The organism is Tabrizicola sp. (assembly GCF_034366665.1).
In the GTDB taxonomy this organism is placed as follows: Bacteria; Pseudomonadota; Alphaproteobacteria; order Rhodobacterales; family Rhodobacteraceae; genus Tabrizicola.
Genome location: NZ_JAXMMF010000140.1, coordinates 1 through 43,413 on the forward strand (window position 1 = coordinate 1; position 43,413 = coordinate 43,413).

29 protein-coding genes and 1 tRNA gene are annotated in these 43,413 nt (G+C 66.3%); 13 read left to right on the forward strand and 17 right to left on the reverse strand.

The window, feature by feature from the left end:
• Nucleotides 1-160 precede the first annotated feature (160 nt).
• The 5 genes from murC to U1E69_RS20005 form a co-directional block, all read right to left on the reverse strand.
• Complete coding sequence (gene murC, locus U1E69_RS19985; RefSeq protein ID WP_322246172.1) at nucleotides 161-1,570, reverse strand: UDP-N-acetylmuramate--L-alanine ligase; 1,410 nt, start codon at nucleotides 1,568-1,570, stop codon at nucleotides 161-163.
• Nucleotides 1,567-2,661 (reverse strand): UDP-N-acetylglucosamine--N-acetylmuramyl-(pentapeptide) pyrophosphoryl-undecaprenol N-acetylglucosamine transferase, encoded by a 1,095-nt coding sequence (locus U1E69_RS19990; RefSeq protein WP_322246173.1) that lies wholly within the window; start codon nucleotides 2,659-2,661, stop codon nucleotides 1,567-1,569. Before U1E69_RS19990 ends, murC begins: the two co-directional genes overlap by 4 nt.
• An 85-nt stretch (nucleotides 2,662-2,746) precedes the next feature.
• On the reverse strand, nucleotides 2,747-3,910 hold the full coding sequence (gene ftsW / locus U1E69_RS19995; RefSeq protein WP_322246174.1) for a putative lipid II flippase FtsW: 1,164 nt from the start codon (nucleotides 3,908-3,910) through the stop codon (nucleotides 2,747-2,749).
• Nucleotides 3,911-4,054: 144 nt separating this feature from the next.
• Nucleotides 4,055-4,693, reverse strand: coding sequence for a nucleoside/nucleotide kinase family protein (locus U1E69_RS20000; protein WP_322246175.1), 639 nt, complete (start codon nucleotides 4,691-4,693; stop codon nucleotides 4,055-4,057).
• 57 nt (nucleotides 4,694-4,750) lie between these two features.
• Nucleotides 4,751-7,120 (reverse strand): ATP-dependent helicase, encoded by a 2,370-nt coding sequence (locus tag U1E69_RS20005; RefSeq protein ID WP_322246176.1) that lies wholly within the window; start codon nucleotides 7,118-7,120, stop codon nucleotides 4,751-4,753.
• A 202-nt stretch (nucleotides 7,121-7,322) separates the two neighbouring features.
• On the opposite strand from U1E69_RS20005, the gene U1E69_RS20010 reads away from it, so the two are divergent.
• A complete protein-coding gene (locus U1E69_RS20010; RefSeq protein WP_322246177.1) occupies nucleotides 7,323-10,763 on the forward strand; it encodes a pyruvate carboxylase in 3,441 nt (1,146 codons plus the stop codon).
• 41 nt (nucleotides 10,764-10,804) lie between these two features.
• On the opposite strand, the gene U1E69_RS20015 is transcribed toward U1E69_RS20010, so the two are convergent.
• Both U1E69_RS20015 and U1E69_RS20020 read right to left on the reverse strand, forming a co-directional pair.
• Nucleotides 10,805-11,002, reverse strand: coding sequence for a CsbD family protein (locus U1E69_RS20015; protein ID WP_322246178.1), 198 nt, complete (start codon nucleotides 11,000-11,002; stop codon nucleotides 10,805-10,807).
• A gap of 174 nt (nucleotides 11,003-11,176) precedes the next feature.
• Nucleotides 11,177-11,458: an EF-hand domain-containing protein gene (locus U1E69_RS20020; protein WP_322246179.1), complete on the reverse strand. Its 282-nt coding sequence runs from the start codon at nucleotides 11,456-11,458 to the stop codon at nucleotides 11,177-11,179.
• Nucleotides 11,459-11,768: 310 nt separating this feature from the next.
• Between U1E69_RS20020 and U1E69_RS20025 the strand changes: the two genes are divergently transcribed.
• Nucleotides 11,769-11,843 (forward strand) — tRNA-Gly (locus U1E69_RS20025).
• Nucleotides 11,844-11,901: 58 nt separating this feature from the next.
• Here U1E69_RS20025 and U1E69_RS20030 read toward each other — a convergent pair.
• Genes U1E69_RS20030 through U1E69_RS20045 form a run of 4 tightly spaced genes read right to left on the reverse strand, consistent with a single transcriptional unit; the run spans nucleotide 11,902 to nucleotide 15,315 of the window.
• Entirely contained in the window at nucleotides 11,902-12,708 is an 807-nt protein-coding gene (locus tag U1E69_RS20030) for a CpsD/CapB family tyrosine-protein kinase (protein ID WP_322246180.1), read from the reverse strand.
• Nucleotides 12,709-12,714: 6 nt separating this feature from the next.
• Nucleotides 12,715-14,256 carry a lipopolysaccharide biosynthesis protein gene (locus tag U1E69_RS20035; RefSeq protein ID WP_322246181.1) on the reverse strand — a complete coding sequence of 514 codons (1,542 nt, stop codon included), beginning with the start codon at nucleotides 14,254-14,256 and terminating at the stop codon, nucleotides 12,715-12,717.
• On the reverse strand, nucleotides 14,257-14,664 hold the full coding sequence (locus U1E69_RS20040) for a hypothetical protein (protein WP_322246182.1): 408 nt from the start codon (nucleotides 14,662-14,664) through the stop codon (nucleotides 14,257-14,259).
• Nucleotides 14,665-14,673: 9 nt separating this feature from the next.
• On the reverse strand, nucleotides 14,674-15,315 hold the full coding sequence (locus U1E69_RS20045) for an ExeA family protein (RefSeq protein ID WP_322246183.1): 642 nt from the start codon (nucleotides 15,313-15,315) through the stop codon (nucleotides 14,674-14,676).
• Between the two features lie 405 nt (nucleotides 15,316-15,720).
• Between U1E69_RS20045 and U1E69_RS20050 the strand changes: the two genes are divergently transcribed.
• The 6 genes from U1E69_RS20050 (at nucleotide 15,721) to U1E69_RS20075 (ending at nucleotide 30,340) form a co-directional block, all read left to right on the forward strand.
• Complete coding sequence (locus U1E69_RS20050; RefSeq protein WP_322246184.1) at nucleotides 15,721-22,047, forward strand: type I polyketide synthase; 6,327 nt, start codon at nucleotides 15,721-15,723, stop codon at nucleotides 22,045-22,047.
• 13 nt (nucleotides 22,048-22,060) lie between these two features.
• Nucleotides 22,061-26,632: a MupA/Atu3671 family FMN-dependent luciferase-like monooxygenase gene (locus tag U1E69_RS20055; protein ID WP_322246185.1), complete on the forward strand. Its 4,572-nt coding sequence runs from the start codon at nucleotides 22,061-22,063 to the stop codon at nucleotides 26,630-26,632.
• A complete protein-coding gene (locus tag U1E69_RS20060; protein WP_322246186.1) occupies nucleotides 26,629-27,273 on the forward strand; it encodes a 4'-phosphopantetheinyl transferase family protein in 645 nt (214 codons plus the stop codon). Before U1E69_RS20055 ends, U1E69_RS20060 begins: the two co-directional genes overlap by 4 nt.
• A 14-nt stretch (nucleotides 27,274-27,287) precedes the next feature.
• Nucleotides 27,288-28,226 carry a hypothetical protein gene (locus U1E69_RS20065; RefSeq protein ID WP_322246187.1) on the forward strand — a complete coding sequence of 313 codons (939 nt, stop codon included), beginning with the start codon at nucleotides 27,288-27,290 and terminating at the stop codon, nucleotides 28,224-28,226.
• A 161-nt stretch (nucleotides 28,227-28,387) separates the two neighbouring features.
• On the forward strand, nucleotides 28,388-28,996 hold the full coding sequence (locus U1E69_RS20070) for a polysaccharide biosynthesis/export family protein (RefSeq protein ID WP_322246188.1): 609 nt from the start codon (nucleotides 28,388-28,390) through the stop codon (nucleotides 28,994-28,996).
• Nucleotides 28,997-29,002: 6 nt separating this feature from the next.
• Nucleotides 29,003-30,340: a hypothetical protein gene (locus U1E69_RS20075; protein WP_322246189.1), complete on the forward strand. Its 1,338-nt coding sequence runs from the start codon at nucleotides 29,003-29,005 to the stop codon at nucleotides 30,338-30,340.
• Between the two features lie 3 nt (nucleotides 30,341-30,343).
• Here U1E69_RS20075 and U1E69_RS20080 read toward each other — a convergent pair whose 3' ends face one another.
• Together U1E69_RS20080 and U1E69_RS20085 are read right to left on the reverse strand one after the other, a co-directional pair.
• Entirely contained in the window at nucleotides 30,344-31,303 is a 960-nt protein-coding gene (locus U1E69_RS20080; protein ID WP_322246190.1) for a glycosyltransferase family 2 protein, read from the reverse strand.
• An 11-nt stretch (nucleotides 31,304-31,314) separates the two neighbouring features.
• A complete protein-coding gene (locus U1E69_RS20085; protein ID WP_322246191.1) occupies nucleotides 31,315-32,094 on the reverse strand; it encodes a WecB/TagA/CpsF family glycosyltransferase in 780 nt (259 codons plus the stop codon).
• Nucleotides 32,095-32,327: 233 nt separating this feature from the next.
• On the opposite strand from U1E69_RS20085, the gene U1E69_RS20090 reads away from it, so the two are divergent.
• Complete coding sequence (locus U1E69_RS20090) at nucleotides 32,328-33,164, forward strand: glycosyltransferase family 2 protein (protein WP_322246192.1); 837 nt, start codon at nucleotides 32,328-32,330, stop codon at nucleotides 33,162-33,164.
• A gap of 11 nt (nucleotides 33,165-33,175) precedes the next feature.
• The gene (locus U1E69_RS20095) at nucleotides 33,176-34,411 is read left to right on the forward strand and encodes a glycosyltransferase (RefSeq protein WP_322246193.1); all 1,236 of its coding nucleotides are present in this window, start codon (nucleotides 33,176-33,178) and stop codon (nucleotides 34,409-34,411) included.
• A 72-nt stretch (nucleotides 34,412-34,483) separates the two neighbouring features.
• Here U1E69_RS20095 and U1E69_RS20100 read toward each other — a convergent pair whose 3' ends face one another.
• Nucleotides 34,484-35,464, reverse strand: coding sequence for a glycosyltransferase (locus U1E69_RS20100; RefSeq protein WP_322246194.1), 981 nt, complete (start codon nucleotides 35,462-35,464; stop codon nucleotides 34,484-34,486).
• Between the two features lie 168 nt (nucleotides 35,465-35,632).
• Here U1E69_RS20100 and U1E69_RS20105 point away from each other — a divergent pair, with 168 nt between their 5' ends.
• Entirely contained in the window at nucleotides 35,633-37,108 is a 1,476-nt protein-coding gene (locus tag U1E69_RS20105) for a hypothetical protein (RefSeq protein WP_322246195.1), read from the forward strand.
• The gene (locus U1E69_RS20110; RefSeq protein ID WP_322246196.1) at nucleotides 37,105-38,313 is read left to right on the forward strand and encodes a glycosyltransferase family 4 protein; all 1,209 of its coding nucleotides are present in this window, start codon (nucleotides 37,105-37,107) and stop codon (nucleotides 38,311-38,313) included. Before U1E69_RS20105 ends, U1E69_RS20110 begins: the two co-directional genes overlap by 4 nt.
• Nucleotides 38,314-38,316: 3 nt before the next feature.
• Here U1E69_RS20110 and U1E69_RS20115 read toward each other — a convergent pair whose 3' ends face one another.
• Both U1E69_RS20115 and U1E69_RS20120 read right to left on the reverse strand, forming a co-directional pair.
• Nucleotides 38,317-39,156 (reverse strand): 2OG-Fe(II) oxygenase, encoded by an 840-nt coding sequence (locus U1E69_RS20115; RefSeq protein WP_322246197.1) that lies wholly within the window; start codon nucleotides 39,154-39,156, stop codon nucleotides 38,317-38,319.
• Nucleotides 39,157-39,223: 67 nt separating this feature from the next.
• Nucleotides 39,224-41,044: an ABC transporter ATP-binding protein gene (locus U1E69_RS20120; protein WP_322246198.1), complete on the reverse strand. Its 1,821-nt coding sequence runs from the start codon at nucleotides 41,042-41,044 to the stop codon at nucleotides 39,224-39,226.
• A gap of 386 nt (nucleotides 41,045-41,430) precedes the next feature.
• On the opposite strand from U1E69_RS20120, the gene U1E69_RS20125 reads away from it, so the two are divergent.
• Nucleotides 41,431-41,685, forward strand: coding sequence for a hypothetical protein (locus U1E69_RS20125; protein ID WP_322246199.1), 255 nt, complete (start codon nucleotides 41,431-41,433; stop codon nucleotides 41,683-41,685).
• Between the two features lie 412 nt (nucleotides 41,686-42,097).
• On the opposite strand, the gene U1E69_RS20130 is transcribed toward U1E69_RS20125, so the two are convergent.
• Complete coding sequence (locus tag U1E69_RS20130; RefSeq protein WP_322246200.1) at nucleotides 42,098-42,790, reverse strand: sugar transferase; 693 nt, start codon at nucleotides 42,788-42,790, stop codon at nucleotides 42,098-42,100.
• Nucleotides 42,791-43,413 lie beyond the last annotated feature (623 nt).

The window sequence follows — 43,413 nt, forward strand, 5'->3', positions numbered from 1 at the left end:
CAGAAAGGGCGCGATGATCAGCAGGATCAGCCCCGGCACCATCTGCCGCTTCATCGGAAGCATCGCCACAACGGCGGCCAGCACGATCCAGAGGCAACCGAAGAACAGGGGTGTGACGACACCCCAGATCATACCGTGAAACCCTGACCTGCGCGCCGGGTCATGCTGCCTTGCCCATCAGCTTTGCGGGCAGCGCATTGGCCCAGGCGCTGATCGTGCCCGCGCCCAGACAGACCACCATGTCGCCGGGCCGCGCCTGTTCCTTCACCAGCCGGGCAAGCTCGCCCTCGTCCTGCAAGGCGCGGGCGTGGCGGTGACCGTGGGCAATGAGGCCCGCGACCAGATCGTCGCGGCTGACGCCCGGGATCGGGTCCTCGCCAGCGGAATAGACGTCAGCGATAGCGACCACGTCGGCCTCGTTGAAGCAGGTGCAGAACTCCTCGAACAGGCTGGACAGGCGCGTATAGCGGTGCGGCTGGTGGACAGCGATGATCCGGCCTTTCGTCGCCTGCCGCGCCGCCTTCAGAACCGCCGCGATTTCGACCGGGTGGTGGCCGTAATCGTCGATGATCGTGACGCCGTTCACCTCGGCCACCTTTGTGAAGCGGCGGTTGACCCCGGCAAACCCCGCCAGAGCTTCGCGGATCTCGTCGCGCTTCATCCCCAGATGTCGCGCCACCGCGACCGCCGACAAGGCGTTCGACACGTTGTGGTCCCCCGGCATCGGCAAGGTGCAGCCCTCGATCACCTGGCCCTCGGACTGCAAGGCGATGTCAAAATGCGCGACGCCATTTTCGTAGGTCAGGTTCTGCGCGCGCACGTCGGCCTGGGCGTTGAAGCCGAAGGTGATGACACGCCGATCCGTCACCCGGCCGACCAGCGCCTGCACCTCGGGATGATCGGTGCAGCAGACTGCCAGCCCATAGAACGGGATGTTCGACACGAAATCCAGGAACCCCTTCCGCAGCGCGTCGAAGGTGTGCCAATGCTCCATATGTTCGGGGTCGATGTTGGTCACGATGGCGATGGTCGCCGGCAGGCGGTTGAAGGACCCGTCGCTTTCGTCCGCCTCCACGACCATCCACTCCCCCGCCCCGGCCCGCGCGTTCGAGCCGTAGGCGTGGATCACGCCCCCGTTGATGACCGTGGGATCGAACCCGCCCTTGTCCAGCAGCGTCGCCACCATCGTCGTCGTCGTCGTCTTCCCGTGCGTTCCGGCGATGGCGATGTTCGACTTCAGCCGCATCAGTTCCGCCAGCATCTCGGCCCGGCGCACCACCGGCAGCTTGCGCCGCCGCGCCTCTTCCAGCTCCGGGTTGCCCTTCTTGATCGCGCTGGAGATCACGACGACCGACACTCCATCGCCGATGTTCTCGGCCCGCTGCCCCTCGAAGAACCGCGCACCCAGGGTGACCAGCCGGTCGGTGATTTTCGAAGCCTTCGCGTCCGACCCCTGAACCGCATAGCCCAGCGTCATCAGGACCTCGGCGATGCCTGACATCCCGATCCCGCCGATGCCGATGAAATGGATCGGCCCCAGTTCCAGCGGAAGCTTCGTTGCTGCGTTCATTGCGTCTCTCCGCCCAAGTCTTCGACCAACGCCACCAGGCGCGCCGTCGCATCCGGCTTGCCTTCGCCCAGCGCCGCGCGCGCCATGCCTTCGGCCTTGTGGGGGTCTTCCAGGATCGCGGCGATGTGGCCCGCAAGCGCGCTCGCGTCAAGCGCCTTCTCCTGGATCACCACGGCGGCCCCCGCGTCACGCAGCCCCTTGGCGTTTGCGGTCTGATGGTCGCCCGTCGCTGCCGCAAAGGGGATCAGGATCGCCGGTCGCCCGATCACGCTGATATCCGCCACGGACGAGGCCCCCGACCGGCTGATCACCAGCTGAGCCTCCGAGAGCCTGCGCGGAATGTCCGCGAAGAACGGAGCGATTTCCGCTCTCACGCCCGCCGCCTCATAGGCCGCCGCAGCGCGCGCGCCGTCTTCGTCCCGCGCCTGATGCGCGACGCGCAGGTTGGCCCGCAGGGCTTCGGAAAGCAGCGCAGTCGCCGCCGGGACAACGTCGGACAGGATGCGCGCGCCCTGAGAGCCGCCAATCACCACCACACTCATCGGATAATCGCCGGGCGCGATATAGGGCGAAGAGGCCCGATCCAGAACCGCAGCCCGCACCGGGTTGCCCGTGGCCTCGCCCGTCACGCCCGCAGGCAGGGCCGTGGGCCAGGTCCCGCAGGCCACCTTGTCGACCCGGCGCGCAAAGACCTGGTTGACCCGGCCCAGCACCCCGTTCTGCTCATGGATCATGCGCGGCCGCCGGAGCACCCAGGCGGACGTCAGCGCGGGTATCGACGGATAGCCGCCAAACCCCACCACGACCGCAGGCTTGTCGCGCATCTGCGACACCAGCGCGCCCACGACACCCCCCAGGATACGGAACGGCACCATCAGCTTCGCCGCCACCCCGCCCCGCGCAAAGGTCGCCGACGCCACCTTCTCGACCGTCACCTCTGCCGGAAACCCGCCCGCATAGCGCGCGCCGCGGTCGTCGGTGGACAGCTTCACCCGCCAGCCCCGCGCCAGCATCGCCTCGGCCAGCGCCTGGGCCGGGAACATGTGCCCGCCCGTGCCGCCAGCCGCGATCAATAGCAGCTTTCCGCTCATCGTCCGGAACCTCCGGCACCGACAAGCGCCCCCCTCTCCCCCCGGGGGAGAGGGTTGGGGTGAGGGGGAAGCAGGCCAGGACCCATCACCGCCCCCGCCGGAAGACGTCGCTCATCTGCCCGCGTGGCCGCTCTCGCGTCAGCGCCAGAAGCATCCCGAGGGTAATCCCGGCCGCAATGACCGACGATCCGCCATAGCTCACGAAGGGCAACGTCATCCCCTTGGCGGGCAGCAAGCGCACAGCGACCCCCATGTTGATCATCGCCTGCACCCCGAAGATGCAGGCCAGACCCGCGCCTGCGAGCCGCGCAAAGGGGTCACGCTCTGGCAGCAGCCGCCACAGGGACCGGACCACGATCAGCCCGTAGACCGCCAGGATCAACAGAACCAGCAGCAGCCCGTATTCCTCGGCCGCCACAGCGATGATGAAGTCGGTATGCGCGTCGGGCAGCGACCATTTCACCTGACCCTCGCCCACGCCCACGCCGAAAAACCCGCCCTCCTGGATCGCGTTCGCCGCATATCCAAGCTGGGTCCGAGGGTCGACGTCCGGCGACAGGAACCCGTCGATCCGGCGCGCGAAGTGTTCGGAGACCTCATAGAACACCAGCCCCCCCGCCGCGACCAGCCCGCCCACGACCCCGATCAGCAGCATCGGAGCGCCGCCGACAAAATAGACCACACCCCAGGCAAAAAGGATCAGCGCCGACTGCCCGAAGTCCGGCTGCATCGCCAGGAAGGCGACCACCACCAGCGTCAGCGCAAAGGAAATCGACTTGCCCGGCGGCCCGTTCAGATCCTGACTGGCGGCGATCAGCCAGGCCACGACAATCACGAAGCCGGGCTTCAGGAACTCGGACGGCTGCACGCTCGCGAACCCGAACGAGAACCAGCGCACCGCGCCCTTGCCGAAGTCGGTCCCGAAGATCGGCAGCAGCATCAGCGCCAGCATCGACACCGCAAAGCCCAGCACCCCAAGCCTGCGCACCATGTCCGGCGGCATCATGGAAATCCCGATCATCACGACCAGCGCGATGCCGCCAAAGAAGGCCTGCCGTTGCACATAATAGAACGGCTCCAGCCCGTTGCGCGAGGCAAGCGGCACCGAGGCGGCCAGGCCCAGCAAAAGCCCGATCCCGAACAGGACGAAGACGCAGGTCAGCGTCCACTTGTCGATCGTGCGCCACCACCGTGGGATGACCGGCTCCGACACCCGAACGGGATTGGAGCCATAGACCATTTCAGTCATGGAAAACCGCCTGTCACGCCTGCTCTGCCTTTGGAAGCCCGGGTGTATCCCCCAGGTCTTCAAGCGGCAGAGTAGCGCCAAACGAATCGCAAGGCCAGCGCGAATAGGGTTCGGAGAATCGGAAATTGCGGCCTGGCCCGGCACTCAGCCGTTGCGGATCACATGGTCCGCCGCAACCGACCCATCCCGCACCCAGCGCCCATTCGGCAGGTCGTTTTCCTCAAGCTTCTCAATGATTTCCGCTTCGGACAGCCCCAGCCGCTCCCACCGCCCGCGCAACCGGGCGCGCAAGACATGTTCGGGAACCTCGACCATCACCGTCACATCGAACATCGGGCGCAGCCGGTCCCAAGGCGCCTGGTTCAGCAGCAGCCAGTTCCCTTCGACCACGATCACCGGCACATCCCTGGGGATCAGCCGCGCCCCTGCCCGCGCGATCTCGATCTTGCGGTCAAAGACCGGCACCGCGACCTCGGCCTCGTCCCGCGCCCGCAGCCGCTTCAGGGTATGGTGAAGCCCGCCCACATCGAAGGTCATCGGCGCGCCCTTCCTTGGCCGCAGCCCGGCAGGCACCAGATACAAGTCGTCGAAATGATACCCGTCCATCGGCAACACCGCCGCCGTCCCCGGCCGCCGCCCGTTCAGCTTGCCCACCAGCTTTTCCGCCAGCGTCGACTTTCCCGACCCCGGAGCCCCCGCAATCGCCGCAATGACCCGCCCGCCGGATGCGCGAGCCTCCAGAAGGTCGGCCAGATGCGCAAGCTCGATGGTATCTCCCGGCATCTCGCCCTCCCCAGCCTTTCCTGCATCGAAAATCGCGGCATGCGTGGACACCCTGCCTCAGAACGGCACGTCGTCCACCTGGTCCGCCGGGATCACCCAGCGTGCGACGACCTTTTTCGACCCGGCCTGGTCGAACTCGATGTCCAGTTTGTCGCCCTCGATCCCCATGATTTCGCCGTAGCCGAACTTCTGGTGGAAGACCCGGTCGCCGATCACGTAGGGGGACACTGCCTCCATGTCGATCACCACATGCCGCGCCTCTTGTGGTTGGCGCATGGGGCGGACGTTCGAGTGTTCCTGCATCCGCCGCCAGCCGGGGGAATTGTAGACGTCGGCCTTGGAGACCCGTTCCTCCAGCGCCGAGCCGAACCCCACCTGCGCCGCGGCCCCGAAGCCGCCGCCATAAAGACCGGGGGCGGTCAGCACCTCGACATGCTCGACCGGCAGCTCGTCGATGAAGCGGCTGGGCAGCTGCGACTGCCACTGCCCATAGACCCGCCGATTGCTGGCAAAGCTGATCGTGCAGACCTCCTCGGCCCGGGTGATCCCGACATAGGCCAGCCGCCGCTCCTCCTCCAGCCCCTTCAGCCCAGACTCGTCCATGCTACGCTGGCTGGGGAAGAGGCCGTCCTCCCACCCCGGCAGGAAGACCACCGGGAACTCCAGCCCCTTGGCGGCGTGAAGGGTCATGATCGTGACCTTCTCCTCCGCCCCCTCGGTCTCGTTGTCCATGATGAGGGAGACGTGTTCCAGGAACCCCTGCAGGTTGTCGAACTGCTCCAGCGCCTTGATCAGTTCCTTCAGGTTGTCCAAGCGCCCCGGAGCCTCCGGCGTCTTGTCGTTCTGCCACATCTCGGTGTAGCCCGACTCGTCCAGGATCGTCTCGGCCAAGCGGATATGGTCGTATTCCGGGTGCAGGGTCCCCAGGTGCCAGCGGTCCACCCCCTCAACGAAGGCCCGCAACTGCGCGGCCCCCTTCCCCGGGATCACCCCCTTCGCCAAAGCCTCCCGCGCGCCGTCAAGGAGGGACACCCCCGCCCCCCGGGCCAGCACGTTGATCTTCGACTGCGCCGTGTCGCCAAGGCCGCGCTTGGGCAGGTTCACCACCCGTTCAAACGCGAGGTCGTCGTCCGGGGACACCGCCAGCCGGAAATAGGCCATCGCATCGCGGATTTCCTGGCGTTCGTAGAAGCGGGGGCCGCCGATCACCCGGTAAGGCAGGCCGATGGTCAGGAACCGGTCCTCGAACGCCCGCATCTGGTGGGACGCCCGCACAAGGATCGCCTGGTGGTTCAGGTCCACCGGGTCCATGCCCCGCGTCCCGCGCTGGATCGCCTCGATCTCTTCGCCGATCCAGCGCGCCTCTTCCTCGCCGTCCCAGTGGCCGATGAGGCGGACCTTTTCGCCCGCCTCGCCAGCCGTCCAAAGCGTCTTGCCCAGACGCCCGGCGTTCTTGGCGATGACCCCGGAAGCGGCGGCAAGAATATGAGCGGTCGAGCGGTAGTTCTGCTCCAGCCGGATCACCTGCGCGCCCGGAAAATCCTTTTCGAAGCGCAGGATGTTGCCGACCTCGGCCCCGCGCCAGCCGTAGATCGACTGGTCGTCGTCGCCCACGCAGCAGATGTTCTTGTGGGCCTGCGCCAGAAGCCGCAGCCAGAGATACTGGCAGACGTTGGTATCCTGATATTCGTCCACCAGGATATACCGGAACCAGCGCTGGTACTGCTGCAACACGTCCGGGTGGGTCTGGAAGATCGTCACGCAATGCAGAAGCAGGTCGCCGAAATCGGTGGCGTTCAGGGTCTTCAGGCGGTCCTGATAGGCCGCGTAAAGCTCGGTTCCCCGGTTGTTGTAGGCCCCGGCTTCCGAGGATGGCACCTTCTCGGGCGTCCAGGCGCGGTTCTTCCAGCCGTCGATCAGGCTGGCCAACAGCCGCGCAGGCCAGCGTTTTTCGTCGATGTTGGCGGCTAGGATCAGTTGCTTCAGAAGGCGAATCTGGTCGTCTGTGTCCAGGATCGTGAAGTTCGGCTTCAGCCCCACCAGTTCGGCATGCCGCCGCAGGATCTTCACCGACAGAGCGTGGAAAGTGCCCATCCACCGGACTGGCGGAATGTTGAACGGTGTCCGTTCGAGCCTATGCTTCATCTCCCGAGCGGCCTTGTTGGTGAAGGTCACTGCAAGAATCTCGTCGGGCCGGGCCTTGCCTTGGGTGACTAGGTGAGCCACTCGCGCCATCAGTGCCTTGGTCTTTCCGGTCCCCGCCCCCGCCAGCATCAGGACCGGCCCGTCAAGTGCCAGGACGGCAGCGCGTTGCGCCGGATTCAGGTCGTCAAGATAGGGCGTGCCGCGCGCCGCCATCGCGCGCTGCGACAGCGGAACGGGCGCGGCTGCGGCCTCGAAGGCCTGATCTTCGTCCCAGGAGTTCATCGCCGCAGTATATCCTGTTCCGCGCGGGGGGAAAGTCCCGCGTTCTAGGAATGTTCAGGGTCCGCCGCAGCGATATGTTTGCGCTAACGGGCCAATGCGGCACCCTGTCGCATTTCTGTTGGAAAACGACGTCAAAGTCTCTTGCGCTGCAGTGCAGCGCCCCTAATGTGCACGGGTCTAGCCGCCTGGGGGAGTGCCGCCGATGCCCGAGTTCAAGAAGATCCTTGTCGCCAACCGGGGCGAGATCGCGATCCGCGTCATGCGGGCGGCCAACGAGATGGGCAAGAAGACCGTCGCGGTCTATGCCGAGGAGGACAAGCTGAGCCTCCACCGCTTCAAGGCGGACGAGGCATACCGGATCGGTGAGGGGATGACGCCTGTGGGCGCGTACCTGTCGATCCCCGAGATCATCCGGGTCGCCCGCATGGCGGGGGCGGATGCGATCCATCCGGGATATGGCCTTCTGTCAGAGAACCCCGATTTCGTCGATGCCTGCGATCAGGCCGGGATCACTTTCATCGGCCCGCGCGCCGAAACCATGCGCGCCTTGGGCGACAAGGCCTCGGCCCGCCGCGTGGCGATGGAGGCCGGTGTCCCGGTCATCCCCGCGACCGAGGTCCTGGGCGAGGATATGGCCCTCATCAAGAAGCAGGCCGCCGAAGTGGGCTATCCCCTGATGCTGAAAGCTTCGTGGGGTGGTGGCGGTCGCGGGATGCGGCCGATCCTGAACGAGGAGGAGCTGGAGGGCAAAGTCCGCGAGGGCCGGCGCGAGGCGGAATCCGCCTTCGGCAACGGCGAGGGCTATCTGGAAAAGATGATCCTCCGCGCCCGCCACGTCGAGGTGCAGATCCTGGGCGACAAGCAGGGCAACTGCTGGCACCTGTGGGAGCGCGACTGCACCGTCCAGCGCCGGAACCAGAAGGTCGTCGAACGCGCGCCCGCGCCGTATCTGACGCAAGCGCAGCGCGAAGACGTGTGCGAGATGGCCAAGCGCATCTGCGCCTTCGTCAACTACGAATGCGCGGGAACGGTCGAGTTCCTGATGGATATGGACACCGAGAAGTTCTACTTCATCGAGGTCAATCCCCGCGTCCAGGTCGAGCATACCGTCACCGAAGAGGTCACTGGGATCGACATCGTCCAGGCCCAGATCCTCATCGAGGAAGGCAAATCGCTGGCCGAGGCGACAGGGGTCGCGTCGCAGGCCGAGGTCAAGCTGAACGGCCACGCGCTGCAATGCCGGGTGACGACGGAAGACCCGCTGAACAACTTCATCCCGGACTATGGCCGCCTGACCGCCTATCGGTCCGCCACCGGCAACGGCATCCGCCTCGACGGTGGCACGGCCTATGCGGGGTCGGTGATCACGCGCTACTACGACTCGCTTCTGGTGAAGGTCACGGCCCACGCCCAGACGCCGGAAAAGGCCATCGCCCGCATGGACCGGGCGCTCCGCGAATTCCGCATCCGGGGGGTCGCCACGAACATCGAGTTCGTCATCAACCTTCTGAAGCACAAGACCTTCCTGAACGACACATACACGACGAAATTCATCGACACGACGCCCGAGCTGTTCGCCTTCAAGAAACGCCGCGACCGGGCGACGAAGATCCTGCTCTACATCGCCGACATCACCGTGAACGGCCACCCCGAGACGGCGGGCCGCCCGAAGCCCCCGGCCGAGGCGAAGGCGCCGAAGCCGCCCGCGCCGAAGGGTCAGCCCTCGATGGGCACGCGCAATCTTCTGGAACAGAAGGGCCCGCAGGCGGTCGCCGACTGGATGAAGGAACAGAAGAAGGTCCTGCTGACCGACACGACGATGCGCGACGGGCACCAGTCCTTGCTGGCCACCCGGATGCGGTCGATCGACATGATCAAGGTCGCCCCGGCCTATGCCGCGAACCTGCCGCAGCTTTTCAGCGTCGAATGCTGGGGGGGCGCGACCTTCGACGTCGCCTACCGTTTCCTGCAGGAATGTCCCTGGCAGCGCCTGCGCGACCTGCGCGCCCGGATGCCGAACCTGATGACGCAGATGCTGCTGCGCGCCTCGAACGGCGTGGGCTACACGAACTATCCCGACAACGTGGTGCAGTCCTTCGTCAAGCAGGCCGCCAAGACCGGCGTCGACGTCTTCCGCGTGTTCGACAGCCTCAACTGGGTCGAGAACATGCGCGTCGCGATGGACGCGGTGATCGAGGCGAACAAGGTCTGCGAAGGCACGATCTGCTATACCGGCGACTTACTGGACCCGGCCCGGTCGAAGTACGACCTGAAGTATTACCTCGACCGCGCCAAGGAGTTGAAATCGGCCGGGGCGCATGTGCTGGGGCTGAAGGACATGGCGGGTCTGTTGAAACCCGCTTCGGCCAAGATCCTGATCAAGACGCTGAAGCAGGAAATCGGGCTGCCGATCCATTTCCACACCCATGATACCTCGGGGGCGGCGGCGGCGACGGTGCTGGCGGCCTGCGATGCGGGCGTTGATGCGGTGGACGCGGCGATGGATGCGTTCAGCGGCGGGACCTCGCAGCCCTGCCTGGGGTCGATCGTGGAGGCCCTGCGCAACACCGACCGCGACACCGGCCTCGACATTGCGGCGGTCCGGCAGATTTCCGACTACTGGGAAGGGGTCCGCAAGCAGTACGCGGCGTTCGAATCCGGCATCCCGGCCCCCGCCTCGGAGGTCTACCTGCACGAAATGCCTGGGGGTCAGTTCACCAACCTCAAGGCCCAGGCGCGGTCCCTGGGGCTGGAAGAACGCTGGCACGAGGTCGCGCAGGCCTATGCCGATGCCAACCAGATGTTCGGCGACATCGTGAAGGTCACGCCGTCCTCCAAGGTCGTGGGCGACATGGCGCTGATGATGGTGGCACAGGGCCTGACCCGCGCGCAGGTCGAGGACCCGGACATCGACGTGGCCTTCCCCGACAGCGTGGCGGACATGCTGAAGGGCAACCTCGGGCAACCGCATGGCGGCTGGCCGCAGGGTATCCTGAAGAAGGTCCTGAAGGGCGAAGCGCCGCTGACCGACCGTCCCGGCAAGACGCTGCCGCCCGTGGACCTGGAGGCGGTCCGCAAGAAGGTCTCCGAGGAGATGAACGGGATCACCGTCGATGACGAGGATCTGAACGGCTACCTCATGTATCCCAAGGTCTTCCTCGACTACATGGGTCGCCACAAGACCTATGGCCCGGTCCGTACCCTGCCGACGCCGGTGTTCTTCTACGGCATGCAGCCGGGGGACGAAGTGTCACTTGAGATCGACCCCGGCAAGACGCTTGAAATCCGGCTGCAGGCGGTGGGCGAAACGACCGAGGATGGAGAGGTCAAGGTCTTCTTCGAACTGAACGGCCAACCTCGGGTCATCCGGGTGCCGAACCGGGCGATCAAGGCGAAGACCGCCGCGCGGCCCAAGGCGCAGGACGGAAATCCAGCCCATGTCGGAGCACCGATGCCGGGGGCCGTGGCCTCCATCGCGGTGACGCTGGGGCAAAAGGTGCGCGCGGGCGACCTTCTGCTGAACATCGAGGCGATGAAGATGGAGACGGGCCTGCACTGCGACCGCGAGGCCACGGTGAAGGCGATCCATGTGCATCCGGGCAGCCAGATCGAGGCCAAGGACCTGCTGATCGAGCTGGAGTGAAAGCGTAGCGTGGGCGATATCGCCCACCCTACCCCTGCGCATCAGAAGCGGTCGAAGAAGCCGTTGACTTCTTTTTCGGCCTCTTCCTTGGTGCGGCCGTAGCGCTCCTGGATCATCCCGGCGAGTTTGTCCTTGTGGCCCTCGGCCTGGTCAAGCTCGTCGTCGGTAAGCTTGCCCCACATGATCTTTGCTTCGCCCTTCATCTGCTTCCACTTGCCGGCGATCTGGTCGTTGTTCATCACGGGTCTCCTATAACCGGGCGGCGCGGCGGCGCGGCCTTCATGGTGAGATGACGCCGTAGCCCCCAATCCGGTTCCACGCTGCGGTTCCAGGGTCCGGGGCCCATTGGCGGGATGCCGCCAAAGCAAAGGGCCGCCCCGAAGGACGGCCCGATATCGCCAAGGCGATGTCGATCAGGCAGCGACGAAGGTGCCCGCGTCGACGGCAGCTTGCAGCTCTTCCGCCGACAGTTCGCCCGAGGCGTCGGTGTCGGCGGCCTTGAAGGTCTCTTCGGTGACGGCGGTGTAGACGGCCTGCACTTCGACCAGCGAGAAGGTGCCGTTCGCATCGGTGTCGGTCACGACCGGAGCCGCAGCCTCGGTGGCAGCAGCGTCAGCAGCCGGGGCTTCGCCTTCGGCGAAAGCGGCGGTGGCGGACAGGGCCGAAGCGGCCAGGACGAATGCGATCTTGTTCATGGTAACTCTCCAGTTTGCGGCAGCGCAGAAAGCGCCGCCGCGCAAGAAGGCGACTGTGCCTTCGTGGCGCAAGTTATTCATTTGACTTGGGAATCCAAGCCGATTCCCGGCGTGGTTGCGCAAACTTCACACCGATTTTACTGCGGTGCAACATGGGTTGACGCTGCACTTGCATTGCGGCTTTCTGCGCTGTTTTCATGCCAGCGGGTCAGAGGTGCCGCACGGAATTTGCAGAAATTTTCGCGCGCCCGTCACTTTCCCTCTTGCGGCTTTCGGCGGGTCTTTATACATCCCCGCTTGTCCAGACGGCGCGGGCGTAGCTCAGGGGTAGAGCATAACCTTGCCAAGGTTAGGGTCGTGAGTTCGAATCTCATCGCCCGCTCCATCCGGACCAGACGAGGGGCCCCTTGCGGGCCCCTTTGTCGTTTTCGGGCGTGCGCTGCCTATTCGGGATAGGTCAGCGACTCTTCCTGCTCCATGTAGCGGCACTTGTTCAGAACCACGCCAAGGACCTGGGTCCGCTTGGCCAGGTCCTTGCCGCACTTGTCGATCTCGGACACCGTGCTTTCGTCCGCGCCTGCAACCATCAGCGCGCAGTCCACCTGGTCCAGGAACGAGATCGCATCGTCGCTGACAAGGACCGGAGAGAGGTCGAAGAGCACCACATCAGGGCGCAGCTGCGCTTCAATCTCGTCGATCATGTCGGCGGTGCGGGCGGCAGACAGCAGTTCCGCCGGGTTCTCTTTGGGCAAGGCGCTGAGCGCGAAGGCAAGGTTCGGACCAGAGCGGCGAATCTGGCTGTAGTCGATCTTCCCTTCGGCCAGCATCCCGGCAAAGTTCTGCTCGGACCCCCCACCCAGCATCCGGATCAGCGATGGATGGCGCAGGTCCAGTTCGACCACCAGCACCCGCGTATCGGCAAGCCGCGACAGGCTGAAGGCAAGGTTCGCGGTCACCGTGGACTTGCCGCAACCCGGCGTGGGCGAGGTGATCGCCACGCGGGTCCAGCCGTTCGTGCGCAAGGTCCGCAAGAGGTTGGTCCGCATCACGTCGAAGCTTGAGGCATTCGGCCCGGGGTGCATCGCGACGATCCGGTTGCGCTCCAGATGGCCGGGGTTGAGCTTCAGCTCGGCCAGACCGGGCCAGGGACCGGTCTCGGTCGACTTCTTCCCGGTCCCCGGGTTCGTGCCCTGCAGCTTGCGGTCGCGCGCGGAACGCGCCTTGGCGAGGGCGGATTGTATCCGTTCCATGTCAGCTTACTCGGTAAGAGAGGCAGGAGCCTCGGCGGCAGCGTCGGGCGCAAAGCCCAGGAGGGTTCCAAGCGGAGCAACATAAAGGTGCACCGCCAGAAGTATCATCGGGATGTTGATCAAGAGCGCCAAGAGGACGGCCACGCGGTTCAGCGTCATGCCCGTCCGCTCGGGCGGGCCGGGAAGGTAGCCGACCGTGCCGAAGGGCGCGACGCCCAGCGCCTTGATCACTTCGGTCGGGCGCCGGACGGTCTGGTTCAGGATCTCCAGCAGCACCAGAAGCGCGGCCGACAGGATCACCCCGGCCCCAAGCGCCGCAATGGTGATGCGCTGGCGGTTCGGCTCGGCCCGGAACGGCGGCGGCACGGCCTTTTCGATCACGCTGATCCGCTGGCCGCGGTCGGTGACCTCGATCCGGTCGCCCATCCGCGCTTCGGACAGGCTGGTGACCGCCTCTTCATACTGGACCCGCAGGGTTTCGTAGTTGTTCTGCAGTTCGGCAAGCCGGATCGAGTTTCCAGGCGTCGCCTCGATTGAGGCTTCAAGCTTGACCAGGTCCTCTTCCAGCAGCTTCTTCTGTTCGGCCAGGAAGGTGATCTGGCCGTCGATGTCCAGCATCTGCACTTCGAACGCCGACAGCTGGCCCCCGCCGGATGCCCCAAGCTGCGCCTTCACCCGTTCCTCCAGCGCCGCGACTTCCGTCTGCAAGGCCCTGAGGCGCGGGTTGGACGGCGCAAGAACCACCAGCGCCGAGGCAAGCTCCTGACGGGCCTGCTCCAGCCGCTCCTGCTCGGGCGAACGGTCGGTTTCCGAGGTCACAAGTCGGCCGGTGCGGTCGTAAAGCTCGGTCAGACGGTCGCGGCGGTCGCGCAAGGAGGCAAGCTCGCGGTTGACCTGCAAGAGCCGCTCTTGCTGGCTGGCCTGCCGGGTGCGTCGGTATTCCAGGCTTTCGGGCAACGCGTCGCGATTGGCCTGCTCGAACTCCAGGATTTTGGCGTTCTGCTGGGACAATTCGTCGGTCAGGCGGCGCACTTCCTGGTCGAAGAAGTCCAGCGTGCTGCCCGAGGCACGGGTCCGCAGCTCGGTGTTCCACTGCAGGATCTGTTCGGCGATGTCATTGGTGACAACGGCCGAAAGTTCCGGGTCGCCCGCCGCGAACGAGACATGGACGACGCCAGTGTTGCCCTGCGTCGTCGGCATGTACATCGAGATGCGACTGCCGATCTGGTCCAGCTTCACGTTCTGGGCCATCTCCGGCGCATTGGCAAAAAGGCTGTGGCGGTCGGCCAGAGTCAGAAGGTTCTCGCGCGTCAGGATGCGCTGCTGGATCGACAGCAGGATCTCGTCCGCCGTCGAGCGCACGGTCGAGGCCGCAAGTTCATCGGGGATTTGCGCATTCTCGATCAGAAGGCGCGATTCGGCACGGAAAACCGGCGGCAACGAGATGGCGTAAAGGACACCCGCCATCGTCGCCGTGATCGTGATGGCAAGGATGATCGGCAGCCGCCGCAGCATCAGGGACAGGTAGAAGCGCAGGTCAAGCGTCATTCAGGTCTCACTCGTATATCTTGCGGCGTTCGCGGAAAAGAAGACGCCGTCGTCCAGAACCTGCTGGACAGTTGTCGGAGTTACCGTGCGCTTGCCCCGGGTGAAGGCATAGACCAGCGCAAGGTCGCACAACTGGTTCACCAGGCGCGGCACGCCCCGGGTGACCTGGTGGATAAGGTCGATCGCGGGGCCGGTGAAGATTCGCTTCTGCGCCCCGGCAACCTGAAGCCGGTGCGGGATGTAGCCGCGAACCGTCTTCAGGTCCATCGCGGTCAGATGATAGCTTGCCGCAACACGCTGCGCGAACTGCCGCATGTTGGGCTGCGAGACCAGGTCGCGCAGTTCGGGCTGGCCGATCAGCACCAGTTGCAGCACCTCGTCCTTGCCCGAGTTGATGTTGATGAACATCCGCAACTCTTACAAAGCCTCGGCCGTCAGGTTCTGCGCCTCGTCGAAGATCAGCACGACCGAGCGACCGGCGGCATATTCCGACAAAAGGAAGTTCTGAAACCGCGAGAAGAGGTCGACATAGCTTTCGTTCAGGTCGGCCGGCTGCTCCAGCGCATGCAGGACCCAGCGCAGCAGTTCCGCGCGCGAGCCGTGCGGGTTCGAGATCAGGCCGACGCGGATTTCGGAACCCAGCGACCGGATCAGATGCAGCAGAAGCGTGGTCTTGCCCGCTCCGACCTCGCCCGTGATCAGCGTGATCGGCGAGTTGGCGCGGATGCCATATTCCAGCATCGTGTATGCCCGCTGGTGCGATTGCGGCCAGTACAGGAAATCCGGGTCGGGCGTCAGCGCGAAGGGCCGCGCGTTCAGACCGAAATGCTCGGTATAGATCTCGCCCTGCGGCGCGGGTTGCGGCTCAAGCGACAGGATGCGCGACCGGACCCGGCGCGGAACCGGAACCGGAGGCCGGACTTCGGGCTCAGGGGTAGGCGGTGGCTCGGGCACAGGGTCCGTCACGGGTGCGGGCACCGCCGCAACGGGATCGTTGCCGGCGTCCTGATCGAACCACAGGATACGGGAAAACAACTTGCGGGATCTTTGACGCGTCATCTACTCACCCTTAAGCAAATCCCCGGACTGACAGAGAGTTGCCCCCCTCTCATAAGCAATGTTGAGCGGCAAGGCGACGGCTTCGACTATACTGATGCCAGTCTGGCAACAAAGTAGGGAAATCAGCAGCCTAGAACAGTTTTTGCCGCAGGAATGGCGTTTTTTTGGACCAATGTCCGTGCGTATCCGGACAAGGTGCTGTAGGAAAGGTCAAGAAAATTTTTACGGCGCGCGAATCGTTGATGACCCTGAGGAGTTGCCAGATTTCGGGCATGTGCATGGTAGGCGTGTTTATGCCAAGGCGTCCAGAGACCCCGCCCGCGTTGGGGCATGACGTCGGGTTCACGCGGTTCGGGACATGCGACCAAAGGGTCGCCGCCAAAGACCAGTCGAGAGGGTAGTCGCATGAAGGACGGACTGCAGGACCTTCCCGCAGAAACCGATATTGCCATCGTTGGCATGGCCGCGCATCTGCCGGGTTCGGCGGATATTCAGGCCTATTGGGACAACCTGCGCGCGGGCCGGTCCGCCGTGCGTCGCCTGACCGAGGAAGAGATCCTCGCCTCGGGCGAGAACCCCGCGCTGCTGCGCAATCCGAACTATGTTCCTGCGGCGGCCCTGCTGGAAAAGTTCGACCATTTCGACGCTGAATTCTTCGGGTTTTCCCCCAAGGAAGCCGCGATCCTTGACCCGCAGCACCGCCAGTTCCTTGAGGTGGCTTGGGAAGCGCTGGAGAACGCCGGTCACACGCCCGAAGGGTTCAAGGGCCGCATCGGCGTCTTCGCCGGCTGCGGGATGGGCAGCTACTTCTATTTCAACCTCTGTTCGAACCCGGCGCTGGTCGACAGCACGGGCATGTTCCTGTTGCGCCATACTGGCAACGACAAGGACTTCCTGTCGACCCGCGTAAGCCATGTCTTCGACCTGAAGGGGCCAAGCCTCGGCCTGCAGACCGCCTGCTCCACGTCGCTGGTGGCAACCCACTACGCGATCCAGGCGCTGCTGAACGGCGAATGCGACATGGCGCTGGCTGGGGGGGTCACCATCGACCTGCCCCAGGGCCGCGGCTACATCTACAAGGAAGGTGAGGTCCTGTCGCCCGACGGCGTCTGCCACGCTTTCGACCACCGCGCGCAGGGCACGGTCTTCGGGTCCGGCGCGGGGACCGTGCTCCTGCGCCGCCTTGAGGACGCACTGGCCGATGGCGACCATATCTGGGGCGTCATCAAAGGCTCGGCTGTCAACAACGACGGCGCGGCCAAGGCAGGGTATCTGGCGCCTTCCGTCGAAGGCCAGGCCGACTGCATCGCGACGGCGTTGGCCGTCGCAGGGACGCCTGCGGAAACCGTCGACTATATCGAATGCCACGGCACCGGCACCTATCTGGGCGACCCGATCGAGATCGCCGCCCTGACCGAAGCGTTCCGCCGCACCACGGACGCCAAGGGCTTTGCCCGGATCGGCAGCGTCAAGACCAACATCGGCCACCTCGACACCGCCGCCGGGGTTGCCAGCCTGATCAAGACCACCCTCGCGCTGCACCACAAGCAGATGCCGCCCAGCCTGAACTTCGAAGCCCCGAACCCCGCCATCGACTTTGACGGCAGCCCCTTCCGCGTCAACGACCGCCTGACCGACTGGCCCCGCCGCAACGGCCCGCGCCGCGCCGGGGTGAACTCGCTCGGCGTCGGCGGGACCAACGCCCATGTCGTCGTGCAAGAGGCCCCCACCCTTGCCGACTCCGAACCCTCGGATTGGCCCTTCCAACTCATCACCCTCTCCGCCCGCAGCCAGTCGGCCCTGGGTGAGGCATCTTCCCGCCTTGCCGCCCACCTGCGCGCGCACCCCGACCAGAACCTCGCCGACATCGCCTGGACCCTGAAACACGGCCGCCGCGCCTTCGAACATCGTCGGGTGCTGGTCGCCGAGACCCACGAAGAAGCCGCGAAGATGCTGGAGGCGGGCGACCCCCGCCGTGTCTTCACCCAGCGCCGCTTGGGCGATGCGCCCGACGTCGTCTTCATGTTCCCCGGCGGCGGCGCGCAATACCCCAACATGGCGCGCGACCTTTATGAGACCGAACCCGTCTTCGCCGAATGGATGGACCGGGGCCTTGCCGCCCTGGGCGACGCCGAAGCCGAAACCCGCGCCCTCTGGCTGCCCGCCCCAGGCCAGGAAGCCGCCGCCGCCGAAGCGCTGCGCCAGCCGTCCAAGCAACTGCCGCTGATCCTGATCGTCGAGGTGGCTCTCGCAAAGCTGTGGGAAAGCTGGGGCGTCAAGCCCGCCGTCCTGATCGGCCATTCGATGGGCGAAAACGCCGCCGCCTGCGTTGCCGGGGTGATGACGCTGGAAGCCGCCGTCGGCCTCGTCCGCCTGCGCGGGCAGCTCTTCGACACCGTCCCGGCGGGCGGGATGCTGTCGGTGCCCCTGTCCGAGGCCGCGCTGAAGCCCTACCTCGGCGACCTCGACATCGCCTCGATCAACGCGCCGGAACTGACCGTCGTCTCCGGCTCTGACGCCGGCCTCAAGGACCTAGCGGCGCGGCTCAAGGCCGACGACATCGACACCACCCGCATCGCCATCGACATCGCGGCACATTCGAAGATGCTGGAAGGCATCCTTGCGGCCTTCCGCGCCCACTTGGCCGGGATGCAACTCTCCTCGCCGCAGATCCCGATCATCTCCAACCGCTCCGGCCAGATCCTGACCGATGCGGAAGCCACCAGCCCCGACTACTGGGTCGCCCATCTGAGGAACACCGTCCGCTTCGCCGACGGCATGGCCACGCTCCGCCAGAAAGCCGACCGCGTGTATCTTGAGGTCGGCCCCGGCCGCGCGATGGCCTCGCTGGCCCAAGCCAACGGCGCAATGGGCGGCCAGCCGGTCCCGGCCAGCCTGCGCCACCCCGACGACACCGTCAGCGACGACCGCCACTTCATCGCCACCCTCGGCCGCCTCTGGGCCTGCGGGGCCGAGCCCGACCTCTCCCAGCTGTGGGGCGAGGCGAAACGCCGCCGCGTCCCCCTGCCGACCTACCCCTTCCAGCGCAGCCGCTATTTCGTCGAACGCGGGGCACCCGCCGTGGTGACCGAGGCTGACCTGACCCCCACCCGCCACGACCAAGTCACCGACTTCGGCTACAAGATCGGCTGGCGCGTCATGCCCGCCGACTGCCCGGTCGACGTGGAAACCGAACTCGGCGCGCCCCTCACCTGGCTCGTCTTCGCCGATGAGGCCGGCCTCGCCCGCGCCGCCGTCCAGCGCCTGCGCGCCGCGAACCACCGCGTCATCACCGTCCACGCCGGCGACGCCTTCGCCCGCACCTCGGACGACACCTACCCCCTTGCCCCCGAACACGGGCGCGAAGGTTACGACGCGCTTCTCGCCGACCTCGCCCAGCGCGACCTGTCGCCTGCCCGGATCGCCCACTTCTGGCTGGTGACGGAAAAAGAGGCCTTCCGCCCCGGCTCCTCCTTCTTCCAGCGGAACCTGGAACAAGGCTTCTGGAGCCTGTTCTTCCTCGGCCAGGCAATGGGCGAGATCGGCCTGAAACCCGCGCCGCACCTGACCGTCGTCACCTCCGGCGCGGCCCAGGTCCGCACCGAAGCCCTCCCCTACCCCGAGAAAGCCACCGTCGCAGGCCCCGTCCGCGTGATGCCACGCGAACTGCCGGGTCTGACTGCCAGCCTTCTGGACGTGACCCTCGACCGGAAAACGATCCCTGCGGAGACCGTCTCCGCCGTCCTCGAAGAAATGCTCGCCACCCCGGGCAACACCGTCGCCGCGATCCGTGGCAGCCGGAGGCTGGAATCCCGCCTCGTCCCCGCGAAACTGCCCGAACAGGCCGAAGTCCCCGAAGGCTCCGTCTGGGTCATCACCGGCGGCTTTGGCGGGATCGGCGTGACCGTGGCCGAGCGCCTGATGCGCGACCGCCATGCCAAGATCGCCCTGATCGGCCGCCATGTCCCCGAAGCCGGAAGCGTCCGCGCCGGGGTCCTCTCCCGCCTTGAACGGCTTGGCCGCGTGATGGCCGTCGCCGCCGACGTCTGTAACCCCGAAGACATGCGCGCCGCCTTCGCCCGCGTCAAAACCGAGTTCGGCCCGATCTACGGCGTCGTCCACGCCGCAGGCACCGTCGACGACGCCCCCCTCCTCGGCAGGGACCCCGGCAGCGCCGATGCGGTCCTGTCGCCCAAGGTCCACGGCACCAAACTCCTCGACACGCTCCTTCCCGACGGGTCAGTCGACCGGATCGTCCTTTTCTCCTCGACCTCAACCGTCCTGACCCCCGCAGGCCAGGCCGACTATGTCGCCGCGAACGAATACCTCAACGCCTTCGCCCGCAGCCGCGCGGGCGGCCTGACCAAAGTCACCTCGGTCAACTGGGGCATCTGGTCCGGTATCGGCATGGCCGCCGACGCCGACGCCCGCCGTCAGGGCAAGGACGCGGGCGCGCCGCTGCCAGGGCAACTGGTGCTGGAGCGGATGCAGAAGGGCGAGGATGAAACCCGTTTTCACGCCACCCTGACCAAGGACCAGTGGGTGTTGGACGACCACCGCCTGCTCGACGGCACGGCGGTCCTGCCAGGCTCGGCCTGGCCCGAGATCGCGCACGAGGCGCTGATGGCGACCGGCGCGAAGCAGGGGCTGCACCTCACCGACCTCACCGTCTTCCGCCCCCTGCGGCTGGAAGCGGACCTCCCCCGCGACCTGCGCGTCAGCCTCACCCGTGCCCGTGACGGCAGCCAACGCCTGCAGGCCCGCGCGCTGGAGCCGCAAGGCTGGGCGATGACCGCCGAGATGGGCGTCGCCCCCCTGACGACGCAGGCGGAAACCCTTGATCTGGCAGCAATCGCCGCCCGCTGCCCCGACAAGGCCACGGCGGCAGGCGGGGAAAACCTGCCCTCGGCGCAAGAGGACCGCATCGCTTTCGGCCCGCGCTGGCAGGTCCTGAAAGCCACCGCGCTTGGCCAGCGTGAGGGTCTCGCAACCCTCGCCCTGCCGACCCAGGCCGTGCAGGACACCGCGACCTGCACGATCCACCCCGCGCTTTACGACATCGGCACCGGCTGGGGCATCGCACTCCTTCCGAAAGTGCAGGAAGGCTTCGTCTGGGCCCCCGTGATGACCACCGCGATCCGGGTCCACGGCCCCCTGCCCGCGGAAATCCGCAGCTGGGTCCGCCTGTCGGGCACCCCGGCCGAGGACACCGCCAGTTTCGACGTCACCCTGACCGACCCCGCCGGAAAGGTCCTGGTGGAAGTCGAAGGCATCACCTTCCGCAAGGTCGCCTTCGAGGAGGCGCTCGCAAAGCCCCAACCGCCAAACCCGCGTGAGGTGATCCGCGACGACGACCAGCGCGGCCAGTCGCCCGCCGAACAGCGCCTCGCCCAGGCCTTGGCCGGAGGCATCCGCCCCGCAGAAGGCGCCGAGGCCTTCCTTCGCGCCATCGCGGCGGACGGCGCGCAGGTCCTCGTCTCCTCGCTCGACCTCGAAGCGCTGGTGAAACAGGCCAACGCCCCCGTGGCAGCGGAAACCGAAGGTCCCGGCTTTGCCCGGCCCGACCTTGAAACCGACTACGTCGCGCCAAGGAACAGCGTCGAACGCACCCTCGCAGGCTTCTGGGCCGAACTTCTGGGCGTGTCGGAAGTGGGGGTCGAGGATGACTTCTTCACCCTTGGCGGCCACTCCCTGATCGCCGTGCGCCTGTTTGCCATGATCCGGCGGCAGTGGAAGGTAGACTTCCCGATCTCGGTCCTCTTCGAGGCCCCGACCATCGCCCGCTGCGCCGCCCTTGTCATAGACCGTATCGGCCCGCAGGACGACAACGCGCCCGCGCCGACCCAGCTGGCCGACCCGGCAGGGCCGAAGTTCACCCACCTCGTCGCCATGCACCGCGGAGACGGCGGGCCGAAGACCCCGTTCTTCCTGGTTGCGGGCATGTTCGGCAACGTGCTGAACCTGCGGCACCTCGCCAGCCTTCTGGGCACCGACCGGCCGTTCTATGGGCTGCAGGCCAAGGGGCTTTTCGGCGACGACCAGCCGCACATGACCATCGAAGAGGCCGCCGCCTCGTGCCTGGCCGAAATCCGGCAGGTCCAGCCCAAGGGCCCCTACCTTCTGGGCGGCTTCTCGGGCGGTGGCCTGACGGCGTGGGAGATCGGCCAGATGCTGCGGGCGGAAGGCGAAGAGGTGGCCCTGATGGTCCTCCTCGACACGCCGCTGCCGGTCCGCCCCTTCCTGTCAAAGCCGGACAAGGCCCTGATCAAGCTTGCAGAAATCCGCGCGGGCGGCCCGCAATTCCTGGCCGAGTGGGCCAAGCGCCGCTGGGAATGGGAACGCTCGCGCCGGGCCAAGGCCGCGAACGAACCTGATCCGACCGTGCCGTCCTACAACAACGCCGCAATCGAGACCGCCTTCCGCCACGCCATCGGCGTCTATGACCTCAAGGTCTGGGAGGACGGCAAGGTCGTTCTTTACCGCCCGCCCTTGGACCGGCACTGGAAAGTGACGGGGGGCAACTGGGTGTCCTCGCAGCGCGAATATGTCTTCCACGACAACCTCTGGACCCCCTTCGCGCCCCGTCTGGATGTGGTGGAGGTTCCTGGCGACCATGACTCGATGGTGCTGGAACCGAACGTCCGGGTGCTTGCCGCCCGGATGAAGGCCGCGATACAGGCGGCTGAAGCGGGCGAATTCCGCCAACCTGATCAACGCCTTGCCGCTGAGTGACCGGAGAAGACAAATGACCCTGACCGCCCTTCTGATCGGCAACGAAAGCCTGACGGTCGAATGCGGCAAGCGCTGGCTGGAGCGGGGCCATAGCCTTGCCGCCGTCATCACGCGTGAGACGCGGGTCGCTGCCTGGGCCTCGGGCGCAGGGCTGCGGGTGATCGCTCCGGGGGCGGGGCTGGTCGAACGGACGGCGGGACTGGCCGTCGACTGGGTGCTGTCGGTCGCCAACCTGTCGCTGGTGCCCGAGCCCGTGATGCAGCTGGCCCGGCAAGGTGGCGTCAATTTCCACGACGGTCCCCTGCCCGGCTATGCAGGCCTGAACGCCCCGGTCTGGGCGCTTTTGAACGGAGAGGCCACGCACGCGATCACTTGGCATCTGATGACCGCCGGGATCGACGAGGGCGAGGTTCTGGCCACCCGCAGTTTTGCCATCGACGCCGATGACACGGCCTTTACCCTGAACGCGCGCTGCTTTGCGGCGGCGGTGGACAGCTTTGCCGAGGTGATCAGCGCGATGGAGGCCGGCGGTCAGCCGCGCCAGCCGCAAGCGCCGGGTGCCCGCCATGTCTGGCGCCGCGCCGATCGGCCTCGGGCCAACGGTCGACTGGACTTCACCCAGACGGCCGAGGCCGTGGCCCGCACTGTCCGCGCGCTGGACCATGGCGGCTACCGCAACCCGCTTGCGGTTGCGAAGGTTGCAGTCCCCGGCCAGGTCTGGGCCGTCGCCCATGCCGACACCGTCGCGGGAGCCGGGACCCCCGGCACAATCCTTGCCCGCGACGACAGCAGCCTGACCGTGGCCTGCGCAACGGGTGCGGTAAAGCTGTCCGGCCTGAGCTGCCTCAAGGGCCTGCCAATCGACACCGCCCGCGCCGGGGCCGCACTTGCCTCCCCGACCAATGCCGAAGCGGCTGCCCTGGACGCAGCCCTGGCCCCGGCCGCCGAGGCGGAAGCGCGCTTGCGTGGCCTGCTTCTGAAACCCGACCCGGTGCTCGACGGCGCTGCGTCCGGCACCCCCGATTGGCGCGAGGTCCCGCTGCCCGCCGCGGGTCCGACCTGGCTTGCGCTTGCCGCACTTCGCGCGCTTGGGCGGTCCGGCGGGGACATCGCCTTTGCCACCGGCCATGATCCCGCGCCGGGTTATGTTCTGCCCTGGGTCCCGGTCCGTCTTGAAGCGTCGGGGCCAGTGACCGCCGCCGAAACCCGCGCCGCCAAAGCCCTCTCTGCCGCCCGCACTGCGGCGGGCCTCGCCGCCGACCTCGCCTTGCGCGAGCCCGGCCTGACCGCCCTTGCGCCCGCGGGCCTTGCCGTCACCGCAGGTGCCGCGCCCCTTGCCGGGTCGACTGTGACGCTGACCGGCACGTCCCTCTGGCACGACGCGTCGCGCATGACCGGGGATCAGGCCGCCCGCCTTGTCGCACGGATCACGCGCCTTCTGGCCCAGATGGCCGCCCAGCCGCAGGCCGACCTCGCCAGCCTTTCGCCTCTCTCCGATGCCGAGACGCAAGTTTACCGGGGCACGCTGGCCGGGACTGCCCGCGACTACGACCGCCGCCTGACGCTTCCCGCCGCGATCCTGGCCCAGGCGGCCCGGACACCTGACGCCACCGCCGTCATCGCGGGCGAGACGCAGCTTTCCTACGCCGACCTTGCCGCCCGCGTCGCGCGCATCGCCAACACCCTGCGCGGCATGGGCGTCGGGCAGGGCAGCCTTGTCGGCCTTGCCTGCCGCCGGACCACCGACATGGTCGCGGGCGCGCTTGGCATCCAGCTGGCGGGCGCGGCTTACGTCCCGATGGACCCCGCCTACCCCGCCGACCGCCTGGCGCTTTATGCCGAGGATTCGGGCTGCCCCGTGATCCTGACCGAAGCCGCCGTCGCCGACGCGCTGCCGCAAGGGCCGCAGCTGCTGATCCTGGATACCGACCCGCGGCTTGCCCAGGCTTCGGCCACGCCCCCCACCGGCCCCGCTGCCGAAGATCCGGCCTATGTCATCTACACCTCGGGCTCCACCGGCCGCCCGAAGGGTGTCGTTGTCACCCATCGGAACGCGCTGAACTTCTTCGCCGGGATGGACGACGTCCTTGGCACCGACGCGGGCACCTGGCTGGCCGTCACCTCCCTCAGCTTCGACATCTCGGTGCTGGAGCTGTTCTGGACCCTGACCAACGGCTTCACCGTGGTCCTTGCAGACGACGCCGCCCGCGTGCGGCCCTCGGCTGGATCTGGGGGGGGCAGCGGGATCAACCCCCGCAAGATGGAGTTTTCGGTCTACTACTGGGGCAACGACGACCTGCCCGGCCCCGCGAAATACGAGCTGCTGCTGGAAGGCGCCAAGTTCGCCGACCAGAACGGCTTTGTCGCCGTCTGGACCCCGGAGCGCCACTTCCACGCCTTTGGCGGCCCTTACCCCAACCCCTCGGTCACCGGGGCGGCTGCGGCGGCGATCACGAAGAACATCGGCGTGCGCGCAGGCAGCATCGTGGCGCCCCTGCACCACCCGGCCCGCATCGCCGAAGAATGGGCGATCATCGACAACCTGACCAACGGCCGCGCCGGGATGGCCTTCGCCTCGGGTTGGCAGCCCGACGACTTTGTCCTGCGGCCGGAAAACACGCCGCCCGCCAACCGTCAGGCGCTGTTCGACACGCTTGACCAGGTCCGCAGGCTTTGGCGCGGCGAGGCGGTGGAGTTCCCCCGCAAGGACGGCGCGCCCTTCGCCGTGAAGACCCAGCCCCGCCCCGTGTCCAAAGAGGTCGAGGCCTGGGTCACCACTGCAGGCAACCCTGAAACCTGGCGCGAGGCCGGGAAGATGGGCGCGCATGTCCTGACGCACCTTCTGGGCCAGTCCATCACGGAAGTGGCGGACAAGGTGAAGCTTTACCGCAAGGCTCTGGCCGAGGCCGGGCATGACCCGGCGAAGTTCAAGGTCACGCTGATGCTGCACACCTTCCTGGCGTCGGACCGTGAGGCCGCGCGTGAGGTCGCACGCGAGCCGATGAAGAACTACCTCCGCTCGGCTGCCGCGCTGATCAAGCAATACGCCTGGGCCTTCCCGGCCTTCAAGAAGCCGCAGGGCGTGGCCAATCCGATGGACATCGACCTTGGCTCGCTTGCCCCGGACGAGTTGGAAGCAATCCTCGACTTCGCCTTCCTGCGCTATTTCGACGATTCGGGCCTGTTCGGCACCGTCGAGGATGCGGTGAAGAGGGTCGAAGAGCTGAAAGCCATCGATATCGACGAGGTCGCCTGCCTGATCGACTACGGCATCCCGACCCGGGTTGTGCTGGACGGCCTGAAACTGGTTGCCGAGGTTCTGAAGATCACCAACTCCGGCGGCGAAGACGACGCCACGATGGCCGGCCTGATCCAGCGCCACCGCGTCACGCATCTGCAATGCACGCCGTCGATGGCCCGGATGCTGGCCGAAGACGACGGCGCCCGCGCCGCGCTGAAAGGCCTGAAGCGGATGCTTGTCGGGGGCGAGGCGCTGATGGGGCGTCTGGCCGGGGACCTTTCCACCCTTATCGGCGCGCCGGTCCTGAACATGTATGGCCCGACCGAGACGACGATCTGGTCCTCGGTCGAGGCGACGACGGGGGCCGAAGGCGTGGTCAATATCGGCCAACCCATTGCGAATACGGCGCTTTACGTGCTGAACGACGACCAGTCCCCCGTGGCCGACGGCACCGAGGGCGAGCTTTGGATCGGCGGCGAAGGCGTGGCGCAGGGCTACTTCCAGCGCCCCGACCTGACCGCCGACCGCTTCCGCCCCGACCCCTTCGCGGGGCACGGCCGGATGTACCGGACCGGAGACCTCGTCCGTCGCCGCCCCGATGGCAAGCTGGATTACCTCGGCCGCGCCGACTTTCAGGTCAAGATCCGCGGCCACCGGATCGAGTTGGGCGAGATCGAGACCGCGCTTGAATCCGTCTCCGGCATCCGCCAGGCCGTCGTCATCGCGCGTGAGGATCAGCCGGGCGATGTGCGCCTTGTGGCCTATGTCACCGCCGATGGGGTGATCGACGAGCCGAAGGTCAAGGCAACCTTGGGCGAACACCTGCCCGAGGTCATGATCCCGGCCCACATCGTCAAGCTTGACGCCTTCCCCCTGACCCCGAACGGCAAGGTCGACCGCAAGGCCCTGCCCGCCCCCTTTGCCGCCGCCCCGGTGGCGCCCCCCCAGTCAACGGCAAAGCCTGTCGCGCTGGAAGGCGGGATCGAAGAGACCATCGCCGCCGTCTGGGCCAAGGTCCTGGGGGTGCCCCAGGTCGGACGGTCGGACAACTTCTTCACGCTTGGCGGCCATTCGCTGCTGGCGGTGCAGGCCCACCGCGAGATGAAGGTGGCCCTGAACTCCGACCGGCTGGCGATTACCGACATCTTCCGTTTCCCCGTCGTCTCGGCGCTGGCAGCGCATCTGGGCAAGATGATCCCGGCCCCGACAGCCCCTGCCCCTGCCCTGGCCGCGATGACCGCCCCTGCGACAGCCGCACCCGCCGACTCCGTGGCCGACACCCGCATGGATGCGATGGCGCGCCGCCGGGCGATGCGCGAGGCGCGGGAAAAGGCGATGGGATGACCTCTGTCCCGGCGGTCGAGGCGGCACTGCGCGCGCTTTTCCCCGCCGGGGTCGCTGTCGCCGCCCAGCGGATCGGTGGGCATGACCCGGCTTCGCTCTGGCCGGACGAACACCTGGCGGTCGCTGGCGCCGTCCCCCGGCGGCTGGCCGAGTTTGCAGCCGGTCGCACCGCAGCGCGCCGGGTGCTTGCCGCCCTTGAACACCCGCCCGCCGCCTTGCCGATGGGTCCGGACCGTGCGGCACTCTGGCCTGCGGGCCTGTGCGGCTCCATCGCCCATGACGCCGATCTGGCCGTCGCCGTGGGCCGCCACGGCGCGCCCTTGGGCGTCGATCTGGAACCCGACACACCGCTTGAGGCCGAGCTTTGGCCGCTTTTCTGTTCGCCGGACGAACTGGCGCGGCTGGACGGCGACACCGCTCGGCTTGTCCGGCAGGTCTTCTGCGCCAAGGAGGCGGTCTTCAAGGCGCAGCCCCTCGACGCCCGTGCGATGTTCGGCTTTGACGCGGTGGAGGTGACCCTTGCCGAAGGCAGCTTCAATGCCCAGTTCCGTGCAAGCGTCGGGGCGTTCCGGGCCGGGCAGGTCCTGACCGGGCGGCTGGCGCTGGTGGATGGCGTGATTCTTGCGGGGGTGGCATGGTAAAGATGACGCGACGAATGGCGATCCTTGCAGGTCTGGCAGGCGCGGGGGCGGCAGTGGCGGGCTCGCTGTACTGGACGCTGACCCGGGCCCCCTCGGCTGCGTCGGTCCGCGCGCGAATCGCGGGGTCCCTGCCCGCGCCGCAAGGGGCGCTGAACGTCTTCCACCTGGGCCACAGCCTGGTGAACCGCGACATGCCGGCGATGCTGGCGCAGCTTGCCCCCAAAGGCCACAGCTACAACAGCCAGCTTGGCTGGGGCACCACCCTGCAGGCCCATTGGGGCGACGCCACCATTGCCGGGTTCGAGACCGAGAACGCCCATCCCCGCTTTCGTGCGGCGCAAGAGGCGGTGGCCAGCGGTGACTACGATGCCCTGGTCCTGACCGAGATGGTCGAAATCCGCGATTCGATCCGCTATTTCGAAAGCCCCCGCTATCTGGCGCAATGGGCGCGCAAAGCGATCAAGGCGCGCCCCGACGTCCGGCTTTACCTCTACGAGACCTGGCATCCGCTGGACGACCCCGACGGCTGGCTGGAACGGCTGGACCGCGACCTGGACCGCTACTGGCTGTCGCGCGTCCTTGGCCCGGCGCTGAAGGACTTGCCCCATACCGCCCAGATCCGGATGATTCCCGCCGGTCAGGTGCTGGCCGCCTTCGTCCGCAAGGTCGAGGCTGAGGGCGGACTGGGCAATGTCCGCGACCGCACCGACCTTTTCCAGCGGGCCGAAGATGGCACTCTGGACCCGATCCACCTGAACGACCTGGGCAATTACCTCGTCGCGCTGGTCCATTACGCGGTGCTTTACCACGCCGATCCGGTGGGCCTTCCGGCAGCGCTGACCCGGGCCGATGGCGCGCCCGCCACCGCACCCGAGCCCGAGGTCGCACAGCTGATGCAAGAGGTGACACGCGACGTCGTCCACAGCCTGGGGTTGTCTGGCATATCTGTCTGATGTGGCATTTGCGCCACCCCGCCGCTGAAACGGGCATCCCGCCCCACGACCACCCCGATTCGGCCCAGATGCAGGTGCATTTCCTCTTTCCGAAGTGGCGCGCGGCAAATACTGTTGGCTTAGTCGCGCCCCGCCTTGTCGGTCGCATGGGAGTTTTTTCGATGTCCATCCTTCGCCGCTTGCTTGCCCTTGTTTTCGTCCTGCCGTTTATGGCCGGCACGGTCTGGGCCCAGGATTACCGCGTCCGTTCGGGCGACGTCTTGCAGATCGAGGTTCTGGAAGACGCAACACTGAACCGCAGCGCCATCGTGCTGCCCGACGGTCAGATTTCACTGCCTCTCGTCGGCTCGGTCCGCGCCGCGGGCCGCAGCCTTGCCCAGGTCCAGGAAGACCTGACCGCGCGCCTTGCGCCGAACTTTGCCTCGCCGCCCACTGTCTTCGTGACGCTGAATGCGCTGGCCGAACGGCTGCCGTCCACTCCGGCCGCCGAACGCACGATGGATGTCTACGTTCTTGGGGCCGCAAACGCTCCGGGCCGGGTTGACGTCAAGCCGGGTGCAACGCTGCTGCAGGCGCTGGCTCAGGCGGGTGGCCTGTCGCCCTTTGCCGCCAAGAAGCGCGTCCAGTTGCGTCGCGTGGACAAGTCGGGGGCCGAGCGGGTCTACAACTTCGACCTCGACGCGATCGAGCGTGGTGCCTCGGGCGGCGGTGCGACCCGTCTGGTCAGTGGCGACGTGATCGTCATCCCGCAGCGCAAACTGTTCGAGTAAGTCGGAATGCGCCGGTCGGGTATCGCGTTCGGCGGGTTCTGCGCCGTCACCACCGCCTTGTCGCCCCTGACCGCAGGGGCGCAAGACGGTGGCGTCCTGTTGACCTTCGGGATCGAAAATCGTCTTGAAGTCGTCGGCAACGAGGCGCTTGCCGTCCCGTCCGAAGGGACCGACGTGGCCAACGCGACCTTCCTGTCGTTTGGCCTGCGCAGCGAAACGGCCCTGGACCGGCTGTCCTTCCTGGCCTCGGGCGCTGCGATCATCGAGAACCCGGCGGGCGACACGGGCACCGAACTGGACTTCGGTCGTGCCGCAATGGCGCTGGACTATCGGCGCGAAGTGCCGTCGGCGTTGCTGGAACTTAGCGCCACTTTGCGCAACGACGACGTCGGCAGCTTCGAGGATCTGGCGTCGGCAGACGAAAGCGGCACCCAGACCGATTACGCTGTGTCCGCCCGGATCGAGACTGGCCGCACCTCGGCCGTGGGCTTTGCCTTCGGTCTTGAGTACGAGGCGACGGATTACCAGGATGTCACCGACCCCGATCTGGTCGATACCACCGAAGCTCGTGCCGATGCGGCCGTGATCCTGCGCTTTTCCGAAGTGGCGACCGGCAGGCTTGGCCTGCGCTACAGTGAGCGTGAGGAAGAAACCGCCGGCACGACCGTCACCCAGACGCTGACCTCTTACGCCGGCCTGGATTATGCGGTCAGCGACCGGCTAGACCTCAGCGCCGAACTTGGCTACGCCGAGATCGAGACCGAAGATTTCGGTCTGATCGAGCGGGTCACCGGCCCCGACCTGCGGCTTGGCGCGACCTATGACATGCCGGTCGGCACCCTCTCGGCGCTGCTGCGGGTGACGACGGACGAAGACGACGACCGTCGGGAAACCTTCGAGATCGGCCGCGATCTGGAAACGCCGCGCGATACCATTTCGGCGCGACTGGGCGTCACGCGGGCCGACACCACTGGCACCGATCTGGTCGGCAGCCTGCTCTGGGATCGTGACCTGCCCGACGGGTCGCTTGGTCTGGAACTGGCGCACCGCGTCAGCTTCGACGACGACGATGGCGAGATCGCGACCTCGATCGTCAGCGTGACCTGGTCGAAGAACATCAACGAAATCTCGTCGATCTCGCTGGATGTCGCGTATGAGCAAAGCAATTCCGACGTCGAAACGATCGAGCAGGTCTCGTTCGGCGCGGGCTACAGCCAGCAGCTGACTCAGGACTGGAACCTGGATACGGGCGTCGAATATCGGGTGCGCGATGATGTGGACGGTCGGGCGCGCTCACCCGGTGTCTTTGTCGCGCTAAGCCGCGAGTTCCAGATTCGCCCCTGACCCTTACCCCTTGCGGGCCGGGCGGACCAGCTGACGGGCCGCGTGGCCCATCAGGTCCCGCAGGAAATGCGGTGCGCCCGGCGGGATGCTGGGCCGCACCAGCCGACGCAGCCGCAGGATCACCCCGCCGGTCACATGCGCCAGCGTCGCCGCCACGGCGCGCATCGTGCCGCCGGTCTTCCTGAAATAGTGCCATCGGCTGTCGAACCAGTAGCCCGGCACTCGACGCCAGGCCTTCATGCCGGTCGAGACCGACCCGATATGCTCTACCCGGCTTTCATGCACGAAATGCGTGGGCCAGCCCGCCTGGGCCGCGCGGTGGCACAGATCGGTTTCCTCGAAATACAGAAAGAAGGTTTCGTCAAACAGGCCGATGTCACGCAACACGCTGTCGCGCATCATCAGGCTGGCCCCGGCCAGCCAGTCCACCGGCCCCGTCGTCTCGGGCACCGGCAGGGCGACCGTCCGGTGTGCCAGAAGCCGCGAGATCGGGCCGGTCCGCGCCGCCACCTCCAACTCGGACGCGACCGAGGGGAAGCGGAAACAGGTCTGGTGCGCCTCGCCGTCGGGCCCGTGGATGTAGCTGCCGGCAAAGCCGACCTTGGGATGCGCGTCCAGGTAGTCCCGCAGCAACTGGATGGCATCGGGGGCCGGGAAGGCGTCAGAGTTCAGGATATAGACATAGTCGGGTCGGCTGCCATCCGGCAGGCCCAGCCGGATACCGACGTTGTTGCCCGCCCCGAAACCGCCGTTCCAGCCCGACTGCACCACGCGAAAGCGCGGGCGGTCGCGCAGGGCCTCGGACATCCGGTCAAAGGACCCGTCGCCGGAATCGTTGTCCACGACCACGATTGCGCCTGCGATGCCCTCCATCGCGCGCTCGGCCGCATCGGCCGCCTTCAGCGTCATCTCTGCCGTGCGCCAGTTCAACAGCACCGTCAGAACGGTCGGTCCACCAGTCATCCCTGCCCCTGTCATTTCCGCCTGCGCTCCGCCAGGGCCGCCCCGGTCAGCGACGGCAGCACCAGGGCGCAATCCAGGTAGCGCCGCGCCAAGCGCCGGGGGTTGCTCAGCATCCGCCACAGCCATTCCATCGCGATCTTGCGCACCCAGACCGGCGCCCGCACCTGGTGGCCGGCAATGAAGTCCAGCCCTGCGCCGATCGACAGGAACCCAAGCTGAGGATGTCGCGCCAGCCCCCGCGCGGCAAGCAGCTCCTGCTTCGGTGCCCCCAGCGCCAGAAGACAGATCCGCGCGCCCGAGGCCGCAATCTGGTCAAGCAGCGCATCCGCCGCCGCACTTTCCGGATCGAATCCATAGGGCGGGGCCAGGCAGGCCACGACCTTTAGCCCCGGATGATCTGCCTTCAGCTGCGCCGCCGCCGCCTGCAACACCGTCTCGGTCGACCCCAGAAACGCCAGCGGAGTCCCCAGCCGCGCCGCCAGCGCCGCCACCGGCTGGATCAGCTCGGACCCCGGCACCAGGGCGACCTGACTGCGGCCCGCCAGCCGTGAGAGCCAGACGATGGGATTGCCATCAGCGACCACGTGGCTGTGCGCAAGGTAGGCCCGCCGGAAGTCAGGATTAGCACGCATCTTGACCACATGGTCCAGGTTCAGGGTCGCAATGGCAAAGCCCTGCCCGGCAGTCAGGTGCGCCTCGACATCGGCCAGAAGCGCCGCTTCGGTGGGAAAGTTCACCAGGCCCAGGGGCTCTGGCGCGGGCTTGGGAAGGGGCACCGCTGTCATGGTCATCCGTCGGTCATGCATCGCGTCGCCCGGGTGGGCGGCTGCCTCACCCGAAAGGCTTCTGGCCGGATTTTGCAAGTCCTTTCTGCCGTTATCCAGTCTGCCGCGACGACCACGCCTCTCTGCCAGGCATTGTTGCCGCGTCCGGTCGGACAAAGCACGAACAAGCGGCTATGGCCTTGATCCTGCCCCGGTTATCGACCAGCTTCGCCCAGGACTGAAGCGAGACGCATTTCCAGATGGCCGACATTGATCTCAGCGTGATTATTCCCGCCCACGACGAAGAGGCGTGGATCGCCCGCTGCCTTGCCGCACTTCTGGCGCAGCAGGGGGACACGGGCACGGTCGAGATCCTCGTCGTCGCCAATGCCTGCCGGGACCGCACGGTCGCCATCGCCGAAAGCCACGCCCCAGCGGCGGCGGCAAGGGGCTGGACGCTGCGGGTCCTTGACTTGGCGCAGGGCGGCAAGATCCTGGCGCTGAACGCCGGGGACCAGGCAGCACGGGGTCGGGCCCGCATCTACCTTGACGCCGACATCGCTTGCGAGCCGCAGATGCTGGCCCAGCTGCGCGCCGCCCTTGCCACCGATGCCCCGCGCTATGCCACGGGCACGCTGTCGGTCGCCCCTGCGCAATCCTGGGTGACCCGCGCCTATGCCTCGGTCTGGCGCCGCCTGCCCTTCGTGCGCGGCGGGGCCGTGGGGGCCGGTCTTTTCGCCGTCAACGTCGCCGGTCGCGCGCGATGGGGCGCGTTCCCGCCCGTGATCTCGGACGACACCTTTGTCCGGCTGTCCTTTACGCCCGCCGAACGGATCGAGGTCCCTACCCGCTATCACTGGCCGATGGTCGAGGGGTTCGGAAACCTCGTCCGCGTGCGCCGTCGCCAGGACGCGGGAGTGGACGAACTGCGCCGCCTGTATCCCGGCCTTTTCGCCAACGAAGGCAAGGCCCCGCTGACTAAAGCCGACCTTGCGCGACTGGCCTTGCGCGTGCCGCTGGGGTTCCTCGTCTATCTTGCGGTCCACCTGGCCGTGCGGATGCGGCCCCCGGCGGCGGACTGGACGCGCGGACGATGACAGGAAGCAGCATGACCGACGACCGCCCCATCGCCTACCTGACCGGCGACTATCCCAAGGTGTCGCACACCTTCATCCTGCGCGAGGTCCAGGCCGTCCGTGCGGCGGGGGTCGCGGTCCTCACCTGCTCGGTCCGCAAACCGGCACCCGAGGCGTTCATGGGCGACGAGGAACGCGCGGCCCGGGCCGAAACCTTCTACGTCATCGAGGCCGCGAAGAACCCTCTGCGACTGTTGGCCGCCCACGGGAGCGCAGTTCTGCGCAGCCCCGGCACCTGGGCCGCGACACTGGCGATGGCGATCCGGATGCGGGCGCCGGGGCTCAAGGCGCTCCTTTGGCAGCTGTTCTACTTCCTGGAAGCCGGAGTCCTTGCCGACCACCTGGCGCGCAACAAGGTCCGCCACCTGCACAACCATTTCGCCAACTCCAGCTGCTCGGTCGCGGTTCTCGCCGCGAAACTGGCGGGCATCCCCTTCAGCTTCACCGAACATGGCCCCGCGATCTTCTTCGAGGTCGACCGCTGGTCGCTGCCGGAAAAGATCGCCCGCGCCAAGTTCGTCGTTGCGATCACGCATTTCTGCCGCGCGCAGCTGATGCTGTTCTCCAAACCCGCCGACTGGTCGAAAATCGCCATCGTCCATTGTGGGGTTACTCCCGCGGCCTACCGGCGCGCGCCCGGCGGCAATGGCAAGCGCGTGGCCTTCGTCGGGCGGCTGGACCCGGTCAAGGGCGCGCTTCTCTTGATCGAGGCGATGGCAGAGGTGTTGAAGTCCCACCCCGATGCGACCCTGACGCTTGCTGGCGACGGTCCCGCCCGCGCGGGGGCAGAGGCACGGGCCAAGGCGCTTGGCATCGACGGCGCGGTCCGTTTCGCGGGCTTCATGACCCAGGGTCAGGTGGCCGACCTGCTTGCCAATTCCGACATGCTGGTCCTGCCCTCCTTCGCCGAGGGTCTGCCCGTGGTCTACATGGAAGCGCTGGCGTCACGCATTCCCGTCGTCGCCAGCCGGGTCGCGGGGGTGCAGGAACTGGTCGAGGATGGCGTAACCGGCTATGCCGTCCCGCCGGGCGACCTGCCGACGCTGGTCGACCGGATCATCCGGCTGATGGACAACCCGAACGCCGCCCGCGACATGGGCCTTGCCGGGCGCAGCGCCGTCGAACAAGGGTTCGACATCGCCCGGGAAGGTGCCTGGCTGGCACAACTCTTCCGTGAGGGCGGCCCAGAGGGTCGGCTGCGTCCCTAAGCGTCGCTCGCGCCGATCCTTTCCATCGCCGAACCTCGCGACGAGAAGACGAAGTCGCACGAGGAGCAGTCGCTACTTGTATTCGATCAGCCCGGCCCGCCGTCGCCGCAGACGGTTGAGGTGATACTCCAGCACGCCCTGCGCCTCGGGGACCTTGCCCAACACCAGGAAAGCCGCGCGTTCCCAGCCCAGTCGACGCGACAACCGCAGGATCTGCAGCGGATAGGCCAAGAGCAGCAACCCGGCCCAGGGCGTCACGACCAGCCCCAGCAAAGTGACCAGCGGCAGGACTGCGCCCCACAGGACAGCGCGCCGAGTCTCGGCGACCCAGTGCCTTTCCGGCGGGGCCCCATGCATCGCAGCGCCTTCCGCAAAGGCATGGCCACTGCGCCGCGTGCGCTTCCACCACTGGCCGATCCGCGTCATCGCCGCATCATGCAGGGTCATCTCCCGGTCGATCCGCCAGACCTCCCACCCCGCCTGACGCAACCTGACGCAAAGCTCGGGTTCCTCGCCCGCGATCAGGCCCGGATCATAGCCGCCCACCTTTGCCACCGCCGCCACCCGCATCAGCGCATCGCCGCCACAGGCCTTGGCCTGCCCCAGTGGAGTGTCCCATTCCGCATCGCAAAGCCGGTTCCAGACCGAAGCCTCGGGATGGATTTCGCGCCGCCGCCCGCAAACGACGGCAACAGAGGGACGGGTCGACAAGAAGGCTTCGGCCGCCTCCAGCCAGCCCGGCTGCAGCCGGCAATCGCCATCGACGAACTGCACGAACTCGGGCGCGTCCAGCGCGCGCAGGCGGGCAAAGCCTTCGTTCCGGGCCCGCGCTGCGGTGAAAGGCTGGCTCATGTCCAGCGCCACCACCTCGGCCCCCGCCGCCCGCGCTGCGGCCACACTGCCATCGGTCGAGCCCGAATCCACATAGACCAGCGGCCGCACCCAGTCCGGGAACGAGGCGAGGCAAGCCACGAGTCGCGCCCCTTCGTTGCGGCCGATAATCACCGCCCCCACCCGGCGCGGCGTCGAGTCGTGGTCGGTCACGGGCGTCATGTGGAATCCGGGCGGGTCATGGCGGCATGTTGACGGAATTCCTGCAGGCTTCCAAGGCAACAGAAGCGAAAACTGCTCTGGATTCGCAGCTTCGACCCAGATGGCCTTTTCCTTCGCGCGCCAGACCGGGTAGAACAGGGCAATTCCACCGCTGCCGAACGGGCCCGGATGCCGAACGCCTTTGCCTATCTTGTTCTGTTAAGCTTTCCGCTGTTCGCGGTGGTGCTGTTCCGGCTGCTGCCGTTGCAGCGCGCGCTGATCTGGACGCTGATCTCGGGCCATCTGCTGCTGCCCTCGTCGATGCACATCAAGATCCCGATGCTGCCGCTGATCGACCGATCGCTGGTGCCCGCCCTCTCGGCGCTGATCCTGTGCGCGCTGATGGCACCGAAACGCCAGTACATCTCGGATCTTGAGGCGCGGTTCGGGCGGCAGGTGATCATCGTCCTGCTGTCGATGGTCCTGCTGACGCCCTTCCTGACTGTCCTGCAGAACACCGAGCCAATGATCAATGGCCGCCTCTATCTGCCGGGCCTAAGGCTTTACGACGCGTTCAGCATGATCTCGACGATCGTGGCGACGCTGATCCCGCTCTGGCTGGGGCTGCGCTACCTGAACACGCAGGACGGTCACCGCGCGCTTCTGGAAGCCTTCGTGATCTCTGCCGTGCTGTATACGTTTCCCGCGCTTCTTGAGATCCGCATCAGCCCGCAGCTGCACAACTGGATTTACGGCTTCTTCCCGCACGACTTCATCCAGCATATCCGCGACGGCGGGTTCCGCCCGGTGGTTTTCCTGAACCACGGGCTTATGGTCGGCATCTACTTCTGCATTGGCGTCATCTCGGCGGCGATCCTTTACCGCGAAGCCCGGCGCGAGGGTCGCCCGGCCTGGAAATGGCTGATCACGATGCTTTGGCTTGCCGGAGTGCTGGTCCTGTCCAAGGCGCTGGCCGCGCTGATCCTGACGGTGGTCTTTGGCGCGGCGGTGCTGTTTTTCGGGCGGCGGTTGCAGATCATGCTGGCCGTGGTCGTGGCGGTCATCGTGATGTTCTACCCGATGCTGCGCGGTGCGGGCTGGATTCCGGTCGAGACGGTCTACAACTTCGCCCTGTCGATCAGCGAGGATCGCGCCGCCTCGCTGCGGTTCCGGCTGGACAATGAAGACGCGCTTTTGGACCACGCCAACGACAAGCCGCTGGCCGGATGGGGCAGCTGGGGTCGCAATCAGCTGTACGATCCGGCGACCGGCCGGATGATCAGTACCACGGACGGGATCTGGATCATCTTCATCGGCATGTTTGGCTGGATCGGCTACATCGGCCGCTTCGGCCTTCTGACCGCGCCGATCCTGTTCTATGCCTTGCGCCATCGACAACTTGGGGTTTCACTGATCACTCCGGGCCTGATGATGGTGCTTTCGGCAAACCTGATCGACCTTTTGCCCAACGCCGGCCTGGTAAACTATGTCTGGCTCATGGCAGGGGCAATCGCGGGCTATGTGCTCTGGCGTGATCCGAAAGACGCCGGTGCGCTTGCGGGTCCGGTCGCCGGGGCCAATCTGCGTGCATCCTGGCTGATGAACGAAGAAACAGCCCCCCCCTTGCGCCAGAAACGGTCGGAGCCTCGGGGAACCGCACGATGACCCCCAGCCCTGCCGCCCGACCGCTTCGGATCGGGCTTCTGACCCCGGCCTGGCCCGGCACGGCCACGGCCAACGGCATCGCCTCGGCCACGGCGCATCTGGCCCAGGGCCTGAAAGCCATCGGACACGAGGTCACGATCCTGACCGGGGTGATTGACGGGCCGCACGGAGACCCCCGGGTGGTGCAGCTTCCGCCCCTGCCGTTCAGCCTACCCGAACGGCTTGCCGGCCGTTTCTTCCCGGACATGGGCCTGCGCGGTGTGAACATCCGCAAGCTGATCCTGGGCGTGCAGCAGGCGATAAGGGAGCACGGGATCGAGGTCCTGCTGATGGAGGAATCCTATGGCTGGGCCGGGGCCGTCCGCGCGGTAGTCGCGATCCCGGTGGTGGCGACGCTGCACGGGCCGCAATGGCTGCACCGTGTCACGCCCACGCGGCCGCAGCGCGGGCCCGACGCCCGCCGCGAAAACTGGGAACAGGCCGGATTGCAGCGTGTCAACGCGATCATCTCGCCGTCGCGCGACGTTCTGGACCGGACGCGCGCGGAATGGGGCCTGCCAGATGTCCCGACCACCGTCATCGGCAATGCCGTGGCGCTTCCCACCCTCGACCGACCAGCGGCGCAGTCCACTGACCCCCGGCTCCTGTTCATCGGGCGCTTCGACCGGATCAAGGGTGCCGACATCCTGCTGGACGCCTTCGCCCGCGTCGCCGCCACCCATCCCGAGGCCCGCCTGACCTTTGTCGGCCCCGACAGCGGTATCCTGCAGCCGGACGGGTCCCGCCTGCACCTTTCCCAGGCCCTTGCCCGTCTGCCCGCCGCGACCCGCGACCGGATCGAGGTCCTGGGACATCGCACCCGCGACGAGATCTCTGAGCTTCGGCGCCATCACCCGATCACGCTGATCGCCTCGCGCTATGAAACCTTTGGCGTCGCCCTGATCGAGGCGTTGGCTGCCGGCTCTGCCGTGGTCGCCACCCGGGCCGGGGGCTGCGCCGAGATCCTGCGGGACGGCGACACGGGGCTTCTGGTGCCGTCCGAAGATGCAGCCATGATGGCCGAGGCCTGCCTGCGCCTGCTGGCAGACCCCGCCCTTGCGCTGCGCCTGGGCCAGTCGGCCCGCGCCGATGTCGAGGTCCGCTTCACCCCCGAAGTGATCGCGCGCGAGGTTGCGACCTTCCTCGCGCGGGTCTGTCGCAGCTAGGGATCAGATCCCCAGCTTGCGCAGCCGTCCGTCCAGACGACGCCAGATGAAGGGCGGCAGGACGTTGTGCAGGAAGCGGTGGCGCGCCTCAAGCCGGTCCTTCGTGTCCTTGGTGCCGGGACGCGGCTTGAACAGGGTCGTGTGCGATTCCCGCGTCGAGTCCCATGTCGCGGTGTAGTAATACAGCGCGATCGACATCCGCGGCTCGCCAGTGGGATGGTTCACCGGCTCGGGGTTGCCGTGCCAGGTGGATGATCCGGTGTTGAAGCAGCACATCCGGTTGAAGATCGGCACGAAGCCCGCGACCTTGGCGGTCATATCGTCGTTCCAGACCTCGAATGACCCGCCGTATTCCTCTTTCCAGTCCTTGTTCAGGTAGATCAGGACGTTCATCCGGCGTTCCAGGTTCAGCTTGCCGTGGTGGTTGAAGTCGGCGTGGATATCCAGGTGCCCGCCGTTCGACACCACATGGATGCCGCCGCCCGCGAAATAGGGGTCGGGGATCAGCCCTTCGATCCCGGTCAGCTCTTCCAGGAAGGCCAGGAACGCCTTGGAGTTCAGCGAATGGAACAGCGCGCGGGTATAGGGCCCCAGGCGTTCCGGCATGTAGGCCGCCTTCAGCTTTTCCTGCGGGCGGTTGAAGAAGCTTTCGGCCGCCGGCAGGCTGCGCAGCTCTTCGCGGACCCGGTCCAGGATCTCGGGCGGCATGAAGTTGTCGAAGCAGCCATAGGGATAGGGGCTGCGGCTGCGGTATTCGGGGGCAGCTGCCTTGCCGAACTCGCGCGCCTCATCGGCCGAGATCAACAGCGTTTCAGGGTCGATGACCAGGGAATTGACGGACATGATAACCTCTCAGTCTAGTCTGCCACGGACCGGAAGGCGGCCCGGGTGCGGATCAATGGTGGAACGTTCAAACTTCGGCATGGGCTTCCTCTACCCCGCCGGAAACCATCCGCCGGAACACTTCGTTCCCGGCCAGAAGCTCATCATAGCTGCCCTGGGCCAAAAGCCTGCCACGCTCCATCAGGAAGATCGTGTCGCAGCTTTTCACCGTGCTCAGCCGGTGCGCGATCAGGATGATCGTCTTGTCGGCGCGGATGTTCTGTACCGCTTCCATCACCACGCGCTCGGTGATGTTGTCCAGGGCCGACGTCGCCTCGTCCATGATCAAGAGCGTCGGGTCGCGGTAAAGCGCACGCGCGATGCCAATCCGCTGGCGCTGGCCGCCCGACAGGCGCACGCCCCGTTCGCCGACCAGGGTCTGATAGCCCTGCGGCAGGTCGGACATGACGAAATCATGCAGTGCCGCCGTGCGCGCCGCGCGTTCCACCCCCGCCATGTCGATCTGGTCCTTCGGGACCCCGAAGGCGACGTTGGCGGCAATGGTGTCGTCGGTCAGGAAGATCTGTTGCGGTACATAGCCCAGGGTCATCTGCCAGGCGCGCCGATTTTCGTCGGTGATCGGCACGCCGTCCACCCGGATCGTCCCTTCATCCGGCGTCAGCAGGCCCAGCACCAGGTCGACCAGCGTCGTCTTGCCCGCCCCCGTGCCGCCCACGATCCCCACCGTGGTCCGCGCGCCAATCGACAGGTCCACCCCCCGCAGCGTCGGCCGTTCGGCATTGGCGTAGCCGAAACTGATCTTCGACAGTTCCAGCGAGCGTTCCAGCGCCATCGGCTTTGGCGTGGGCGCCTCAAGGATCGGCCGCGGCGGCGTCGCCGCGATGTCGTGCACGATGGTGTCCAGAATTGGCGTGGCCCCGCGGATCGACACCAGCGAGTGGTAGATCTGCTGCAGCGACGGCAAAAGCCGCATGGTCGAGAAGGCAATGACCCCCAGGGTCGGGACGATGGCGGTGATATTGCCCTCGTTGCGGAACAACAGCAGCAGGATCAGCCCTAGCAGCGTTCCGAAGGTAATCGCTTCCAGGATGAAGCGCGGCAGTTCCGCCATGACCCCCATCGTCGCGCCGGAATGGGCGGCCTTGTAGGCCGCGGTGGCGTAGCTGCTGACATAGGTTGCCTCAAGGCCCATCACCTTGACGTCCTTGATGCCGCCCGTCGCCTCTTGCGCGACGACGAAGCGGTCCTCGAAGGCGTTCATCATGTCCTCGCCCAGGCGGTGCAACCGACCGCGGAACCGCAGGTAGATGAGGCCATAGCCCAAGCCCAGCACCAGGGCCGAGAACACCGTGACCAAAGGATCAACGACCATCAGGAAGCACAGAATCGCCAGAACCAGCAGGCTGTTGGCCACCAGGCGCAGGCAGGGCTGGATCACCCGGGCAACCAGGCCGTCAACTTCGTTCAGGACGTTCTTGCCCAGTTCGGCACTGTTGCGGTCCAGAAACCAGGGATAGGGCTGGCTCAGATAGGCCGACAACAGACGCGTCGACACCGTATAGCCGCGCATGGTCGAGAACCGAATCAGCGCATAGGTCCCAAGCGCCTTGACCGCCAATCCGGCCATGACCACGACCAGGACACCGACCGCAAGCCAGACCTGGAACGAGAAGGTGCTGTCGAAACCGAACCAGTCGTAAACGGCCGCCATGCGGGCGTTGGTCTGCACCATATCTGGCGCAGACAGGACGTTCAGCAGCATCATGACTGCCGAAATGCCCATGATCTCGGCCACCGCAACCATGACCATCAGCGCCGTAAGCAGCCAGAATCGCTTGCGCTCGACCTGGTCGAATAATGCGAAAAGCTTGCGATATGTCGCGATCAATGAACTTCACCCCGATTTCCGGACCCACCTTGCTGCCCCGGAATGACAAAAGAAAGGCATTCCTCGGGAACTTCCGGATTTGCCTGCCCTGACAAAGCCTTGGGCTTGCGACATGTCGCCGCGCCTACCGTTTGTGCGTCGATGCACCCGGCTTGGTCCCGCGAAAGCCGATGGGCAGGCGGGTCGGCTGCAAAGGAATTCCCTAGGAATGCCAATAGCTTGACTCGCGCTATCCCACAAGACCCGTGCCCCGCAACCTGAGGCCGAACCTTGGCCTCGCCTGTTCGCCTTCCACAGGCGGCCTCTGGCTGGCCCCTGATCGCCCCCATGCGCCCCGGACCCATGCTGTTGATGCGACGCAGATTTTCCAATCCAAGGACATAATCTTGCCACGGCGCAGCAACACCCTGACTGCACACACCGCACAGGGGATGCGCGAGATGATGGCAGGGATGGTTCTGTTTTCCGCATTGGTCGGAATGGGCGCAGTGGCAATGACGCTGGCCCTGTCGCTTCCGGTCTGGGCCGTCGTGATCAGCTACCCGGCCGTCTGCAGCCTGACGCTGCTGATGACCGCCGCCGTGTGGAGCATCCGGTCCCGCCAGTCTTCCGGTCCGCAGCTGATGCGCACGCAGGCCTGATCTCCTGCGCTGCGGGGTCAGGGTCCTTCGCCGACCCGACTTGGCGGAAATGATCTCATTGGCCCGCACAACATCGGCCAAGTTCTGCCACACACTGTCAAAAATGCCTGTCGCAAAGGATTCAGTCACGCTTAATTTCTCGACGCTATGCCCCGAGAAGCCTAGGTTGTAGAACTGTTCGGGGTTATGTAACGATGGCGCTCCAGCGGGGAGACGTGGATGGCATTGGGCCTGGTATTGATCGCTATGTTTGGCGCTGCCAGTGTTTCGGTGGTCCTGTTTCTTTACGATTTTCCGATCTGGGCCGTGCTGCTTGCCTATCCGGCGGCCGGAACGACCATCCTGTTGCCCGGGGTCGCGCTTTTCGCCTGGATCAGGAACAGTCCACGGGACATTCCGGCGCAGCCGCCGATTACTTCCCAGTCGCCCGCAGCACCACACCCACGGTCGCCAGCAGGATCTTCAAATCCTTGAAGAACGTCAGGTTGCGCTCGTACTCGGCGTCGAAATCGGCGCGTTGGGCGAAGGTGGACTGGTTACGGTCGGAGATCTGCCAGGTGCCGGTCAGGCCGGGCCGCAGGGCGTAGTAGGCATTGCCGGGGTAAAGCTCCTGCTGGTCCACCATCATCGGGCGGGGACCGACCAGGCTCATGTCGCCGATCAGCACGTTCCAGAGCTGCGGCAGCTCATCAAGCGAGCTTTTGCGAAGAAATTGGCCAAATTCGGTAATCCGGGGGTCGGACGACAGTTTCTGGAAGGAGTCCCATTCCTGGCGCGCGGCCTCGTCGCTTTGCAGATAGGCCCGTAGCCGGGCATCAGCATCGGGAACCATGGTGCGCAGCTTCCATAGCTTGAAGATGCGGCCATCCTTGCCAACGCGGTCCTGAAAGAAAAACGGCGAATGGCCGGTCAGCTTCAGGACAAGCGCAAGGATCAGCACGACCGGCACAACAAACGGCGCGACCATGACAACCAGGACCACATCCATCCAGCGCTTGAGAACCCGACGATACAGCGGCTCCTTCCGGACCCGCACCCAACCCTGACCGACAGTGATCGAAGGTCGCTCGAAATTGGGCTCGCTTAGTTCAGAACGAACATCCATCTGCAACGCCTCCGAAAGGGTATAATCGCTGAGCGAAATCCTGCCAAACCGGCCCTATACTGCCGACCCGGTCTCAACCTGACACTCGCAACGCCGTCTACTTCACAACCTGCTTCTACCATTCTGGTTCCAGTGCCGCAATGTCGCCATAAGTGACGAAACGCACAGAAAGTGGTTACTTCTCATCAGCTTACACGCTATGGTTGTATTCCAAGCCGAGCAGAGCACCGGTTGGAAACGGGTCCTCGGAACCCGAGTCCAGAGGATTTTGGCAACAAAGCGAAGTTTCGCCACAGCATTGCCATGTTTTTCCACGCGTTTTGGCGGGCGGGCCTGGCCGCCGCTGCTGCAGTGCGGCATGCAACCGCGGTGAAGGCGCATTTGCACACTCGTTCTAAGCACGAAATTATGCTGAATCTCGAAACGGTGAATTTTTTGTTAACGTGGTCCGTTAACCACCCGAGCCGCCCGAACCGAAGGCATCCGATGCATCCGAGGCCTTCCGAAGACCGTATTGGCGATTCGTCATCGCCACACTCAGGCCGGATTTCCGCCCCGTCCACGGTGCCAGGCGACAGAAAGGACAAAAAGCGGCCCCGGCAGTTCCAGCAGCCAGTTCACCT

Bases quoted from the DNA above. Each gene is read 5' to 3' on its own strand.
- U1E69_RS20090 (WP_322246192.1), top strand. From the start codon at position 32,328: ATGGCCGACATTGATCTCAGCGTGATTATTCCCGCCCACGACGAAGAG.
- U1E69_RS20055 (WP_322246185.1), top strand. From the start codon at position 22,061: ATGACCCTGACCGCCCTTCTGATCGGCAACGAAAGCCTGACGGTCGAA.
- U1E69_RS20095 (WP_322246193.1), top strand. From the start codon at position 33,176: ATGACCGACGACCGCCCCATCGCCTACCTGACCGGCGACTATCCCAAG.
- U1E69_RS20020 (WP_322246179.1), bottom strand. From the start codon at position 11,458: ATGAACAAGATCGCATTCGTCCTGGCCGCTTCGGCCCTGTCCGCCACC.
- U1E69_RS20110 (WP_322246196.1), top strand. From the start codon at position 37,105: ATGACCCCCAGCCCTGCCGCCCGACCGCTTCGGATCGGGCTTCTGACC.
- U1E69_RS20005 (WP_322246176.1), bottom strand. From the start codon at position 7,120: ATGAACTCCTGGGACGAAGATCAGGCCTTCGAGGCCGCAGCCGCGCCC.
- U1E69_RS20000 (WP_322246175.1), bottom strand. From the start codon at position 4,693: ATGCCGGGAGATACCATCGAGCTTGCGCATCTGGCCGACCTTCTGGAG.
- U1E69_RS20115 (WP_322246197.1), bottom strand. From the start codon at position 39,156: ATGTCCGTCAATTCCCTGGTCATCGACCCTGAAACGCTGTTGATCTCG.
- U1E69_RS20070 (WP_322246188.1), top strand. From the start codon at position 28,388: ATGTCCATCCTTCGCCGCTTGCTTGCCCTTGTTTTCGTCCTGCCGTTT.
- U1E69_RS20085 (WP_322246191.1), bottom strand. From the start codon at position 32,094: ATGACCATGACAGCGGTGCCCCTTCCCAAGCCCGCGCCAGAGCCCCTG.
- U1E69_RS20080 (WP_322246190.1), bottom strand. From the start codon at position 31,303: ATGACTGGTGGACCGACCGTTCTGACGGTGCTGTTGAACTGGCGCACG.
- U1E69_RS20130 (WP_322246200.1), bottom strand. From the start codon at position 42,790: ATGGATGTTCGTTCTGAACTAAGCGAGCCCAATTTCGAGCGACCTTCG.
- U1E69_RS20040 (WP_322246182.1), bottom strand. From the start codon at position 14,664: ATGTTCATCAACATCAACTCGGGCAAGGACGAGGTGCTGCAACTGGTG.
- ftsW (WP_322246174.1), bottom strand. From the start codon at position 3,910: ATGACTGAAATGGTCTATGGCTCCAATCCCGTTCGGGTGTCGGAGCCG.
- U1E69_RS20060 (WP_322246186.1), top strand. From the start codon at position 26,629: ATGACCTCTGTCCCGGCGGTCGAGGCGGCACTGCGCGCGCTTTTCCCC.
- U1E69_RS20035 (WP_322246181.1), bottom strand. From the start codon at position 14,256: ATGACGCTTGACCTGCGCTTCTACCTGTCCCTGATGCTGCGGCGGCTG.
- U1E69_RS19990 (WP_322246173.1), bottom strand. From the start codon at position 2,661: ATGAGCGGAAAGCTGCTATTGATCGCGGCTGGCGGCACGGGCGGGCAC.
- U1E69_RS20065 (WP_322246187.1), top strand. From the start codon at position 27,288: ATGGCGATCCTTGCAGGTCTGGCAGGCGCGGGGGCGGCAGTGGCGGGC.
- U1E69_RS20045 (WP_322246183.1), bottom strand. From the start codon at position 15,315: ATGACGCGTCAAAGATCCCGCAAGTTGTTTTCCCGTATCCTGTGGTTC.
- U1E69_RS20030 (WP_322246180.1), bottom strand. From the start codon at position 12,708: ATGGAACGGATACAATCCGCCCTCGCCAAGGCGCGTTCCGCGCGCGAC.
- U1E69_RS20075 (WP_322246189.1), top strand. From the start codon at position 29,003: ATGCGCCGGTCGGGTATCGCGTTCGGCGGGTTCTGCGCCGTCACCACC.
- U1E69_RS20015 (WP_322246178.1), bottom strand. From the start codon at position 11,002: ATGAACAACGACCAGATCGCCGGCAAGTGGAAGCAGATGAAGGGCGAA.
- U1E69_RS20105 (WP_322246195.1), top strand. From the start codon at position 35,633: ATGCCGAACGCCTTTGCCTATCTTGTTCTGTTAAGCTTTCCGCTGTTC.
- U1E69_RS20100 (WP_322246194.1), bottom strand. From the start codon at position 35,464: ATGACGCCCGTGACCGACCACGACTCGACGCCGCGCCGGGTGGGGGCG.
- murC (WP_322246172.1), bottom strand. From the start codon at position 1,570: ATGAACGCAGCAACGAAGCTTCCGCTGGAACTGGGGCCGATCCATTTC.
- U1E69_RS20050 (WP_322246184.1), top strand. From the start codon at position 15,721: ATGAAGGACGGACTGCAGGACCTTCCCGCAGAAACCGATATTGCCATC.
- U1E69_RS20010 (WP_322246177.1), top strand. From the start codon at position 7,323: ATGCCCGAGTTCAAGAAGATCCTTGTCGCCAACCGGGGCGAGATCGCG.